General features: G+C 42.3%; 42 protein-coding genes and 2 pseudogenes. 26 read left to right on the plus strand and 18 right to left on the minus strand.

Annotated features, from left to right (window positions below):
- Positions 1-174 precede the first annotated feature (174 nt).
- Positions 175-394 (plus strand): annotated as a pseudogene (locus QME03_RS06860) (hypothetical protein).
- Between the two features lie 183 nt (positions 395-577).
- Here QME03_RS06860 and QME03_RS06865 read toward each other — a convergent pair.
- Both QME03_RS06865 and tsaA read right to left on the minus strand, forming a co-directional pair.
- Positions 578-1,621, minus strand: a pseudogene (locus QME03_RS06865) (IS5 family transposase); the annotation flags it as partial.
- Positions 1,622-1,816: 195 nt separating this feature from the next.
- Positions 1,817-2,500, minus strand: coding sequence for a tRNA (N6-threonylcarbamoyladenosine(37)-N6)-methyltransferase TrmO (gene tsaA / locus QME03_RS06870; protein ID WP_281723880.1), 684 nt, complete (start codon positions 2,498-2,500; stop codon positions 1,817-1,819).
- Between the two features lie 174 nt (positions 2,501-2,674).
- Here tsaA and QME03_RS06875 point away from each other — a divergent pair, with 174 nt between their 5' ends.
- The gene (locus QME03_RS06875) at positions 2,675-3,169 is read left to right on the plus strand and encodes a pyridoxamine 5'-phosphate oxidase family protein (RefSeq protein WP_025816049.1); all 495 of its coding nucleotides are present in this window, start codon (positions 2,675-2,677) and stop codon (positions 3,167-3,169) included.
- A 61-nt stretch (positions 3,170-3,230) separates the two neighbouring features.
- The gene (locus QME03_RS06880; RefSeq protein WP_025816050.1) at positions 3,231-3,758 is read left to right on the plus strand and encodes a hemerythrin domain-containing protein; all 528 of its coding nucleotides are present in this window, start codon (positions 3,231-3,233) and stop codon (positions 3,756-3,758) included.
- Positions 3,759-3,940: 182 nt separating this feature from the next.
- On the opposite strand, the gene QME03_RS06885 is transcribed toward QME03_RS06880, so the two are convergent.
- Positions 3,941-4,600 carry a hypothetical protein gene (locus tag QME03_RS06885; protein ID WP_025816051.1) on the minus strand — a complete coding sequence of 220 codons (660 nt, stop codon included), beginning with the start codon at positions 4,598-4,600 and terminating at the stop codon, positions 3,941-3,943.
- Between the two features lie 497 nt (positions 4,601-5,097).
- Here QME03_RS06885 and ftcD point away from each other — a divergent pair, with 497 nt between their 5' ends.
- The 5 genes from ftcD to QME03_RS06910 all read left to right on the plus strand — a co-directional run bounded on the left by ftcD (position 5,098) and on the right by QME03_RS06910 (position 12,164).
- Entirely contained in the window at positions 5,098-6,798 is a 1,701-nt protein-coding gene (gene ftcD / locus QME03_RS06890; protein WP_110370337.1) for a glutamate formimidoyltransferase, read from the plus strand.
- A 116-nt stretch (positions 6,799-6,914) separates the two neighbouring features.
- Positions 6,915-8,924, plus strand: coding sequence for a urocanate hydratase (locus QME03_RS06895; RefSeq protein WP_281723881.1), 2,010 nt, complete (start codon positions 6,915-6,917; stop codon positions 8,922-8,924).
- A gap of 22 nt (positions 8,925-8,946) precedes the next feature.
- Positions 8,947-10,422 carry a histidine ammonia-lyase gene (gene hutH, locus QME03_RS06900; protein WP_273148646.1) on the plus strand — a complete coding sequence of 492 codons (1,476 nt, stop codon included), beginning with the start codon at positions 8,947-8,949 and terminating at the stop codon, positions 10,420-10,422.
- A gap of 6 nt (positions 10,423-10,428) precedes the next feature.
- Positions 10,429-11,673 carry an imidazolonepropionase gene (gene hutI / locus QME03_RS06905; RefSeq protein ID WP_281723882.1) on the plus strand — a complete coding sequence of 415 codons (1,245 nt, stop codon included), beginning with the start codon at positions 10,429-10,431 and terminating at the stop codon, positions 11,671-11,673.
- A 170-nt stretch (positions 11,674-11,843) separates the two neighbouring features.
- Positions 11,844-12,164 carry a TfoX/Sxy family protein gene (locus QME03_RS06910; RefSeq protein WP_281723883.1) on the plus strand — a complete coding sequence of 107 codons (321 nt, stop codon included), beginning with the start codon at positions 11,844-11,846 and terminating at the stop codon, positions 12,162-12,164.
- 84 nt (positions 12,165-12,248) lie between these two features.
- On the opposite strand, the gene QME03_RS06915 is transcribed toward QME03_RS06910, so the two are convergent.
- From QME03_RS06915 to QME03_RS06935, 5 genes are all read right to left on the minus strand, one after another.
- Positions 12,249-12,857 carry a riboflavin synthase gene (locus QME03_RS06915; protein WP_281723884.1) on the minus strand — a complete coding sequence of 203 codons (609 nt, stop codon included), beginning with the start codon at positions 12,855-12,857 and terminating at the stop codon, positions 12,249-12,251.
- Positions 12,858-13,544: 687 nt separating this feature from the next.
- The gene (locus QME03_RS06920; RefSeq protein WP_025816055.1) at positions 13,545-14,180 is read right to left on the minus strand and encodes an HD domain-containing protein; all 636 of its coding nucleotides are present in this window, start codon (positions 14,178-14,180) and stop codon (positions 13,545-13,547) included.
- Between the two features lie 128 nt (positions 14,181-14,308).
- Entirely contained in the window at positions 14,309-14,425 is a 117-nt protein-coding gene (locus tag QME03_RS06925) for a dehydrogenase (RefSeq protein ID WP_273148648.1), read from the minus strand.
- 16 nt (positions 14,426-14,441) lie between these two features.
- Entirely contained in the window at positions 14,442-15,839 is a 1,398-nt protein-coding gene (locus QME03_RS06930) for a DUF4270 domain-containing protein (RefSeq protein WP_281723885.1), read from the minus strand.
- 35 nt (positions 15,840-15,874) lie between these two features.
- Positions 15,875-16,684 carry a glycogen/starch synthase gene (locus QME03_RS06935; protein ID WP_281723886.1) on the minus strand — a complete coding sequence of 270 codons (810 nt, stop codon included), beginning with the start codon at positions 16,682-16,684 and terminating at the stop codon, positions 15,875-15,877.
- 199 nt (positions 16,685-16,883) lie between these two features.
- Between QME03_RS06935 and panC the strand changes: the two genes are divergently transcribed.
- Entirely contained in the window at positions 16,884-17,735 is an 852-nt protein-coding gene (panC, locus tag QME03_RS06940; RefSeq protein WP_281723887.1) for a pantoate--beta-alanine ligase, read from the plus strand.
- Between the two features lie 6 nt (positions 17,736-17,741).
- Complete coding sequence (gene panD, locus QME03_RS06945) at positions 17,742-18,089, plus strand: aspartate 1-decarboxylase (protein ID WP_110370341.1); 348 nt, start codon at positions 17,742-17,744, stop codon at positions 18,087-18,089.
- A gap of 168 nt (positions 18,090-18,257) precedes the next feature.
- On the opposite strand, the gene QME03_RS06950 is transcribed toward panD, so the two are convergent.
- From QME03_RS06950 to QME03_RS06970, 5 genes are all read right to left on the minus strand, one after another.
- Positions 18,258-18,686 carry a biotin/lipoyl-containing protein gene (locus QME03_RS06950; RefSeq protein ID WP_273148654.1) on the minus strand — a complete coding sequence of 143 codons (429 nt, stop codon included), beginning with the start codon at positions 18,684-18,686 and terminating at the stop codon, positions 18,258-18,260.
- A gap of 7 nt (positions 18,687-18,693) precedes the next feature.
- Positions 18,694-18,852, minus strand: a complete 159-nt coding sequence (locus QME03_RS06955) for a hypothetical protein (protein ID WP_009229805.1) — start codon at positions 18,850-18,852, stop codon at positions 18,694-18,696.
- Between the two features lie 40 nt (positions 18,853-18,892).
- Complete coding sequence (locus tag QME03_RS06960; RefSeq protein WP_281723888.1) at positions 18,893-20,458, minus strand: acyl-CoA carboxylase subunit beta; 1,566 nt, start codon at positions 20,456-20,458, stop codon at positions 18,893-18,895.
- Positions 20,459-20,617: 159 nt separating this feature from the next.
- On the minus strand, positions 20,618-22,999 hold the full coding sequence (locus QME03_RS06965) for a TonB-dependent receptor (RefSeq protein WP_281723889.1): 2,382 nt from the start codon (positions 22,997-22,999) through the stop codon (positions 20,618-20,620).
- A 181-nt stretch (positions 23,000-23,180) separates the two neighbouring features.
- Positions 23,181-23,984 carry an MBL fold metallo-hydrolase gene (locus QME03_RS06970; protein WP_274947544.1) on the minus strand — a complete coding sequence of 268 codons (804 nt, stop codon included), beginning with the start codon at positions 23,982-23,984 and terminating at the stop codon, positions 23,181-23,183.
- 90 nt (positions 23,985-24,074) lie between these two features.
- Here QME03_RS06970 and QME03_RS06975 point away from each other — a divergent pair, with 90 nt between their 5' ends.
- From QME03_RS06975 to QME03_RS07000, 6 genes are all read left to right on the plus strand, one after another.
- On the plus strand, positions 24,075-24,557 hold the full coding sequence (locus QME03_RS06975; protein WP_273148955.1) for a hypothetical protein: 483 nt from the start codon (positions 24,075-24,077) through the stop codon (positions 24,555-24,557).
- A gap of 226 nt (positions 24,558-24,783) precedes the next feature.
- The gene (locus tag QME03_RS06980; protein WP_281723890.1) at positions 24,784-25,647 is read left to right on the plus strand and encodes a MotA/TolQ/ExbB proton channel family protein; all 864 of its coding nucleotides are present in this window, start codon (positions 24,784-24,786) and stop codon (positions 25,645-25,647) included.
- Complete coding sequence (locus QME03_RS06985) at positions 25,644-26,147, plus strand: hypothetical protein (protein ID WP_281723891.1); 504 nt, start codon at positions 25,644-25,646, stop codon at positions 26,145-26,147. Before QME03_RS06980 ends, QME03_RS06985 begins: the two co-directional genes overlap by 4 nt.
- Before the next feature lie 13 nt (positions 26,148-26,160).
- Positions 26,161-26,682: an ExbD/TolR family protein gene (locus QME03_RS06990; RefSeq protein ID WP_273116475.1), complete on the plus strand. Its 522-nt coding sequence runs from the start codon at positions 26,161-26,163 to the stop codon at positions 26,680-26,682.
- Positions 26,683-26,684: 2 nt separating this feature from the next.
- On the plus strand, positions 26,685-27,155 hold the full coding sequence (locus QME03_RS06995; protein ID WP_110370344.1) for an ExbD/TolR family protein: 471 nt from the start codon (positions 26,685-26,687) through the stop codon (positions 27,153-27,155).
- A 258-nt stretch (positions 27,156-27,413) separates the two neighbouring features.
- Positions 27,414-27,899, plus strand: a complete 486-nt coding sequence (locus tag QME03_RS07000; protein ID WP_025816064.1) for an Lrp/AsnC family transcriptional regulator — start codon at positions 27,414-27,416, stop codon at positions 27,897-27,899.
- A 787-nt stretch (positions 27,900-28,686) separates the two neighbouring features.
- On the opposite strand, the gene nspC is transcribed toward QME03_RS07000, so the two are convergent.
- The gene (gene nspC, locus QME03_RS07005) at positions 28,687-29,859 is read right to left on the minus strand and encodes a carboxynorspermidine decarboxylase (RefSeq protein ID WP_273148950.1); all 1,173 of its coding nucleotides are present in this window, start codon (positions 29,857-29,859) and stop codon (positions 28,687-28,689) included.
- Positions 29,860-29,957: 98 nt separating this feature from the next.
- Here nspC and QME03_RS07010 point away from each other — a divergent pair, with 98 nt between their 5' ends.
- Both QME03_RS07010 and QME03_RS07015 read left to right on the plus strand, forming a co-directional pair.
- Positions 29,958-30,566, plus strand: a complete 609-nt coding sequence (locus QME03_RS07010; RefSeq protein WP_273148762.1) for a thiamine phosphate synthase — start codon at positions 29,958-29,960, stop codon at positions 30,564-30,566.
- A gap of 62 nt (positions 30,567-30,628) precedes the next feature.
- Positions 30,629-31,567: a ribose-phosphate pyrophosphokinase gene (locus QME03_RS07015; protein WP_025816068.1), complete on the plus strand. Its 939-nt coding sequence runs from the start codon at positions 30,629-30,631 to the stop codon at positions 31,565-31,567.
- A 212-nt stretch (positions 31,568-31,779) separates the two neighbouring features.
- On the opposite strand, the gene QME03_RS07020 is transcribed toward QME03_RS07015, so the two are convergent.
- From QME03_RS07020 to QME03_RS07030, 3 genes are read right to left on the minus strand one after another with little or no spacing between them, the layout of a single operon-like run.
- The gene (locus QME03_RS07020) at positions 31,780-32,355 is read right to left on the minus strand and encodes a LutC/YkgG family protein (RefSeq protein ID WP_273148760.1); all 576 of its coding nucleotides are present in this window, start codon (positions 32,353-32,355) and stop codon (positions 31,780-31,782) included.
- Positions 32,352-33,722: a lactate utilization protein B gene (locus QME03_RS07025; RefSeq protein WP_273262195.1), complete on the minus strand. Its 1,371-nt coding sequence runs from the start codon at positions 33,720-33,722 to the stop codon at positions 32,352-32,354. Before QME03_RS07025 ends, QME03_RS07020 begins: the two co-directional genes overlap by 4 nt.
- Positions 33,719-34,459, minus strand: coding sequence for a (Fe-S)-binding protein (locus tag QME03_RS07030; protein ID WP_273148756.1), 741 nt, complete (start codon positions 34,457-34,459; stop codon positions 33,719-33,721). Before QME03_RS07030 ends, QME03_RS07025 begins: the two co-directional genes overlap by 4 nt.
- A 342-nt stretch (positions 34,460-34,801) precedes the next feature.
- Between QME03_RS07030 and QME03_RS07035 the strand changes: the two genes are divergently transcribed.
- Both QME03_RS07035 and groL read left to right on the plus strand, forming a co-directional pair.
- Entirely contained in the window at positions 34,802-35,071 is a 270-nt protein-coding gene (locus QME03_RS07035) for a co-chaperone GroES (RefSeq protein ID WP_025816071.1), read from the plus strand.
- 130 nt (positions 35,072-35,201) lie between these two features.
- Positions 35,202-36,830, plus strand: a complete 1,629-nt coding sequence (groL, locus tag QME03_RS07040) for a chaperonin GroEL (RefSeq protein WP_110370345.1) — start codon at positions 35,202-35,204, stop codon at positions 36,828-36,830.
- 128 nt (positions 36,831-36,958) lie between these two features.
- Here groL and QME03_RS07045 read toward each other — a convergent pair whose 3' ends face one another.
- Positions 36,959-37,168: a hypothetical protein gene (locus tag QME03_RS07045; RefSeq protein WP_281723892.1), complete on the minus strand. Its 210-nt coding sequence runs from the start codon at positions 37,166-37,168 to the stop codon at positions 36,959-36,961.
- Between QME03_RS07045 and QME03_RS07050 the strand changes: the two genes are divergently transcribed.
- From QME03_RS07050 to serB, 6 genes are all read left to right on the plus strand, one after another.
- Positions 37,167-37,361 carry a transporter gene (locus tag QME03_RS07050; protein ID WP_273115704.1) on the plus strand — a complete coding sequence of 65 codons (195 nt, stop codon included), beginning with the start codon at positions 37,167-37,169 and terminating at the stop codon, positions 37,359-37,361. The genes QME03_RS07045 and QME03_RS07050 overlap by 2 nt on opposite strands.
- Before the next feature lie 18 nt (positions 37,362-37,379).
- Complete coding sequence (locus QME03_RS07055) at positions 37,380-38,921, plus strand: RapZ C-terminal domain-containing protein (RefSeq protein ID WP_025816073.1); 1,542 nt, start codon at positions 37,380-37,382, stop codon at positions 38,919-38,921.
- 103 nt (positions 38,922-39,024) lie between these two features.
- Positions 39,025-39,801 (plus strand): sugar phosphate nucleotidyltransferase, encoded by a 777-nt coding sequence (locus QME03_RS07060; protein ID WP_025816074.1) that lies wholly within the window; start codon positions 39,025-39,027, stop codon positions 39,799-39,801.
- A gap of 74 nt (positions 39,802-39,875) precedes the next feature.
- The gene (gene guaA, locus QME03_RS07065; protein ID WP_025816075.1) at positions 39,876-41,420 is read left to right on the plus strand and encodes a glutamine-hydrolyzing GMP synthase; all 1,545 of its coding nucleotides are present in this window, start codon (positions 39,876-39,878) and stop codon (positions 41,418-41,420) included.
- A 164-nt stretch (positions 41,421-41,584) separates the two neighbouring features.
- Entirely contained in the window at positions 41,585-41,740 is a 156-nt protein-coding gene (locus QME03_RS07070; RefSeq protein WP_025816076.1) for a hypothetical protein, read from the plus strand.
- A 5-nt stretch (positions 41,741-41,745) separates the two neighbouring features.
- A complete protein-coding gene (gene serB / locus QME03_RS07075; protein ID WP_025816077.1) occupies positions 41,746-42,978 on the plus strand; it encodes a phosphoserine phosphatase SerB in 1,233 nt (410 codons plus the stop codon).
- Positions 42,979-43,598 lie beyond the last annotated feature (620 nt).

Consider the following 43,598-nt stretch of genomic DNA (forward strand, 5'->3'; position numbering starts at 1 on the left):
TATCCGACAACAAAGAGGAGTTAAGGTCGGCTATCAACAAAATAGCCAAAGAAACAGAACTTGACAAGTTCTTTGTCTATGGTTACAGAGCGCACCATTTTTGGCTCACTCACCGCAGATTGTCGAATGGAGAGCCAATGGAACACAGATTACTAATCGCTGAATTTTGAAGATATGGAAAGGAAAGTTTACAGAGTACGCACGCAATACATCTTTGAAGGTGTGTTTGAGGTAGTACCCACAGACCGAGAGGAAGCCGAGCGCAAAATCCTTGAAGATTGTGGAATGGTGATGGGCACAGAGGAGTACACAGCACCCTGCCGATGAACAAATCAATTGGGCTTTTAATACCCACCCCAAAGAGCGGATAATCGAAACAACCGAAAAACCCTAACACAATGAGCCACGCAACCTCAAAATTGCGTGGCTTCTTTTCTTTTTCTGAGACCTCTGCAAAACCTTCATTTATAGAGAAATTCCCATTTAGTTGTGTTTAGAAGCATATTCCAACGTGTTTATTGTTATAATTGATGCCGTAAAACGATTATTATCATCTATATTTGTGTCCAATTTTCTTTTATTTGAGAGCATTGGACACAATTATCCCTGGCGTTCGATATAAGTTGTAGGCAACAGCCTCCATAATATGCTGTGCATGTGTTTTGGCAAGTCCTACATATCTTGCCGTACCTCCCCTAAACCATCTGTGTATGGAACCAAAAGTGCGTTCCACCCTGTACCTAATTTTACTGATAGCCACATTGATGCGTTTCTCTCTTTCTGTAATCTTATGCGCCCTTGTTCCTTTGTGCATAATGCGACTTTTTAGTTTCATTCGAGCAAGTGTCTCCTTGTTTTCTGCCGAGTCATAACCCTTATCAGCATATACGAGAGTCTTTTTCGGAAGATTTGCTTTTTTCAGGGGCGTTTCCAAATGCTTGATGTCGCTCTCATTAGCTGCGGTAGTCTCCTCTGCAAGAACCAATCCATTTTCATCTGTAACTGAATGCCGTTTGTATCCAAAGTGGAGCCTTCCCATTTTCTTGACCCAGCGTGTCTCTCCGTCCACATTGGGCTTGAGTTTCTCCTTGAGCATAGCTTTCTCGGATTCTAACTTACCTGTTTCCTCATCCCTGTCCTCAACAATCTCATACTCCTTGCGACCACGTGGACGACGAGGACTGTCGGTAATGCTGGCATCGACGATAGCCCCACGTTTGACAATGACACCTTGTTGCTCTAACTGTCGGTTGATTTCATTCAGTACCATATCATAAAGGTCTGCCTCTACAAGAATGTTACGGAAACGATATACCGTCGTACTGTCAGGAGCAACATCTTCCAATCCCAGTCCTACAAAGCGGCTGAAAGACAAATGGTCGTTTACCTGTTCCTCAACCTCACCATCACTAAGGCTATACCATGTACGGAGAAGTTCGGTCTTGAACAGCACAAGACTATCATAGCTCGGACGACCAGTTGCCTTGTTACCTTTGGTGTAGGCGATTTCAATAATACCACGGATTGGATTCCAATCGATAATTTTGTCTATCTGAGAAAAGAAGGTCTGCTTGACCTTACGCTGACCGACTAATAGGTCGGCAAAGCTGAGAGAGGAGAGTTACTGTTTCATACTATAAAGATACGAAAAAATAATGATATAAGCAAATTCCTAAACTAAGAGTTTTGCAGAGGTCTCAGGTTAGTAAAAACTATGGATGTGATATAAGGTGAAAGAATGCTATACACAACTTTACAGATTGTGTAGACTGGGATGCGAAAAAGGGAGATAGGAGGTAATTGCAGCCACTAATCGCTATACTTGTACAACATCTACAACCGTTAATAGTCCTTCGGAAGACACCACGAAACGTACATCCTTGTCCATAAATGACATTCCATAAACTTTTAGAGGATTGTCTTGATAATGCGGACGGGGGTCGAGTGCAAGCACTTCGCAAAGCGTTTGCAGTTCGTTGGGTGAGAAACAGGCTTGAAAAGGTTGTGGGATACTTACTTCGAGGCGTGTAATAGCTGTGCGGTCAACAAAACCACTGCGGGCACCCTCATGACAATCGGCATAGGTTATATAGGGCTTAATGTCGAAAATGGGTGTTCCATCCATCAAGTCTGCCCCAAGAACGTGTATCACTGGACCATCATTTGTATCCCATTCAACATGTTCGAGTTGCACAGATGATAATCCTAAACCATTTGGACGGAAGGGAGAACGCGTAGCAAATACACCCATTTTGGCATTTCCACCAAGGAGGGGAGGACGAACAACAAGACTGTTGGGTGTATGTTTGTTGGCCGAAAAATGCCAAATAAGCCAGAGAAAGTCAAACTTGTCTATGCCTCGCAGCGCATCTTTAGAACGATATGCTGGTTCGAAAACAATGTGTCCAGGCACATTTTTTACAAGTCCACTTTGCTTGGGTATGCCGAATTTAGAGCCGAAAGGCGAACGGAAATGAGCTATAGGGTGAATTTCTGTCATTGACGAACGATTTTGGAGCGTTGTGAAGCGTGGTTGTATACCCCACCCTATCTGAAAAACGCATTTTAATTTACTGCAAAGTTAAGATATTTAACCCACTTTAACCACAGAAAGTAACAAATGTTACCAACAGAAGGACTAAATAATCTTAATTTTGCCTTAAAGTTAATGTGTATGAAATATAATAACGACCAAGTAAGAAGGCGTGACAGGCTACTTACTGAAGCGCGTGCCAGAGAAATCGTGTACGAGGCAGAATATGCCGTACTTTCAATGATCGACGAAGATGGAATGCCCTATGCCATCCCTGTAAACCATGTATGGGATTGTAGTTCGTGTATTTATGTGCATTGTGCACCCGAGGGAACGAAGTTAAAGGCTATTGCTAAGCATCCCAATGTGTGTCTTTGCATCGTGGGTGAGGTTAATTTGTTACCCTCAAAATTCACTACCGAATACGAAAGTGTTGTGATTCGTGGACTAGCTAAGGTGGGTTTAAACGAAGAAGAACGAATGCGGGCATTGCGCTTGCTCATCAATAAACTCTCGCCCGAATTTAAACAGTTAGGCGAAAAGTATGCTCAAGCATCATTTCACCGTACAGAAATTATTAAAATTGAGGTGTCAGAGTTTTCGGGAAAATGTAAAACGGTGCATAAGACTAACTGATTACTTGTTGCTCTGTACACAAAACTAGTAAAAAAGAAGTATATTAGAATAAGATATAAAAATGAAGACAAGATTAGAATTTGAGAAATGGCCAACAGACTTGTTGATTGACTATGCGTTGAAAATACATCATAGAGGCATACGCGAAGAAGGGCCAGAGACATTGGCTCGACTTAATGCTCTAGCAGCTAAGTATAATGAACTAATTGAGGTGGCACATCAGTTTGGCGAATCGTTAAACGACCTTGATGAGCACCTGATGAAAGAAGAAAATATCCTCTTCCCGTTTATCTATGAGATAATGGAAGCATCGCAAGAGCATAGAACACAACAGGGATTTCATTGCGGTTCGGTTCAAAATCCCATTGCAGTGATGATGTCCGACCATGAAGGAGAAACGGCAAGACACGAACATATTGCCTATCTTACACATCAATATACAGCACCCGAAGGGGTAGAAAGCGAATATCAAGCAGTATTAGATAGGTTGAAAGACTTTAAGGAGGCTTTAGAAGAACATATACTTATCGAAGACAAGATAATATTTCCCGCGGCAATTGCCACAGAAGAGAGAAATATACAAGGATAAGTTTTCGAGCCATGACTAGCTGAAGGCAAAAAACGAGCTGGCAAAGAACAAACGTGCTTGTGCTTTATCCACGTGGTAAAATTATTAGAGAGAGAACCACGTAATGAGATAATGGCTATGCTGTTCTTTGTCGGCTCGCCTTCGTTGTTGGGGTTGTCAGCTATTTGTTGTGTAGCTATCGCCTATTTTGTTTCCAATAATATCTTTTTCTTTCCCTGTCGTGCTTCAAAATAGGGATATTCGTCGCGCAAACTAATGTCGTCGTAAATAAAGTCAGCCACAATAGTGTCATGCCCATCGGGCAAAATCAGTCCCATTTTTCCATCTCTTTGCGCGATGATAGGCATTAGACACAGGTCGTCTACATAGGTGTAATATCTGCGTAAGAAATCATACTTAGCTGAAACAAGCACATTTCCGTCGCAATCGTTGATACCAAATTTTCCTTCTACTTCAACTACTTCGTGATAACGTAGGTATTTGTCCTTGATTCGGTTAAGGTAATACACCATTTTACGTCTATCGTTAACAAGCGTTAGCAAGTAGTCGAAGGTGTCACAATAGTTAGCCATTGCCCTTGTAAGTACAATTTTAAAGTCAAGCCCACTAGTAACCTTTCTATTTAAGTCGATATATCTGGCAATGGCCACTTCTTTTTCAGCAACCGACAAGGTAGAAAGTTGTGCTTCAAACCTGTTCATAATGTCTTTGCTACCCGACATACCTTTGATATATCGATGAATTTGGCGACTCATTTCATCGCATACAAATTTATCAATACGTTCTTCTTCTATAGGGTCTACATAGGTAGCATCAAAGTTCTCAAGTGTTATTCGTTCCATGATTATCTCCTTTTTCGCAAAGGTATTACATTTATTTAGGTTTTCCAACGGAATAAACATTTTTTAAGAGATTGGGCAGTGCTTGCATTAATAAGAACAATTGGACAGCAGAAGAGAATGTTTAGGATAATTAGTAGGATGTTGAGTAGAATTAAAAAGAGCCATTAAAAGTTTAGTGTGCAAGAAATAATCTTACAAATTTAGCTATTTGAATACGCGTTTTGTATGCAGTTAAAACTTTTTTACTAAGTAACCATTTGCTAATAATTGTGTGTGTTGTTAAGCAAAACGCCAAACTCGTTGTGTTATGCTGTTCAGAAAGATATTGACAACCTTAACATAACAACATTGAGCAATTGTTTTTAAGATAGGCTTACACTCACTTTAGGCAAATAAATGTCTGAAAAACGCGTGCGTTAGTAAATAAATTCATATATTTGCGCTAGTGTTTTATAATACCTTGTATTGAGACAAACGTTAAACAGATACATTCTAACATGAACAATGTAAACAAACTTGTGGAGTGTGTGCCTAATTTCAGCGAAGGCCGCAACATGGAAATCATTAACCAGATAACAAATGTTATCAAAGAGGTTAAAGGTGTTAAACTGCTTGATGTAGACCCTGGAGAAGCCACAAACAGAACTGTGGTTACCTTTGTGGGTACTCCTGATGTGGTGGTTGAAGCCGCATTTTTGGCCGTTAAGAAAGCGGGAGAATTGATTGATATGCGTCAACATCACGGTGCACACCCAAGAATGGGTGCAACTGATGTGCTACCGCTCATCCCCGTGGCTGGAATTACACTTGAAGAATGTGCCCAGTTGGCACGCAAATTGGCTGAACGCATTGCCAATGAATTAACAATTCCTTGCTATTGTTATGAGGCTGCTGCCTTTACGCCCGAAAGACAAAACCTTGCAGTTTGTCGACAAGGCGAATACGAAGCGCTTGCCGAAAAGCTTACTACAGAAGGAAAACAACCCGATTTTGGTGCACGCCCAGTTGACGAGCGTGTTCAACGTACTGGTATGACTGCTGTTGGTGCGCGCAATTTCCTTATTGCTACCAACTTTAACTTAAATACCACTTCTACACGTCGAGCAAATGCAATTGCATTTGATGTGCGTGAGAAAGGCAGACCCGTGCGCGAAGGAAATCCCATAACAGGAAAAATTAAGAAAGACGAAAATGGGAAAACCATTAATAAGCCTGGTACACTAAAGGCAACAAAGGCTATTGGTTGGTTTATCGATGAGTACGACATTGCACAGGTGTCGATGAACATCACCAATATCGATGTTACCCCACTCCACGTTGCTTTCGATGAAGTTTGCCGCTGTGCACAAAATCGCGGTGTAAGGGTTACTGGAACTGAGATTGTTGGACTTATTCCCAAGCGCACACTCATTGAAGCAGGTCGCTATTTCTTGGAAAAACAAAATCGCTCAACCGGCATTCCCGAAGAAGATGTTATCAAGATTGCCATTAAGTCTATGGGACTTGACGACTTGAAACCCTTCAACCCGCGTGAAAAAGTTATTGAATATCTTTGCGAAGAAGAAGGCGGAAAGAAATTGGTTGACCTCACTGTTGAAGGTTTTGCTAAAGAAACATCGCGCGAATCTCCCGCTCCTGGCGGTGGAACAATTGCAGCTTACATGGGCGCTTTGGGTGCTGCTTTGGGCGCAATGGTGGCCAACCTCTCTAGTCACAAGCCCGGTTGGGACGATCGTTGGCAAGAGTTTAGCCATTGGGCTGATAAAGGTCAAGAGATGATGCACAACTTGTTACATCTTGTAGACGAAGACACAGAGGCTTTCAACCGTATTATGGCGGCCTTTGGATTGCCCAAAAAGACCGATGCCGACAAACAAGCTCGCACTGATGCGATACAAGCTGCCACGCTTTATGCTGCACAAGTACCTTTGCAAACGATGAAAGAGTCGTTCCGTGTTTTCGAATTGTGCAAAGCAATGGCCGAGATTGGTAACCCCAATAGCGTGTCTGACGCTGGCGTTGGTGCTTTGGCTGCTCGTGCAGCTGTGCTTGGAGCTGGCATGAACGTGAAGATTAATGCTGGTTCGCTTATTGATAAGGAGGTGAGTGGCAAGCTTATCGCAGAAGCAAACGACCTGATTGCGAAAGCCAATGTGGCCGAAGCCGAGATTGTTGCTATTGTTGAAACGAAATTATAATACAGTTGCAGGTGGGCTTATATGCCTTCCTGCTTCTTAATTTTCGAACTAAACATCGTATCTGGTGTAGATGTACACCTTATATATAATAAGAAGAATATAACTAACCATCCACTATGACCCTTCAAGAATTTCAAGCAGACCTCCGTTGTGGTATTCCCCACGTGCTGCCCGAACCACAAGCTTACGACAACAGTGTAAGTCATGCACCAAAAAGAAAGGATATCCTTTCGGCTGAAGATAAGAAATTGGCCTTGCAAAACGCATTGCGTTATTTCCCCAAAGAACAACATGCACAGCTATTGCCCGAGTTTACGCAAGAGCTTAAAGATTATGGCCGCATTTACATGTATAGACTACGTCCGCGTTATGCTATGCATGCCCGCCATATCGACGAATATCCACATCGTAGCAAACAGGCTGCTGCTATCATGATGATGATACAAAATAACCTAGATCCTGCTGTTGCACAGCATCCACACGAACTTATTACTTATGGAGGCAATGGCGCTGTATTCCAAAATTGGGCGCAATACCGACTCGCTATGCAATATCTAAGTGAGATGACCGACGAACAAACGCTTGTTATGTATAGTGGTCATCCCTTTGGCTTGTTCCCCTCTCACCCCAATGCACCACGTGTTGTGGTTACAAATGGTATGGTTATCCCTAACTATTCTAAACCCGACGATTGGGAAAGGTTTAATGCATTGGGCGTAAGTCAATATGGACAAATGACTGCTGGTAGTTATATGTACATCGGCCCGCAAGGTATTGTTCATGGCACAACAATTACTGTGCTAAATGCTGCACGCAAAGTGTTTGGCAAAGACAAAGACCATAAAATACCTCTCTTTGTTTCTTCAGGCCTAGGTGGCATGTCGGGCGCTCAGCCAAAGGCAGGAAATATAGCTGGCGTTGTTAGTGTTGTGGCTGAGATTAATCCACTTGCGGCCGAAAAACGTCATGCACAAGGATGGGTAGACGAACTGCATTATAATCTTGACGAACTAATTTCGGCTGTTAATAAGGCGGTAGAAGATCGTCGCGTGGTGTCTATGGCATATGTAGGAAACGTGGTAGACCTATGGGAACGTCTTGCAAAAGATAATATCAAGGTTGATTTAGGTAGCGACCAAACCTCTTTGCATAATCCTTATGCTGGTGGTTACTATCCTGTTGGTATGACACTTGAAGAATCGAACAAGATGATGGCCGACGATCCAGATATGTTTAAAGAACGCGTTTTCGACTCACTTCGCCGACAAGTAACTGCCATTAACAAGCTAACAGCGCAAGGTATGTACTTCTTCGACTATGGTAATGCTTTCTTGCTTATGTCTAGTCGTGCCGGAGCAGACATCATGAAAGATGCTCAGCACTTCCGTTATCCCTCTTACGTTCAAGATATCATGGGCCCAATGTTCTTTGATTATGGCTTCGGACCATTTAGATGGGCTTGTACTTCGTGTTTACCCGCCGACTTGGAATTGACCGATCAGCTTGCTACAGATGTGCTTAAAGAGTTGATGGACAAAGCAACCGACGATATTCACGGACAATTGGCCGACAACCTTCATTGGATTCGAGAAGCGGGACGCAACAAATTAGTTGTAGGTTCGCAAGCGCGTATTCTCTATGCCGACTCCGAAGGGCGCATACGTATTGCCTTAGCTTTTAACAAAGCTATACGCGAAGGACGCATTACCGCACCCATTGTATTGGGACGAGACCATCATGACGTTTCGGGAACCGATTCGCCATTCCGCGAAACAAGTAATATCTACGATGGTTCACAATTCTGTGCCGACATGGCTGTGCAGAATGTAATCGGCGATTCGTTCCGAGGAGCTACCTGGGTGAGCATTCATAATGGTGGTGGAGTTGGCTGGGGCGAAGTGATTAACGGCGGTTTTGGTATGGTGCTTGATGGAAGTGAAGTTTGTGACGAACGCATCAAACAAATGCTTTTCTGGGATGTAAATAACGGAATTACCCGCCGTTCATGGGCTAGAAACAAGGGGTCGATGGATGCCATTAGTAGAGAAATGGAGCGTACACCCAACTTTAAGGTGACAATGCCAAACCTTGTTGACGAAGAATTGTTTAACAATATTCATTTTTAACCACAAATCATAGCATATAATTATGACACACCAAATATCAGCCGACCATCTTACGATTGAGAGAATAGGCGAAATAATTTATAATAACTATAAGATTGAATTGAGTGATGATGCTCGTAAGCGCATTATCAGAAGCCGTGAATACCTTGATGCACGTATAGCTAAGGAAGAAAATCCTATCTATGGCGTCACAACGGGATTCGGTTCGCTCTGTAGCGTATCTATTAGCAAAGACCAATTGTCGCAGTTGCAAGTAAATCTTATTAAGTCTCATGCTTGCGGTGTGGGTGAACGCTTGCCCAACGACATTATTAAAATGATGATCTTGCTTAAAGTGCAGTCGCTTAGCTATGGCTTCTCGGGTTGCAAACTTGATACTGTTGAACGTCTTATCGACATGTTTAACAACAATATCTTCCCTATTATCCTAGAGCAAGGTTCTCTTGGCGCATCGGGCGACCTCGTTCCACTTGCTCATATGAGTCTTCCTTTAGTGGGTCTTGGCGAAGTGGATATGAATGGCGAAGTTCTTTCTGGCGAAGAAATGAATCGCCGAATGAACTGGAAACCCATTGAACTGGCTAGCAAAGAGGGATTGGCTTTGCTCAACGGAACACAAAATATGAGTGCTCAAGCTGTTTGGGCAGTACTCAATGCACAACGTCTGAGCGAGTGGGCCGATGTTATTGCAGCTATGTCGCTCGACGCTTTCGATGGTCGTATCGAACCTTTCACTCATGCTGTACACGCAGTGCGTCCTCATCAGGGGCAAATTGAGACTGCAGCACGCTTCCGCCAATTGCTAGAGGGTAGTGAACTCATCGCCCGTCCTAAGAAACATGTGCAAGATCCCTACTCTTTTCGTTGTGTACCACAGGTTCATGGCACGGTGAAAGACACGCTTCGCTATGTTTATTCGGTGATAGATATCGAGATTAACTCTGCCACCGACAACCCCACTGTCTGTCCAGATGAAGATTTAATTATCTCGGCCGGAAACTTCCATGGCGAACCTATTGCTCTTCCAATGGATTATCTTGCTATTGCAATGAGCGAATTGGCCAATATCAGCGAACGACGTATCTATCGTTTGGTGTCTGGCTTGCGCGAACTTCCTAGTTTCTTGGTGGCCAAACCTGGTCTTAACAGTGGCTTCATGATAGCTCAATACACAGCAGCCTCTGTGGTTAGCTTAAACAAATCGTATGCTGTGCCTTCGTCTATCGACAGTATTCCGTCGTGTCAAGACCAAGAAGACCTTGTCAGTATGGGTGCCAATGCGGCAATAAAGCTGCGTAAGGTGGTTGAAAACACCGAACGTGTGCTGGCTATCGAATTATTTAATGCTGCTCAAGCACTTGATTTTCGTCGCCCCCTTGTTTCTTCTCCCGAATTAATGAAGGTGTATGAGGCTTATCGCAAGGTGGTACCTTTTATTGATACAGACGTGATTATGTATCCCCATATTGAGGATTCTGTCAAGTTCTTACGCAAATAATTATTGATGGCAACTACTTTATTCTTTAACATAGCGACCCTTGGCGGTGTAGATCGCAAGGGTCGCTTGCGCCTACAAGGCAGTGAAATGGCTCAGTTTGAGACTCTTGATAATGCTTATCTTCTTGTAAAAGATGGAAGAATAGCCGATTTTGGTCCAATGGAGCAAATGCCTAAGTTTGATGATAATGTGACAAAGGTTGATGCAGATGGGGGAACGGTGATGCCATCGTTTTGCGATTCGCACACGCACATTGTCAATGCAGGTAGTCGTGAGGGCGAGTTTGTTGATAAAATCAATGGCTTGTCGTATGCCGAAATTGCCAAACGTGGTGGTGGTATTCTCAATAGTGCTGACAAACTGCACGAAATGAGCGAAGACGATTTGTACGAACAGTCGATGAAACGCGTTCGCGAGGTGATGTTTAAAGGCACTGGTTGTGTGGAAATTAAAAGCGGATACGGGCTTAATACCGAAGATGAACTGAAAATGCTTCGCGTTATCAAACGTATTAAAGAAACTTCACCACTCAAAGTGGTTGCCAATTTCCTCGGTGCCCATGCTGTTGGTAGGGCTTATGCTGGAAGACAAGCCGAATATGTTGATCTTGTCATAAACGAAATGATACCCGCTGTGGCTGCAGAAGGGCTTGCCGACTTTGTGGATGTGTTCTGTGACGAGGGCTTTTTTACACCTGAAGAGACGGGACGCATACTGCAAGCTGGTGCAAAACATGGTATGCGTGGCAAAATTCATGGTCAGGAACTGGCTCCAAGTGGCGGTGTTGAGGTGGCGCTAAAACACAATGCACTCTCCGTTGACCATTTGGAGAGTATGACCGACGAAGACATTGCCATGATGATTGGCACAGAAACGTCACCAACGGCGTTGCCTGGCACTTCATTCTTTCTTAACATTCCCTTTGCACCCGTGCGCAAAATGCTTAGTGCTGGACTTGGTCCTGCCATCGCAAGCGACTATAATCCAGGGTCAACACCGTCGGGCGATATGAAATTTGTGGTGTCGTTGGCTTGTATCAAAATGCGACTTCTACCCGAAGAGGCACTTAATGCGGCAACGATCAACGGTGCATACGCTATGGGGCTAAGTGCTGATTATGGCTCGATAGCTATTGGCAAGGTCGCAAACTTCTACATCACCCACCCCATTCCTTCTATTGCCTTCATTCCCTACGCCTATACCACGCCCGTTATTCGCGAGGTATATCTCAACGGCGAACGACAAAATTGACGAGCAATACAGCGGAGAAAACGTTCAGATTGACGTGTTGACAAGTGTCTATGATATAAAAGAGGAGTATTCTAAATCCTTGATAAAGGGCATCCCTCTCTTCAACTTGTCAACACGTCAGTTGGTAAATGAGGCATCATCACCCACAATAATTAAAAATTAAATCACACATGGCTTGTACCACAGACTTTGTTCAGTACGTTTTAGACCAATGTATTACGGCAGGAGAAATCACGGTTAAGAAGATGTTTGGAGAGTATGGTATCTATTGCAACGGCAAAATCTTCGGTCTATTGTGCGATGATTGCCTTTACATCAAGCCCACCGAAGCTGGCAAAAAGGAACTTAAATCCATTGATTTACGCCCTCCCTATCCAGGAGCAAAAGACTACTTTTACATTGCTGACCTTGAAGACCACGAGGTTTTAGCCAAAATTGTGAAGGAAACCTGCAAAGAATTGCCCGAACCCAAGCCCCGAAACAAAAAATAATAACAGCTGCTTCAGGGCTTGAACACGGGCATAAATCGTGAAGTTATGCACGATAACGGCTCAAAACGAATCGGAAATGCAAGCTTATTTGCTGGAAAGGCTTTGCATGCGGGCGATGTATTTGCCCAAGATATCAAACTCTAAATTCACTACCGAACCAACTTTGATGTCGCAAAAGTTGGTGTTTTCTCGCGTGTAGGGTATGATAGCCACCTTAAAGGTACACTCAGTAGGACTAATCACTGTAAGCGACACGCCATTTACAGTAACCGAACCTTTGTCTACTGTGAAATATCCGCGTCCCACTTGTTCAGGATTAAAAGTGTATTCAAACGTAAAATAGGTTGAGCCTTCCGCGTCTTCCATCGCTACACATGTGGCAGTGGTGTCAACATGTCCCTGTACGATGTGGCCGTCTAGTCGGCCGTTCATTTTCATTGATCGTTCAATGTTAACCTTGTCGCCCACCTGCAATAGTCCAAGGTTCGACTTAATCAAAGTTTCCTTCATGGCTGTAACCGTGTAGTTGTCGTCATCAAGTTCAACAACCGTTAGGCAAACACCATTATGTGCAACGCTCTGGTCTATCTTCAAATCGTTGGTAAAGGTAGACTTAAACGTAAAGTCGATATTCTCTTCATATCGTTTCATGGCCACAAGTGTAGCCATTTCTTCTACTATGCCTGAAAACATATAGCTTTATCTTTAATTGTTTGTTGTTTTTGTTAATTGTTAGCTCAAAAAAATAGGCAGGAAGAAACTCCTGCCTAATATAAAAAAGGGTCGTACCGATGATGTGATGAAAACTCTGAGCTATACATGATTTGAGAGTTCCCCGCCTTTGTAATCCACCGGCTTTACAGCTAACCATGATGGTCGTGGCCCGCCATTAGCAAAAGAATTCTTCTCGGTTTTCGATTTTATTTTGAAGAGTACCCCAATCAAATCGATACAACCCCTATATTTGTCTCTTTTTGCTGTGCAAAGGTAAGCGTTTTCAGCGATATTACCAAATAATCGCTGGTCAAATTACTACCAATAACAGTGCGAAAGTATGCCCTAACGTTAACTACAAACACGTTTGTAGGGTTGCTACAACTTGCTTGTAGGGTCAGTACAATTTGCTTGTAGCGATAGTACAACTTGTCTGTAGCTTGAGTACACGCCCTTTTGTAGCGAACCGGGCGGTTCGTTTTTACTCAAACAAAGAATGAAAATGAACATAGAAAATGTATAGAGCCTATGTGTTAGACAAATGAATAGCCTAAGCTCGTTATTTTTTTGTGTATAATTTGAACATAGCACAATCACATTACACTGACATATAAGCACAAGAAATGATATATTAATCAGCATATAAAGTTAGCAAAACAACAACTATTAAGGAGTCTCTTCCGCAAAAAGTCTTTCAAACCATTGTCGAAGCAAAGTTTTATTGGGCAGAATATTTCGAATTTCATTCAGATACTGCTCATTTATTGACCCAGGAATCCATAGTTTGATATAGCCTGCAGTAGAATATTTCTCGTTCAAATGTCTTTCGAAACGTTCCCACTGTGCCTCTTTTCCCAATTCTGGATAATTCGTTATCCCATATTGAATGGTTCTTCTGAACACCACTTCAGGTTCTAGGTCTCTGTCTGCTTCAGCTGTGATGCGCCCATAAATACTTCTGGGTGTTCGCGAACTAGATGCGCGGTGGTCTTCTACAGCCTCTTTCATGGTGACAAGCTGTTCCTTCGAGAACCATTTTCGCAGCCGTTGGTCGGCCATTAGAATTTTTCCGCTTGTGATATGGTGAATTGCACGAGGTCCTTCAAGACCTAAGTCGTGATATGCAGCAGCTACATAGGCCATGTTAACATCGGCTCCAATTTTCTCGGCCAATGTTAGTGCACGTTTAATAACTCTCAATATGTGCGCCATATTGTGTGCACGGTCAAATTGATTGTATCTTGGAAGGATGTTTTGTTCTACAAACTCCATCAGGTCTAGTTGTACTGTAGGTGCTGGCATCGTGTTTGTTCCTTTCTAATAGATAAACGTAAAAAGGAGGAAACACGCTATTGGTCCTCCTTTTTACGTTGGCAAGCCTTTTCAAAGTAGCTTTGTTTGCAGTTTAAGCTTTGTAAAAGCAGCCACAGTTATGATTTTTTCCTGTCGGCAGGCAAGTTTACGGGATAACGTTTTTGGCTTTTTAGCCATTTCTTTTTCCGCTCCTCGTACTCTTGATTTTTGTTTTCAATATAGTTATCTGCCATTAGCTCAAGCCGTTTGTTATTGCACCTTGGTGTAAATTACATTAAGCTTAATAGCGCTACCCGGTGCGCCAGTTCCTTTAAGTAGCTTAGTGCTTGTTAGCGACATATTGTGAGTAATCTTTGTGATAACAGTTTCGTTACTTCCCGATTGCGTCTGACGCGTAGTGGTGGTAAGAGTAACGGGCACAATCACCAATTTGTTCCAATTAGGATTGGTTTTATCGGCCTTTCTCATCACGTTAATCACATTGGCAATGTTATCAAATGTGTAAGTGTTTGCCACCAGCGAACCCAAGAATGACACTTTGTTGTCCATCAAAACATTTTGTTTGAAAAAGCTGTTAAGACTATCAACAGGCAGCAGAAGCACGCTTGACGAAGGGCTTAATGCGTTGTCGCTAGTAGTAGAGTTATTAACGCGAGGCACAGAAAGCTTCACTTGATTGATGTCTTGCCCGTTGTGGCCATTTTCAAGTTGTTCAACAGGGATGGTCAGTTGTGTGAAAAAGCCCGCTGGAGTTTTGAGGTAAGTGTATCTAGTGTCGTTAAGCAGTGTGGCTGTGGCAGTCGTATTGGTAACCTTTGTGTGTTGCAGAACCTCTTCAGTGCCAACGAGCGAAATCCATTGTGCAGAGTCTTTGCCATTAACTTTCGAGCGATAGAAGATGTTAAGCAAACAGCTTTCCACATGTGCCATGGCTCCTAGACCGCTTTTATGTTTAAAGTAGAATCCTGGGAACACATTGGTGAGGAAACTATAAGTATTTTTGAAATACTCGGGATGCGCATAATAGGTTTGCAACAAGTAGGTACCTAGGTTGTTATACTCTTTGCCATTCTTGTCCCAATATTTATCGTTCATGCGGATGAGGATGCCACTAGACGTTCCTGCTTTAGATGCAAGTGTGTAGCTAGCATCTTTATTGATACCATTTGTTGTGCGCAGATAGCCATTAGCTTCGGGGTCGAAGTTGGTATAATACGTTCTTGTTTCAAGCATAGGTTTCTGCATCTCGCGCAAGTTGAGTGTCATCACCACCGTAGAGTCGCCATACGATTTAGCTAATGGTAAGAATAATTCGCACGAATCGGCTATAACCTCATTGCCCAATTTGCTAACAATACTATCTTTTGCAGGCAAGCCAATGTCTGCCAAACTATGAAGCTGTATCATCGCATCGCCTGTTATGTACGAACCTGTTTCAGGATCGCGCACATATCCTAAGTAAGCAACGGTGTTTTTAGAAAGCACCGAGTCTACAAGTACAGTGTTACTGGCCACAAGGAACGAGTCGGTTGTGGCCACAAAGCTATTGTTTTTATTGAGCGAGTTGCCCACTGTCTCGGTAGTATCATCGCAGCCAACGAAGGCAAGCGCCATGAAGGCTATTGGAAAAATTGCTTTTAAGTTCATGTTCGTTCAGTGTATAGAATGGGAAGAGGCATATATCACTTTTCTGGATATATCACCTCGTAAAACTTTTTATAAGGTTCGGTGAAATCTTGACCAGGATATTTCAGCATTGGAACGGCTTTTTGTTCTGCGTATTCGGTGAGAACCGACTTAATACCTTCGCTTCCTTCAATTACGCCGTCGCTATAAGCAATAGCTAGTTTTTCAAGTTCAGTATAGTCGAACTCATTGTTAAATTCAGAAAGCGCAGTACCTTTAATCGACTTATATTCCAAAGTCTTTTTGAAGTTTTGACCTAGTTGCCCTTCCAAGCCGTGGTTAAAAAGAGTTGTCACCACTTTTGTGTTGGCAAAAGCAGGCTCGTCTTTAAAGGCTTTCTTAATAAGCACAGGAATATATGCAGCCATCCAACCTTGGCAGTGAATGATATCGGGATTCCAACGCAGTTTTTTTACCGTTTCCAATACGCCACGTGCGAAAAAAATGGCACGTTGTCCGTTGTCTGAATAAGGCATACCATTTTCGTCGAGAGCCATTTGACGCTTCATAAAATAGTCGTCGTTGTCAATGAAATACACCTGAATTCTCGTCGAAGGAATTGAAGCCACCTTGATAATTAGTGGGTGGTCGGTTTCGTCGATAATGAGATTGACACCCGAAAGGCGAATAACCTCGTGGAGTTGACCGCGTCGTTCGTTGATGTTTCCCCACTTAGGCATGAACGTACGTATCTCGTACCCAGCTTCTTGGATGTTAAGCGGCACATTATAGCCCATTAGAGACATTTCCGTTTCGGGAACATACGGGGTTATCTCCTGATTGATGAATAAGATTTTTTTTGACATACTTGACTTTGTTCTACTGGGATGGCATGCATCCCATTTCTTAAAACCGACTACAAAGGTACAAAAAAACATTGAGAAACAGGTTGCAAGTCAAGGTATTTGAAGTTCACGGTGTTGCTTTTTGTTATATTTTTAATGATATTCTTTCTTATTTAAGAAAAAAGCAGTTATTTTGCAGGCGCTTATAAGATACATTGCAATGAAAGTTTTTACAAAGATTGTAGACCTGCAAGCTGCCTTGTCTTGCGATAGAAAACAAGAAGCAAAGATTGGTTTTGTGCCCACGATGGGCGCTTTACATGCTGGACACGCCTCGTTGGTGGAACGGTCGGTGAAAGATAACGACGTTACGGTTGTTAGCATATTTCTAAATCCCACCCAGTTTAATGATAAGAGCGACCTGGAACATTATCCCCAGACTTTTGAAGCCGATTGTGAAATGCTCGAAAATGTAGGTGCCGATTACGTATTTGCCCCTTCGGTAAGAGAAATTTACCCTACTCCTGATACGCGAGTGTTTGATTTCCCACCTGTAACTACGGTTATGGAAGGTGCAAAACGCCCTGGTCACTTCAATGGCGTGTGCCAAGTTGTTAGCCGACTCTTTGATATCGTTCAACCTGATTATGCTTATTTTGGTGAAAAAGATTGGCAACAAATTGCGGTTGTGAAGCGTTTGGTGCAATTTATGAATAGTAATATTGAAATCGTAGAATGCCCTATCGTAAGAGAAGAAAGCGGATTGGCTATGAGCTCGCGTAACGAACGTCTTTCGGCCGACGAAAGAATGCTGGCTGCCAACATCTATAAGGCGTTGAAAGCGAGTGTTGAAAAGGCTAAAACCCTTACTCTCGGAGAGACGAGAAACTGGGTTGTTGCCGAGATTAATGCGCATGAAGGGTTGGAAGTGGAATACTTCTCTATCGTAGATGGTTTAACATTGGTCGACCTAGATAGCTGGAACGATAGCGAATATGTGGTTGGGTGCATTACTGTTTATTGTGGATCTACACCCATCCGATTGATAGACCATATTAAATATAAAGGATAATAGATTATGCTTATTGAAGTATTGAAATCTAAACTGCACTGCGTGACAGTTACAGAAGCTAATCTCAACTATATGGGTAGTATCACCATAGACGAAGATTTGATGGATGCTGCCAACATGATTGCCGGAGAAAAGGTGCAGATTGTGGATAATAACAATGGTGAAAGGTTTGAAACTTACATTATAAAAGGTCAGCGAGGCAGTGGAGAAATCTGTCTAAACGGTGCTGCTGCGCGTAAAGTACAGGTTGGCGATACAGTTATCATTATGTCGTATGCCTTGATGGATTTTGAAGAAGCCAAGACTTTTCAACCTGTTGTGGTGTTTCCTGAGAATAATAAATTGACGAAATAGCAATTAATAACTACGCGCAACATTTTGTCTAAGTGTAGACAGATGTGCGCTGTGTTTTGTTAATACCCCAAAAAAATGAGCTTGCAAATAAGGTAATGTTTAACCTCTTGCAAGCTCATTTTTTATATTAAACCTTTGCGTTTGGGGCGTGAAGCAAGTCTAATCAACTTATTCAACCACCACGAGAGGTGTGTCTTCAAGCACACTCTCACCTTGCTTAACGCAAACAGCAGTAACTTTACCAGCCTTTTCAGCTTCGATGTTGTTGGCCATCTTCATAGCCTCGAGCACAACGAGCGTGTCACCAGCAGCAACAGTATCGCCAACGGCTACCTTAATTTCGGTGATTACGCCAGGCAGTGGAGCCTTTACGGCATTGGCTGTGTTAACATTGGCAGCAGGAGCAGCATTTTCTTCGCTAGCTGCAGAAGCAGCAGAAGCACCCAAAACCACCTTTTTCTTTTCGGGTTCTGCTTCAGGCTCCATCTCAACCTTGAAACATTCGCCGTTAACAGTTACCTTAGCAACGTTCTCTTCGATGTCACCGATGGCCACTTTATATTCTTTACCATCGATGGTATATTTGTATTCTTTCATACTTTCTTTATGGTTTTTGTGTCATTGAAAGGAATTTGGCATTCCAAAGAGTATCACGCTTCTTGATAGTGATGAAGCCTGGTTCTTTATCGTGCACGTTATTGCCCTTGAACTCGTGAAGTGCCAATGCGATGGCAGCATAGATGTTCTTGTCTTTCGTAGCCATAACTTAATGTAGTAATTAATTATTGCAACTTGTCCTACCCTTACATGGGCATGCATCCGTGCTTCTTTGCTGGTAGGCTCTGACGTTTGTTTGCAAGTTGTGCCAAGCCACGGCAAATGCGGAAGCGTGTGTTGCGGGGTTCGATAACGTCGTCTATGTAGCCATATTGTGCGGCTTGATAAGGATTGGCAAACATCTCGGTGTATTCTTCTTCCTTTTCTGCCAAGAAAGCTTTAACATCTTCGCCAGCATCCTTTTTGTCTTTTGCTTCTTTTGCACAAAGAACGGCAACGGCACCCGATGCACCCATAACAGCAATCTCGGCTGTTGGCCATGCAAAATTAAGGTCGGCACGAAGTTGCTTACAACCCATAACGATGTGGCTTCCACCATAGCTCTTACGCAAGTTGATGGTAATTTTTGGCACAGTTGCTTCTCCGTATGCGTAAAGTAGCTGTGCTCCGTGCAAGATAACTGCGTTATACTCCTGCCCTGTACCGGGAAGGAAGCCTGGAACGTCTACCAAACTAACGATTGGAATATTGAAAGCGTCGCAATATCTCACGAAGCGCGCACCCTTTCTAGATGCGTTCACGTCTAGCACACCAGCATAAGCAGATGGCTGGTTGGCCACGATACCAACACTTTGACCATTGAAGCGAGCGAAACCAGTGATAATATTTTTGGCAAACTTAGGCTGAACCTCGAAAAATTCGCCATTATCGGTGATAGCAGAAATCACCTTGTACATATCGTATGCCTTGTTGGGGTCGTCGGGAAGAATATCGTTTAGACTGTCGTCCATACGATTGATTGGGTCGTCGCAGGCCACACGTGGAGCCTCTTCGGTGTTGTTCGAGGGAATATAACTAAGCAATTTCTTAATCATATCCATAGCTTCTTCTTCTGTTTTAGCTGTAAAGTGGGTTACACCACTCTTTGTTGCATGTACCGAAGCACCTCCAAGGTTCTCTGAGTCTACATCTTCACCAGTTACCGACTTAACAACTTTGGGGCCAGTGAGGAACATATACGATGTGTTTTCCATCATCAGGGTGAAGTCTGTTAGTGCTGGCGAGTAAACTGCACCACCTGCACAAGGGCCAAATATACCTGAAATCTGAGGAATAACACCGCTAGCGAGAATGTTGCGTTCAAAGATTTCGCCATAACCAGCAAGTGCGTTGATGCCTTCTTGTATACGTGCGCCTCCTGAGTCGTTCATACAGATAACGGGTGCACCCATCGTCATGGCCATATCCATAATCTTACAGATTTTCTGCGACATCGTTTCAGAGAGCGAACCACCATTAACGGTGAAGTCTTGTGCATATACATACACCAGTCGTCCATCAATAGTTGCCGAGCCAGCAACCACGCCGTCGCCAAGGTATTGTTTCTTTTCCATGCCGAAGTTGTGGCAGCGGTGCAGCTTAAACATGTCGTATTCTTCGAAGCTTCCTTCGTCAACAAGCATGTCTATACGCTCACGAGCGGTGTATTTGCCACGTGCGTGTTGCTTTTCGATAGCTTTTTCGCCACCACCAAGACGGGCTTGTTCGCGCTTAGCGATAAGCTCCTTGATTTTTTCTATTTGTTTGCTCATAAGTTATTTAATTGTTTCCTTATTCTCAAAAATATCTGCAAAGTTAGACAAAAGGAACGTAATAATCTAATTTTATATTCCTTTTATTGCCTTTTTTATGTCTTTATGACTATATTTTTCTGCTTGTCAGACATGCGTTTGGCTCTTGTGTACACCTTCTTAGAATTCAAATAGTGCACGTACATTAATCAATCTGCCTGTTAAGTAGTTGGGTACTGCGTATTGTTGACTGGTTACATCGGTTATCCAAAAATAACTATTCACATTGTTTATTCCGAAGAGGTTAAGGCAATCTACACCCAACCATATATTCTTAAATGGCGATTTCGTTCCTCTTTGTTCGTTATCTAGTAGTCTATAGCTCATGCCTATGTCGGCTCTTTTATATGCCGGTGCTCTGAAGGAGTGGTCTTCTAGTTGTCTATGTGGTGCTGAGAATGGCAACCCATCGGCAAAAGCTAGCTTCAACGACATTTTCCAACGCTCGGTTCCTGGGAAGTAGTCGGTGAAAAACATGTTTAATGAATAGCGTTGGTCGGTGGGAAGTGGTAATGATTTGCCGTTAAGCTTCATGCGCGTATTCATTAGCGAGAGACTAATCCACGAGTCAGTACCAGGAACAAACTCACCATAGAGTTTTAAGTCGATGCCTGCAGCATGCCCATTGCTTAGGTTTTCTCCATAGTACACCGCCTTTACGTTGTTTATGCTGTACGGAACAAGGTTGCTTAGAGCTTTATAATACACCTCGCCTGTGAATTTGAAGGGGCGTCCAGAGATATTAAACCGATAGTCCATTCCAGCTATGAGGTGCAACGAGCGCTGGCTTTTTATCTTCTTATTCAGCGTTGCGCGTGTCTCATTGTTGCTTGTTGTGGTGTCACGCAGTTCTTTGAAGAAGGGGGCTTGATAATAAAGTCCTGCAGCAAAACGCACGGTGAGATTGGTGTTGAATGCAGGAATAATACCTAATGATACGCGTGGACTTACAATTGTTTCTTTATTAAAACCCCAGTGGCTCAATCTGATACCATAGTTAAGAGTAAAACGCGTGTTTTCGTTCTTTCCTCCAAAACGATAAGTATCTTGAGCATAGGCCTCTATGCGGCTTGCGTCAAGCTTGTTGTTGGCTTTTAACGAATAAATAAGATGTAAATCGGTGCCTGTATGCGGGATGCTGTATCCGCTAGAGTCGCGCATTTCGTATTCACGACTGTGTTCCTCGATGTGTTCGCGCTTCAATGTTATACCACTCTCTATATCGTGTTGCTTAGATTTATGAGCAAACACTAATTTTAGGCTTGTTACTCGTGCTTGCAAGAAGTTTCGGGCGTGTTGAAAATACGTGCCAACGCCTAGGTTCTCACTTGTCTCGGTTTGCGTTAGCCAGTATTGCCCTTGTAAATCGTAGGTTTCTTTCTCTTTTGTTTGGAAGGCCGAAGTCACTAAAGCAAGGGATGTAGCTTCGCCAAAATTTCGTTTCACGTTGAGCGAGCCAAAGAAAGTGCGAAACAAATCTTTTTCTTGTCCATCAAAATAAACTTTAAACGAACGCACATTTTGCATTGTACCAAATTTTGTTTCGCGGTCGGCTGGTACAAAGTTGAATTGGTTGTTCGAGATGTTTCCTACAAAGTCTATTTGCCAACGCTTGTTGGGGATGTAGCTAAGATAGGTTTGATAATCTAAAAAACTAGGACTGTACTCACCTTTGGTTTCAAGCGAGCCAAGTAGATATTTGGTAGTTTTATATCTCACGGCGTTGCTCCACGAAAAAGTTTTGTTGCCTATAGCCACGTAGGCCGATCCTCCCAGCAAACTAAACGCCAACGAACCTTCGAATTTTGTGGGGCGTTTGTAAGTGATATCAAGTGCCGACGCCATTTTGTCGCCATACTTAGCAGCGTATCCTCCGGTAGAAAAACCAATTTTTTCTACCAAATCGGGGTTGATAACCGACAAGCCTTCTTGTTGTCCGCTGCGCACTAAGAAGGGGCGATATACCTCTACATTATTTATATATACGCTATTTTCGTCGAATGCTCCACCGCGAACATTATATTGAGAAGACATCTCGTTGTGAGTTGATACACCCGCTTGCGTCTGTATTAGTTCTTCAACGGCATTGCCACTAGCTGTTGGCGTCAGTTTGTTTGCATCTTTTTTCAGTTCTTGTGTCTGTCCTGTTTGTCTTCGCATCTCGCTAACACTAACCTCTCCCAGTGTGTTATCACTTTCGTGAAGCACCACTTGCAAGGTTTGTTTGCCTCTAGGATTTCTTAAAATGCGAGTTTTGGTTTTATAGCCAATCATGGAGAATTTCACCACAACCGAGTCGGCTGTGTGTAAAGTTAGTTCGAATTCGCCCTTTAAAGAGGTAAAGGTCACTTTACCTTGGCTCAACACCGAGACTGTAGCCAATTCAATGGGCGACAGTTTCTCGTCGGTAACGCGTCCTTTTAGCGTAAACGTCTGTGCGTTTAAGCCTAAACACAACAGCGACAACAAGGTCGCGTAAATCAATTTAACGTAACTGCTCATCCTTGATATAACGTTTCAGCTTTAAATAAATTGTATTTCAAGGGAAGAATTGTTGTAGGCGATAGTAAAAACCCAGTTAGATAAAGTTGTTCGTTTTGCTACTCCTTATTTAATATGCGCACGTTGACATGTTACATCCTTGCGTAGGGTAATAAAATAATAAGTTCAACGTTTCTTTCAATTATTTTAGCTCGTAAACGCCAGTAGGACTTTTGCGTTTAAGTACTTCCAATTGAAAGTCTTTACCGGGTACAATACCGTAGCTACGCAAGGTTTGTTCTACGGTTTTCTTAGCCAATTCAGGGTGATTGTTTTCTTCACTTAAGTGGCAAAGCCAAACATGCTGCAGCTTTGCTGTGGCATTTTGTGCGAGCGCTTCGGCGCATTCCAAGTTGCTGAGGTGGCCTGTTTTACCTAAAATTCTATCTTTAAGATAGCGAGGGTAAGAACCGCCTGAGAGCATTTCTATATCGTGGTTGGCTTCTATCACTAGATAGTTGGCTTCGCGAATAAAGGGTTTAATCTCTTCGGTTACTTCTCCTACATCGGTAAGTAAGCAAAATGTAATGTCACCGCACTTCACTTCGTAACCCACATTGTCTAAACTGTCATGAGGAACATTAAATGGAGTAATGGTAAAGCTGCCCAAATGGAAGGTTACATCTTTCTCAACCAGCTTTAATCGATCGGGACTAACTTTGCATCGCACGCAATAATTCTTTTCAATGCCCACGTGTACACGATGGGTGGCATATATAGGCAACCCATAGTCACGACTAAGACTGCCAACAGACTTTACGTGGTCGGCATGGTCGTGTGTGATAAGAACATTTTGTATGCGAGCAAGCGAAAGGCCGTATTCACGAAAATGCTTCTTTAGGGTGCGAATACCCACGCCTGCATCTATAAGAAGTCCCTCGGTTTCAGTGTATAAGTAATAGCAATTACCGCTGCTACCGCTGCCCAGCGAAATGAAGTTCAACATCCTGCGTTTAAAGTTTTCCACAAAATTATAGAAAAAGTGCGATATAACCAAAGTTTTTTCTACCTTTGTCTATACAAAAAAGACTGAGACATGAAAAAGTTACTCGCACTCTGTGCATTGCTCCTCCCTACTCTACTCGTTGGTTGCGATGTGCGCAAGGTTGCCTTTTCACCCGAATTTGATGGCTGTGTAGATTCGTTTGCAGTTAACTTCTTTAACTGGCGACTAGATCATGCGGTCAAATTTTGCACACCCGAATCTGAAAAGTGGCTTAAATTTGCTGCCAGTCAGGTGCAACGCAATGATATTGAACAGATGAAAAATCTGCCCGATAATTTTGCTTATACCTATACAATAAGACAAGGAGACCCCAAAGGTTCAGCTGCAGAAGTAGCTCTGAACGTAGAAAACTTCTTCGTTCTCGACTCTATTGGTAAGCCTGGCCGAGTGAAGAATAATGCAACCTATATTTTGCAGCTGGTAAAACAGGGTAAAACCTGGAAAGTAAAGCTCAACGGATTACCAAGGATGGATAAAAATCAGCATCCAGAGTCTCATAAAGCAGAACAGTAATCTTGTTTTTTGCCTCTTCATCACTCATGGTTTTTAACGTTTATAGTTTGTTACCGCACACTAAATTGTACTCGACGAAAGATTAATACTTGCTAAAAACATGAGGTACAGAGGCAAAAACAAGCGTTAATTGCTTATAAATCGCTACTTTTGCAAACAAATTTAAAACAAAATTTATAGAATAAATGTGGCGTGTATATCATTCATGCCGATAATACTTACATCAATGAAGCACAAGTTAAGTTTTATATTACTCGTGGGTTTCTTGCTCTTTGCTGCATCAAGTGTGCTCATGGCGCAGGCTAATGGCAAAAACAGTGCCGTGAATTTGGTCAATACCAACGATTCTATGAATGCGCGAAAGCAAATCGTTGATACGGCGAAAAATATGCCCGACACGATTTCAGCGCCCCAAACAGAACCCTTACAAGAACTTAGTGATACCGAAGAAGAACAAGGGATACATCAGTCGCTCAAAGTGAAATTCATTGAAGGCAACGCTGGGTTTATGTCGCTTGTGGCCTTAGCCTTGGTGTTGGGATTGGCATTTTGTATCGAACGCATCATTTATCTCAGTCTGTCAGAGATTAATGCTAAACGTTTTATGGTTGATCTCGACGCAAAGATAAATGCAGGAGATATTGAAGGGGCTAAACAACAATGTCGAAACACGCGCGGGCCTGTAGCTTCTATCTGTTATCAAGGCTTGGCTCGTATCAACGAAAGCATCGATAACATCGAACGCTCCATTGTTTCTTATGGCACGGTGCAGTCGGCTAATCTCGAAAAAGGTTGCTCGTGGATTACGCTTTTTATTGTAATGGCTCCCTCGTTGGGCTTCTTGGGTACTGTTATCGGTATGGTCATGGCTTTCGACCAGATTGAACAGGCTGGTGATATTAGTGCTCCCGTTGTGGCTTCGGGTATGAAAGTGGCCCTTATTACCACTATATTTGGTATCATTGTAGCATTGGTTTTACAAGTATTCTACAATTATATTCTCTCTAAAATAGAACATCTTGTAGCACAAATGGAAGAGTCGTCAATAACACTACTCGACTCGATTATGAAACATAAGCTGTCGAAATGAAAAAAATAAACCTTCGTAGCATGCATGCCGAAAAGCTTTCACAACGCGTATTCTATGTGTTGGTGGGTTTGTGCGTGGTTGTTTTCGGGTTATTCTATGTTGTTGGTTACGACATGCCTTACGTTTTCAACCCCGAACTTAATGCACCTATATTTACAGGCGTGGTAATAGGCACGATGTATCTATTGTTTTTTCTAGCTCTAGCATGTGCTCTTTGGAGCACTTATAGAGGCTTTAAAGCGTCAGGGAAAACTGATGGAATGGTTAACAACGTTCCTGGACGTACCATTTCGTATGTTGTTTTTGTAGGGACAGCCGTTGTGCTTTTGCTTAGTCTGCTTTTTGGCTCGTCTGCCGAACTGATTGTTAATGGCACCTTGTTTTCAAATGCACTGTTGCTTAAACTGTCAGACATGTTTATCTACACCATTAGCATTTTGCTTTTCGTAGCCTTAGGTGCCGTGGTGTTTGGTCTAACGCGTTATTACCGCAGAAGATAAAGGAGAAGAAGTTATGTTTGCCCGACGAAAGAGAACTGTTCCGCAGCTTAATGCAACATCTACTGCTGATATTTCGTTTATGTTGCTCATCTTTTTCTTAGTTACCACGTCGATGGATTTAGACAAGGGACTAGGAAAAAAGTTGCCACCGGTGGAAAAAAGCAAGCAAGAAGAGAGTCTTGTTCACAAAGACAATATTATTAAGGTGTTTATCACAGCCGACAATAAAATTGTAGTTGACGATGTACCTAGTTCGCTCGACGACCTGAAGACGAAGCTAAAAAGCCTAGTCGCTCGTAGAGGAAAGAACCACCTCATACAATTACAAGTTAGTGAAAATGCCAATTACGACACCTATTTCCATGTGCAAAATGCCATTACTTCTACATTTAACCAACTTAAAAACCAACTGGCTGTAAAAATGTTCCACCATTCTTATGCCCTATGTTCGGTTGAAGAAAAAGATGAAGTAAACCGATTGATGCCACAACGCATGGTGGAAACAGTGGATAATAATCAAATCAACAATCCGTAATCATGATACGTCGAAGCAGAAAGAGCCGTGAAATTCCCGCACTCAACACCTCGTCGTTGCCCGACTTGATTTTTACGGTGTTGTTTTTCTTTATGATTGTTACCCACATGCGTAGCGTAGCAGTGAAGGTACGCTATCAGGTCCCCCAAGGAAAGGAGTTAAGTAGACAAGCCAAAAAATCGTCTACTATTCATATTTATATAGGCAAGCCCCTTGATAAGCAACGTTCCGAAAATGCACAAACCACTATTGTGCAGGTAAACGATAGAATTGTGGCTATTGACGAGCTAAGCAAATACATAGCTAATGCACGCGCAAGTTTTTCTCCTGAAGAAGCAAAAGAACTAACAGCGTCTATAAAGGCAGACAAAGACACAAAGATGAAAACTATCGGTGAGGTGAAACAAGCCTTACGTGAAGCCAAAGTGTATAACGTAACTTTTACCGCCACCCAGAGCAAAGATAAACGCTAATTGAGTAAACAATGAGTTGGGCCTTTTGTTGAGACTAAGGATATACCAAATATGACTAAGAATTTGAATTTCTATCTAAGTTAAATTTTAGCTATTATATGCACGGAAAGTAACGATTACGAATACAAGTTGCGCTATTTTTGATAGTAACGAAAAAAATGAATAGACGTAAATAAAAAGTAAAATTATGTCAATCGTTTACACTTTATTTGCCAAATTCACTTTTATATATTACCTTTGCAAATAAATTGAATAAATATGTCACATCATAGTTTAGATCTTTTAGATAAGAAAATACTTCAACTTATCTCTGCTGATGCGCGCATTCCATTTCTTGAAGTGGCACGTATATGCAAAGTAAGTAGCGCAGCCATACATCAGCGCATTCAAAAACTGTTTAATCAAGGGGTACTTAAAGGCTCACGCTTTATCTTAGACCCTGAGAAAGTGGGTTATGAAACCTGTGCATATGTAGGATTACACCTTAAAGATCCTAGCACTTCTGATAAAGTGGCCGAGGCTTTAGAGAAAATCCCCGAAGTTGTTGAATGCCATGTTCCCACGGGTAATTACGATTTGTTCATTAAGTTGTATGCAACCAATAACCGTCATTTGATGGATATCATCCACGATAAGTTGCAGCCGCTTGGTCTTTCGGGTAGTGAAACCATTATTTCTTTCAACGCACTCTTCGACAGACAATTGTCTGTAGAAAAAGTTATCGCGAAAGAAGATGTAGAATAAATATTGATCTTATAGTTTTATGATGCTCTTGCATCGAGTGAACTATTCTTGATATTTAATAACGCCCCACATTTATCTGGTTTAAGATAGATGTGGGGTGAATTGTTTGGATATTATTTTTTGTGATTTATCTGTACTAAAATGTTAAATAGGTAATTATATTTTACAAAACTTGATTTTTTCAGCATCAATTCTAGAGAATATAATTTGCTATTTATATATGTTTTACCTATTGAAGCTGGGACGTTTGAGGCATTTTTGTTTCATGTTTTCTGCTATTTTGTGCATTTAATAGGGTTTTTATCGTTCTAGAATTGTTTTTTACGCATTATTTTTGCGAACAGAAAGCATGTATTTTTCTATACTTATGGTTATAATTCGTGTGTAATATCCGCGAAAAGTACTAAATCATAGCGCTTTTACAGGCTGAATTTTGCTAAATGCAGCAAAAAGTTTTGCTAAATGCAGCAAAACGCAGTGCTAAGTGGTGCTAAAAGCAAGGTGAAATGCAGCAAAACGCAGGGTTATATGCAGCAAAATACAGTAAAATTGATAAATTTGGGTCTTACAACTCACACAAATACTGCAGAATTTGGACCCGATGGTGAGTTGAAGAGCAAAGAAAGCACTCATAATGTTAAAATTATGGCGTAATATTTTACATAAGTGCAAACAAAAAACACAACGCAAGTAAGTTTATCGTTACCCGCGTTGTGGTTAATATGCAATTATATTTCCGCTAATTAAAGATAAAAGCTAAATGCTTTAAGGGAGTTATGAAACCAACTTAGTCCATTCGGTTTTTATAATCTTCGTAGCCGAAAGTGCGGAGTATTTGTAGTTCGCCCAATGGGCTTGCAATAGCCAACGAAGGGTGAGAAATACCATTAAACATGTTGGTTTTCACCGTAGTGTAGTGTATCATATCTTCGAATATTACGTTTTCACCAACGTTAAGAGCATGATCGAACTGCCACGAACCCATAAAGTCGCCCGAAAGACAACTGTTACCACCTAAACGATAAATGTTGTTCTCCCCACCATTGATGGCAGCTTCCAACGCTAACGATTGGGCATTTCGCACCGTGGGTTGGTAAGGCATCTCCAAACAATCGGGCATGTGGCACGTAAAGCTTACGTTTAAAATGGCCGTTTTAATACCCTTATCTTCAACAATATCGACCACCTGAGCCACAAGCGGTCCTGTTTGCCATGCAAAGGCGCTTCCTGGTTCTAGAATGATTTGCAAATGCGGATGACGCTGCTTAAACGAACGCAGCGTGTTGATGAGCAATTCCACATCGTAATCATTGCGAGTCATTAGGTGTCCGCCGCCAAAATTAATCCATTTCAAGGCGGGAAACCATTTTGCGAACTTGCTCTCGATATGTTGTAGTGTTCTTGCGAACACATCAGAACCGCTTTCGCAATGACAATGGCAATGAAACCCCTCGATGCCAGCTGGTAAAATTGCTGGCAAACGTTCTGCTGATAATCCGAAACGTGTGCCTGGTGCACATGGGTTATACAAATCTGTTTCAACTTCAGAATATTCAGGATTGACGCGTAAACCGAAAGATAGCTGCTCGTTGTGATGTTTAGCCACAGCTGCAAAGCGCACATATTGGGTCAATGAATTGAATGTGAGGTGACTAGAGCAAAGCGCAATCTCCCCTATCTCATCGTCTGTGTAAGCTGGAGAATAGGTGTGCGCCCTCGAACCAAACTCTTCGAAGGCCAATTTGGCTTCAGAGAGCGAGCTAGCAGTTGTAGAACGAATGTACTCTTTAAAGATGGGAAAAGTTTTCCATAAGGCGAAAGCTTTAAAAGCAAGAATAATTTCCACATCAGCCCTTGTAGCCACCGAAACAATAAGCTCCAGATTGCGGCGCAATTTGGCTTCTTCCACAACATACATGGGGCTGTGCACCTCTTCGAAAGTATCTAAGTTTATTCTCATATCTCAATGATTTGTGAATGCAAAGTTAACTTTTATATTGTTTAAATTGCAGGTTTGCCATAAAATTCATACATTTGCATGTGAAATAAATGGCTGCAATGAAGCTCGTAATAATGACAAAATCTACATTCTTTGTAGAGGAAGACAAGATTCTTACTACCCTTTTCGATGAGGGGATGGATAAGTTGCACCTGTATAAACCTGGTTCACAGCTTGTTTTCTCAGAAAGGTTGCTGTCGTTAATACCCGAAGGATACCATGATAAAATTGTGGTGCACGAACATTATAGACTTAAAAACGAATACGACTTGGCTGGGATACATCTAAATAAACTATCGGAAATGGTGCCTAACGGCATTCGGGGAAAGATAAGTAGAACGTGTGAAGACTTGCATTTGCTAAAAGAAATGAAGAAAAATAGCAATTACGTCTTCTTGCGTCGCATTTTCGGTTGTATGGGAAATGCCGATAAACAATCGAGTTTCTCAGTAAAAGAACTGGAAGATGCCGCTTATAAAGGACTTATAGACAAGAGAGTTTATGCTTTGGGTGGAATAACCCTTGACAATGTGCGAATGGCTAAGGAGTTGGGATTTGGCGGTGTGGTGGTATGTAGCGACCTTTGGAATCGTTTTGACATACATCATGGAGCCGACTTTCGCGACTTGCTGGCTTTGTTCCGCAATTATCAGAAACTTGTTGGATAATAAAGAAAACAGTCTATAAAGGCAAAGAGATAACAAACAATTACATAAAAATCATTATCGAAATGAGTGAAGAAAACTCTTTTTTAATTTTCTCAGGCACGAAAAGCAGGTATCTAGCTGAAAAGATTTGTGCTAGTCTGGGTTGTCCTTTGGGCAAATTGGTGGTGACACAGTTCTCGGATGGCGAGTTCTCTGTGTCGTACGAAGAAACTGTACGTGGAAGAGACGTGTTCTTGGTGCAGAGCACTTTCCCCAATTCAGACAATCTGATGGAGCTGCTTCTCATGATCGACGCCGCCAAGAGAGCATCAGCAAGAACCATCAATGCTGTTATTCCCTACTTTGGCTGGGCTAGACAAGACCGTAAAGACAAGCCGCGTGTTAGCATTGGTGCTAAGCTTATCGCCGACTTGCTGCGTGTTGCTGGTATCAATCGTTTGATAACGATGGACTTGCATGCTGATCAGATTCAGGGTTTTTTCGACATTCCTGTCGACCACCTTTATGCTTCGGCAGTTATTCTGCCTTATTTGGAGAGTTTGAAGCTTGATAATTTGGTTATTGCTTCGCCCGATGTGGGTGGTAGTAAGCGTGCTAATACTTATGCCAAGTATCTTGGTTGTCCGCTAGTACTCTGTAATAAAACGCGTGCTCGTGCCAACGAAGTGGAGAGTATGCAAATCATTGGTGAGGTTGAAGGCAAAAACGTGGTGCTGGTAGACGATATGGTAGATACAGCCGGAACGATTGCCAAGGCTGCAGACGTGATGATTGCAGCGGGCGCTAAGAGTGTTAGGGCTTGTGCTTCGCACTGCGTGATGAGTGGACCGGCTTCGGAGAGGGTTGATAACTCGTCGCTCGAAGAAATTGTTTTCACCGATTCTATTCCTTATAACAACAATTGTCCTAAGGTGAAACAGCTGTCTGTGGCTGAGATGTTTGCTGAAACTATCCGAAGGGTTGAGTCTAACCAAAGTATTTCTTCACAATATCTAGTATAAACAGAGGTAGGAAACTTTGTATAACACAGCAAAATAAAATCTGGCAGTGCATTTGTTTATACCAAATCGCTGCCAGATTTATTTGTTTTTAGTCTATTGCTGTGATTAATAAGCGTGCTGCACAAGTTGACTGCTGATGCATTGAGTGTACTGTCATAGTCCAAAGGGGGCTTACACCTTAGATAGATGTATAGCAAAAGCCTAAGCACGCTTTATACAATCAATACCGTGACACCGCGCGCAGCCTGTGCACCCATAACCAACGCTTGCTCAATGTCGGCCGTTTTAGATGGGCCACTGATAAAACATCCATATCCGTAATTGTTAAAGGCAATCTGTGCATAGGCCTCGTGCATATTGTTCACTAGCTTATTGCGATTGAGTATCAGCACCAACTCTTCGCTAATAAACATCACAGCCTTTTCTTTCATCGTTTGTGGAACCCATATACAGGCGTTTTCAGCTACGCCCAATTCACCTCGAAGAATACCAACATCAGTGCCATTAAGCAGTTGAGCCTCGGCAATAGTGTCTGGGTTGAGTGTGGCAATCGTTATTTCGGGTAAGTTAGACGCAAACACTTTCGCTTCAGGATAAAGTCTTTTGATGGCCTGGTTAACATCTTCGCCTTCGGCTAATGTGGCCACCTTGCCGCCAACAGTCACTACCATCTCGCAAAATTGCGCTAAGGGGTCTGCGTAAGTAATGCCGGTGAGGTTCATGTTGGGCATGTCGCAATGTACATGCGTATTGCGTTTCAACTTCTCAAACAAGTCTTCTTTTTTCATTTCAACTTTCCTTTCTTCCACATTTGTTCAAACGATTCGCTAGCAAACACGGGCATCTCCCTACCCTTTCCCCACGCATTAAGTCCATTGTAAAGCAGAAAACGTGGTAAGTGGTTAACAATAGGAGCAAACTTAAGTGATGTTCTGAACAGCGAAGGGTTGTAATACACTAGGCACATGCCATTAGATATAAGCTTCTTGGCAGGGTTGGCAAGATGTAATTGGCTTAACGATTGACGCCAAGCGTAGACTTGCGAGCCAGGAGCTACCTTTGTGGGACAAACATTGTCGCACGACAGGCATAGCGAGCAGGCAGATAAGTTGCCACTATGCTGCTGCGGGCTTTTAAACATTCCCAGATTAATGCCAATAGGACCAGGGATGAAATAGGAATAAGAATAACCTGTGGAGCGTCGATATACCGGACAAGTATTCATACAAGCACCACATCTAATGCATTTAAGCGTTTGCCAATGTTCATCGTTGGCAATCATGTCACTTCTGCCATTGTCAACAATAATCACATGCATCTCTCCTCCGGGTCTTGCTTTCCTAAAATGTGAGGTGTAAGTGGTGGAAGGTTGTCCTGTAGCGTTGCGGCATAGCAGCCGTTGGAACACAGCAAGCGAATGATAATCGGGTACAACCTTTTCTAATCCCATAACAGCAATATGCAATTTGGGCATAGAAGTACTCATGTCGGCATTGCCTTCGTTAGTGCAAACCACCACATCTCCTGTCTCAGCAACACCAAAATTACAGCCAGTCATTCCTGCATCAGCATCCAAGAAATCGTTTCGCAAACTGTATCGAGCGCACTGTGTAAGGTAGGTAGGGTCGTAATTGCCAGTCTCTTTGCTTATCCCTTTGCGTTCGAACAATTCTCCCACCTCTTCTCTTGTAACGTGAATGGCAGGCACAACGATGTGACTAGGCTTCTCGTTGAGTAATTGTAAGATACGTTCACCCAAGTCGGTTTCCACCACATTGATACCATTAGCTTCTAAGAATGGGTTAAGTTCGCATTCTTCGGTAAGCATCGACTTACTTTTAACAAGCTTTTTTACCTCGTGTTTATGCAAGATGTCGAGCACCGTCTCATTAAACTCTTTAGCATCTTCGGCCCAATGCACAATCACACCATTAGCTTCAAGTCTCTTAGAAAACTTCTCAAGGTATTGAGCTAAGTGTGTGACGGTATGTTTTTTTATTTCACTGGCATGCTCGCGAAGGCTTTCCCACTCGGGCAACTTGTGTTCCATGAGGTCGCGTTTGCAACGCATTAGCCAAAAAGTTTGGTCGTGTCGCGTAATTTTTTCCACATTTTTCAATGCAGAAGCAGCTTTTCTAGAATGGAGTGTACTCATAATCCTGCGGCTAAAATTTGTGCAATGTGAATAAACTCAATAGGGCTTTTCTCTCTCTTGGCCACCCCTTGCATGTGCATTAGGCACGAACTGTCTGGGCCTGTGACAAACTGTGCGCCTGTCTCAATGTGTCGCTGTATCTTGTCGTGTGCCATTTTTACTGATACTTCAGGTTCTTCAATGGCAAACATTCCTCCAAAACCGCAACATTCGTCCTTTCGTTCGGGTTCTTTAATGGTGATTCCTTCTACCAATTTTAGTAAATCAACTATTTTGTTGTAGGTAGGGATATTCATCTCTGTTGGCGAAGAAAGCCCCAATTCTCTAACGCCATGGCAGCTATTGTGAACACTCACCACGTAAGGGAAATGCCCAGGAAGGGCTGTAACCTTAAGAATGTCGTGCAGAAATTCGACAATATCCATTGTTTTGGCAGATGTTTCACAGGCGTGTTTCTCGCCGTTAAGCAAACGAGGATAATGTGTTCTCACGAAAGCTGCGCACGAAGCAGATGGTGCAACAACGTAATCAAATTGCTTAAACATGTTTTCGTACTTCTTGGCCAATGGTAATGCTTTTTTCTCGAAACCCGCATTGGCCATCGGCTGACCACAACATGTCTGATTTAGGGGGTAAGCTACATCTACCCCTAGGTGTTTTAAAAGCTTGTATGTGGCCACCCCAACCTCGGGGTATAAGGCATCTACATAGCAAGGAACAAACAAACCAATTTTCATTTTCTTATTCGCTAAATTAGTATTGCAAATGTAGCAAAAAAATATCAACATGTAATAGGCAGTGGTTAAAAAATCTGTCATTTGAGGATATTTAACGGAGATAACTCTAATCATTGGATATGAAGTGGTGAATTAAGTATAGAAATGTGTTAAATGTAAGCAAATTGGCTGCTATCTTAGAGATTTTACTGCCATAAAAATAAGTGGTAAGTGAAAAGTTGTCAGTAAATCATGCCAAGATGTCAAACAAAGCTTTTGGCACGCTTTTCGTATAGTAAAAGTCAAACAGCCTTTTAGGCGCAGTGTTTTCAACAATGATTTAATTTTAAAAAATACAATACAATGAACATTCAACCATTAGCAGACAGAGTGCTAGTATTACCTGCTCCAGCCGAAGAGAAGGTTGGCGGCATAATCATCCCCGACACAGCTAAAGAAAAGCCACTTAACGGAACTATCGTTGCAGTGGGCGAAGGTACAAAAGACGAGAAAATGATTTTGAAAGAAGGCGACAACGTACTGTATGGCAAGTATGCTGGTACTGAACTGGAATACGAAAACAAAAAGTATTTGATGATGCGCCAAAGCGATGTGTTGGCCATTGTGAAGTAAAATAGCTTGTGGTTAGCCCTAGTATAGTTACAGTTGAGGGTTGATAGATTTCTAGTTATCAATAAAAGACTGAAGATGTAGGGCTACTACACCTTATAAATATATAGAACAACTTATCAATATAGACAAAATGGCAAAAGAAATTAGATTCGATATAGAAGCTCGCGACTTACTTAAAAATGGTGTTGACAAACTGGCAAATGCAGTTAAGGTTACGCTTGGTCCTAAAGGACGTAACGTTGTGATTGAAAAGAAATTCGGTGCACCCCAGATTACTAAAGACGGAGTTACTGTTGCAAAGGAAGTTGAGCTGGAAGACCACTTCGAAAATACAGGCGCACAACTTGTTAAGAGTGTTGCTTCAAAAACCGGTGACGATGCTGGCGACGGCACAACTACTGCTACTATTCTTACACAAGCCATTGTTAACGAAGGTTTGAAGAATGTTACTGCAGGAGCAAACCCAATGGATTTGAAGCGCGGCATCGATAAAGCTGTAAACGTTGTTGTTGACTATATTCGCGAATCGGCCGAACAAGTAGACGATAACTACGACAAAATCGAACAAGTGGCTACGGTTAGTGCTAACAATGATGCTGAAATTGGTAAGCTCCTAGCAGATGCTATGCGTAAAGTAAGCAAAGATGGTGTTATCACTATCGAAGAAAGCAAGAGCCGCGAAACAAGCATTGGCATCGTAGAGGGTATGCAATTCGATAGAGGTTATCTCTCGGGATACTTCGTTACCGATACTGATAAGATGGAAGCTGTAATGGAAAATCCTTACATTCTTATCTATGACAAGAAGATTAGCAACCTCAAAGACTTCCTCCCTATTTTGCAACCTGCTGCAGAAAGTGGTCGCCCATTGCTCGTTATTGCAGAAGATGTAGACTCTGAAGCACTTACTACGCTTGTGGTTAACCGTTTGCGTGGTGGATTAAAGATTTGTGCAGTTAAAGCACCAGGCTTCGGCGACCGTCGTAAGGCTATGCTGGAAGACATCGCTATACTGACAGGTGGTTTGGTTATTAGCGAAGAAAAGGGTCTGAAGTTAGAACAAGCCACCCTTGAAATGATGGGTACTTGTGACAAAGTGGTTGTTTCTAAAGATAATACCACTATTGTAAACGGTGCTGGTGAAAAGCAAAACATTGCCGACCGCGTAGCTCAGATTAAGAACGAAATAGCAAATACCACCAGTTCTTATGATAAAGAGAAATTGCAAGAGCGTTTGGCTAAACTTTCAGGTGGTGTTGCTGTTCTCTATGTAGGCGCTAACAGCGAAGTAGAGATGAAAGAAAAGAAAGACCGCGTTGATGATGCATTGTGTGCAACACGCGCTGCGCTCGAAGAAGGAGTGGTTGCTGGTGGTAGTACTACTTACATTCGTGCTCTTGACAAACTGAAAGGTTTGAAGGGAGATAATGCAGACGAGCAGACAGGAATTAACATTGTTGAACGTGCCATAGAAGAACCACTTCGCCAAATTGTTATAAATGCTGGCGGAGAGGGTGCAGTTGTAGTGCAAAAGGTTCGCGAAGGCAAGGGAGATTATGGTTATAACGCTCGCACCGACGCTTATGAAGATATGCGTAAGGCAGGGATTATCGATCCCGCAAAGGTGGCTCGCGTGGCATTAGAGAACGCAGCCTCAATCGCAGGCATGTTCCTCACCACCGAATGTCTCATTGTTGACAAACCTTCAGAAACACCTGCCATGCCAATGGGTAATCCAGGAATGGGTGGCATGATGTAAGAAAGTAACAAAAAAGCATGAAATAGTGCCGAAAAAGTTTAAAATTAAGGCGTTTATCTCCGGATAAACGCCTTTTAGCTTTTCTTTGCACTGCTGTTTTGCTTTTTTAAATAAAAATCTTTTGTCGTTTATCCTTTCTTGTCTAATTTTGCACTTGAAATAAAGAAGATATAATGGAGTAATCCATCTAAAGATATTTTTTTGATTTGTTTTAGTAGATTAGTTTTTAAGTAGTTTGTTTTGGAAATCGGTTGTCGAGAGACATCCGATTTTTTTTGTTGAATATTTTTTCCGCTTTTGGTCTTTACACCACAACTTTTTGTTACCTTTGTGTTCATGAAAATAAGAATTAATTGGAAACGCATCCTTGTGTTCCTCTTTGTATCTATAGGCTTGATCTACATTACCAGGTCGTTCCTTATGTCTGCGGGCATATTTCTGCTGCTCTTTGTGGCCGATAGTGTGCTGGCTAGATATGATGAAGACAGGAGAAGACGCAAGCAAAGAGAAGAGCACGAACAACAAGATTAGCAAACGAAGACGCACGACATGGAAAAATTAGCTGAACTATACAAACGCTGGAAGGGTGAAGCACCTGTCTCGATGACGATTCTTCCCGAAGCGGGAAGCAAACGAAAATACTATCGAATTACCGGTAACGATGGCGAAAGCGTTATTGGAGTGGTGGGAAATAGTAGGGACGAAAACCACACCTTTATATATCTAACCAAACATTTCACGGACAGAAAACTGCCCGTGCCACACATCTTGGCTGTAGACGATGACGAATTGAGATACTTGCAAACCGACTTGGGGAGTACGTCGCTTTTTGATGTGTTGCGCGGTGGTCGCGAATCGGGAGGTAGATACAATATGCGCGAAAAGCAATTACTAACTGCCGTGATTCGTGAGTTGCCTAATATTCAGATTAGAGGTGCTCGAGGACTGGATTGGGATGTGTGTTATCCGCAACCAGAATTTGATGTAGACAGCGTACTCTTCGACCTAAACTATTTTAAATACTGCTTTCTCAAGGCCACGGAGCTGGAGTTTCATGAACTAAAACTTGAAGCCAACTTCCGACTATTTGCGAAAGACCTCACCTCGGAAAAGAGCGAAAGCTTCCTTTATCGTGACTTCCAAGCAAGAAATGTTATGCTTGACCATGCTGGTAAACCCTATTTCATCGACTATCAAGGAGGACGAAAAGGGCCATATTATTACGATGTGGCTTCGTTTCTTTGGCAGGCTGCTGCGAAATATCCGTTTAAGTTGCGCCGCGAACTGGTTTACGAATACTATAATTCACTGAAAAACTATACCGAAGTGCCATCTGTTAGGCACTTTGTGGAACGTTTGAGCCTCTTTGTTTTATTCCGTACGCTCCAAGTATTAGGCGCATACGGCTTTAGAGGATACTTCGAACACAAAAAACATTTCATAGACAGCATTCCACCGGCTATCGATAACCTGCGCGAACTACTTAAGTTAAAGAAGTTCTTCCCCTACCCTTACATGATGGACATGTTGAGACGACTCACCGAATTGCCCCAGTTTGCACACATAGAAGAGCCCGCATTAAGTAGAGCCGATGGTTTCAAAACCACCCAACACACCGTGTATAAGGCGCACCCTCAAGATGGTCCGGCAACGTTTTCTAAGTACGACGGCAAAGGTCCTCTTGTTGTTCATGTCTATAGTTTCTCTTATCGTAAGGGAATACCCGAAGATGTGTCGGGCAATGGTGGCGGATACGTATTTGATTGTAGAGCCACTCACAACCCAGGTCGCTACGAACCTTATAAACAACTCACAGGATTGGACGAGCCTGTTATTCGATTCTTGGAAGATGATGGCGAAATAATAAGCTTCCTTGATTGCGTATATGCCATGGCCGATCACCATGTGCGTCGTTACATTCAGCGTGGTTTCACCAATCTTATGTTCTGTTTTGGATGCACTGGAGGTCAACACAGAAGCGTTTACTCGGCACAACATCTAGCCGAACATCTGCATAATAAGTTTGGTATTGAGGTGCATGTCACACACAGAGAGCAAAATATTAGTAAGGTTTTTCATGCTAAAAAGTAACTTTTGGCTTAGACCAAACCATCTTAAAAGGCGCTATAAAACCTTTGATAAGTGAAAAATTATCGCTAAATTTGCAAAACAATAATATACAAAGAGCACAAGAATGATGCAGGCAATGATTTTTGCAGCAGGTTTGGGAACAAGACTTAAACCACTTACCGACAGCATACCCAAGGCATTAGTTGAGGTTGGCGGGCAAACTTTGCTGCAACGAACCATCGAAAGGTTGAAAGCATGCGGTGTAAATAGTATGGTTATCAACGTTCATCACTTCGCTCCTGCTATCGTTGAATATCTTCGGGATAACAATAATTTTGGTGTTGAAATTGAAGTTAGCGACGAAACATGTTATCTACTCGATACTGGCGGTGGACTGAAAAAGGCTGCCAACTTGTTTAAGACCAGTGCTAATGTGCTAATTCATAATGTAGACATTATTAGTAATGTTGACCTAAAGACGTTTTACAACCATCAGGGACAATGCGATGCGTTGCTCCTGGTTAGTCAACGACAAACAAAACGTTATTTGTTATTCAACGATGACATGCGACTAGTTGGCTGGACGAATGTTGAAACAGGCGAAGTGCGCTCACCCTACCCCAATCTTAATCCACAAAATTGCAAGAAACTGGCTTTTGCTGGCATACATTCATTTTCGCCAAAGCTCTTTGCACGTATGGATAACTATCCCGATAAGTTTGGCATTATTGATTTTTATCTCGACCAATGTGCACAACACGACATTCGTGGATACGAACAACATAACCTACAACTGCTTGATGTAGGTAAACTTAATACACTAGAACGTTTGCCAAAGCCCAAAGATGGCGAGACGTCCATCAGCGACACAGGCATTCTGCAACACTTAAATACGCTTTAAACAACAGAAGTAATAGTCGCACCTTCAGTGATTTATGAAGTGTGCAACAAACTCATTTCATTCTTAACGATAACATGCAACAAAAGATTATCATCTTGGATTTCGGGTCGCAGACCACACAACTCATTGGTCGACGTGTGCGCGAGCTCGACACTTTTTGTGAAATTCTGCCTTATAACAAGTTTCCAAAGAACGACCCTTCTGTAATTGGCGTCATTCTTAGTGGCTCACCTTACTCTGTTCACGATAAGGAAGCCTTCAAAGTAGACCTCAACGACTTTATTGGCAAGTATCCTGTGCTCGGTATTTGCTATGGTGCGCAGTTTATTTCTTATGCATATGGCGGTAAGGTTGAACAAACTGGTACACGCGAATACGGACGTGCTCACCTGCAAGAAATATCTCTCGACAACCCTTTATTTGCTGGTTTCGAACCTAATTCGCAAGTATGGATGAGCCATGGCGATACTATTACGGCCATTCCTGAAGGTTATCGCGTTATTGCTTCAACCAACGATGTTAAGTTTGCAGCATATGCGAGCGAGCAAAACCCTGTTTGGGCAGTACAGTTCCACCCTGAAGTGTTCCACTCCACTCAAGGTACTACGCTTCTAAAGAACTTTGTTGTTGACATCTGCGGTAGCAAACAGCAATGGAGTGCAGCCTCGTTTGTAGAGAGCACTGTGAAAGAACTGAAAGAACAATTGGGTAACGACCGTGTTATCCTGGGTCTTAGTGGTGGTGTCGACTCTAGCGTTTGTGCAGCTTTGCTCAATCGTGCCATTGGCGATAAGCTCACATGTATCTTTGTTGATCATGGTATGCTGCGCAAAAACGAGTTTGAAAAGGTGATGGAAGCATACCAAGGAATAGGCCTGAACGTTGTTGGTATTGACGCAAGCGATAAGTTCTTTTCCGACTTGGCTGGTGTTACCGACCCCGAAGAGAAGAGAAAAATTATTGGCCGCGACTTCGTTGAAGTGTTTAACGAAGAGGCTAAGAAGATAACGGATGCAAAATGGTTGGCTCAAGGCACCATTTATCCCGACCGCATCGAAAGTCTTAGCATCACTGGTATGGTTATAAAGAGCCACCACAATGTTGGTGGATTGCCTAAAGAGATGCATCTTCAATTGTGCGAACCTCTACAATGGCTCTTTAAAGACGAGGTTAGACGCGTTGGATTGGAAATGGGAATGCCCGAAAGACTTATTAAGCGTCACCCTTTCCCTGGTCCTGGACTGGCTGTACGCATTCTTGGCGACATCACTCGCGAAAAAGTGCGCATACTACAAGAAGCCGATGATATCTATATTGAGAACATGCACAACTACATTTGCGAAGATGGCAAAGAACTTTATGATAAGATTTGGCAGGCTGGAACAGTACTGATGTCGTCGGTTCGCAGTGTTGGCGTGATGGGAGACGAACGTACTTACGAACATCCTGTGGCTTTACGTGCCGTAACAAGCACGGATGCGATGACGGCCGATTGGGCACACCTACCCTACGACTTTATGGCGAAGGTGTCTAACGAGATTATTAATAAGGTGAAAGGCGTAAACCGTGTGTGCTACGACATCTCGTCTAAACCACCTTCGACCATTGAATGGGAATAATTTTAATTGCCATTGAACCATAATTTTGATGCATTCAATACTAAAGAAGCAGGTTCTGTAATGATAAGAACCTGCTTCTTTGTTTTTTCTTATATGTAAAACATGTAATGCAATGTTTGCATATCGGTATTTATGCGTAACTTTGCCTACGTAAATTGTTGAACATGGCAAAGACATTCACCACATTCGGCAATTCGAACGACGATTTTCGTCGCGACGAATTAGTGCGCAAAATAGAACATGCATTACAAGAGCTCACCCTTGGCGAACTCGAAGCGCTGTATTATGACATGATATCCAAAGACTATCTAAGAGACTAAAGCTTATGGTTAGGAAAAAGAATAAGGAGGAACAAATACTCATCCGTATAACAGGACAAGACAGACCCGGACTTACTGCCTCGGTAATGAAGATTTTGGCTCGCTACGATGCGCAGATATTAGACATCGGACAAGCAGACATTCACAGCTCTTTATCGTTGGGCGTTCTCATTCGTATAGACGATAAACATTCTGGACAGGTTATGAAAGAGTTGCTCTTTAAGGCCACCGAACTAAATGTAAACATCGGTTTTGAACCAATTGGTGATGAGCAATACGAAGAGTGGGTGCACGGACAGGGTAAAAATCGCTACATTCTTACACTCATTGGGCGTAGTCTTTCGGCCAAACAGATTGAGGCCGCCACAAAAGTTATCTCTTCACAAGGCCTTAATATCGACTCTATTCTTAGGCTAACAGGGCGCATTAGTATTATGCACCCTGATAGAAACGTGCGAGCTTGCATCGAATTTTCTTTGCGTGGAACACCTGAAGACAGATCGGCTATGCAGAAACAATTGATGAATTTGTCGGCAGAAATGGGTATCGACTTCTCATTACAGAAGGATGACATGTACCGACGCATGCGTCGTTTAATATGCTTCGATATGGATTCAACGCTCATTCAAACCGAATGTATTGACGAATTGGCCATGTGCGCTGGTGTTGGAGATAAGGTTAAAGCCATAACCGAAAGCGCTATGCGTGGCGAAATTGACTTTCGAGAGAGTTTCAAACAACGAGTTGCCCTTCTTAAAGGTCTAGATGTGACTGTGATGAAAGATATTGCAGAGAATATGCCTATTACTGAAGGTGTTGATCGATTGATGTCGGTGCTGAAACGATGTGGATACAAGATTGCGATATTAAGTGGTGGATTTACCTATTTTGGCGAGTTCCTACAACGTAAATATGGCATTGATTATGTTTATGCCAATGAACTGGAAGTGGATGATAACGGCAAATTAACTGGTAACTATGTGGGTGAGATTGTTGATGGGCATCGTAAGGCCGAATTGCTTAAGTTGATTGCACAAGTAGAAAAGGTTAATTTAGCGCAGACTATTGCTGTAGGTGATGGGGCCAACGATTTGCCTATGATTTCTGAAGCCGGACTAGGAATTGCTTTTCATGCTAAACCGCGCGTGGTGGCCAATGCGCAACAGTCTATCAATACTATCGGCCTTGATGGTGTCCTTTACTTTCTTGGCTTTAAAGATAGTTATATCAATGCTTAACACCCTGCATTTGGCCTTTAGTTTTTACCAGTTGGGTATGTGCGCAAGCCTAAGAACAAGTATTACAAAAGCCAAGCATGCTATAATGTGCAGTGTGTGTTTACTTGCCGTTTTGGTATAAAGGCTTGGTTTTTGCTTGAACTTATCATTCCTTATAGCTTGCTAATTTGGCATTAACTATACTGTTGCTAAATTGATGATATGCCTTTATGTAAAGAATAAAACATATAACCCTGTTGCTTCTGTTTGTTCTGAGTGAATAAGCAAAGTGTAACAGGGTTATATCATACATTTAAATTGGGAGTAAATGCTTTATTCTCTTTTTTCGTAGAAATTGAAGAAGTTCTTATTTGTGTAATTGTAAAATATTCTGTTAGAAATTTAACACTGTGAGGACTTTATTTGTGAGTAATTGTTTGCTCGGCTGCAAATATTCAATTCTCGCGAAGGTTTTGTCTTATTAAAATGGACTAGTAAATGTTTCTTGACAAAACGTGTTTTCGATGAAATAAACCGACGTTTATATCGAATTTGGTGCTTTTTATAGCTTAAATTAACGTAAAAAGCAGCAAAACGCAGTGCTATCTCCTACAAAACGCAGTGCTATCTCCTACAAAACG

It is taken from the genome of Hoylesella shahii (genome assembly GCF_937990675.1).
GTDB lineage: Bacteria > Bacteroidota > Bacteroidia > Bacteroidales > Bacteroidaceae > Prevotella > Prevotella shahii.

Coding starts and splice junctions, on each gene's coding strand:
- tsaA (WP_281723880.1), bottom strand. CDS start 2,500: ATGACAGAAATTCACCCTATAGCTCATTTCCGTTCGCCTTTCGGCTCT.
- QME03_RS06875 (WP_025816049.1), top strand. CDS start 2,675: ATGAAATATAATAACGACCAAGTAAGAAGGCGTGACAGGCTACTTACT.
- QME03_RS06880 (WP_025816050.1), top strand. CDS start 3,231: ATGAAGACAAGATTAGAATTTGAGAAATGGCCAACAGACTTGTTGATT.
- QME03_RS06885 (WP_025816051.1), bottom strand. CDS start 4,600: ATGGAACGAATAACACTTGAGAACTTTGATGCTACCTATGTAGACCCT.
- ftcD (WP_110370337.1), top strand. CDS start 5,098: ATGAACAATGTAAACAAACTTGTGGAGTGTGTGCCTAATTTCAGCGAA.
- QME03_RS06895 (WP_281723881.1), top strand. CDS start 6,915: ATGACCCTTCAAGAATTTCAAGCAGACCTCCGTTGTGGTATTCCCCAC.
- hutH (WP_273148646.1), top strand. CDS start 8,947: ATGACACACCAAATATCAGCCGACCATCTTACGATTGAGAGAATAGGC.
- hutI (WP_281723882.1), top strand. CDS start 10,429: ATGGCAACTACTTTATTCTTTAACATAGCGACCCTTGGCGGTGTAGAT.
- QME03_RS06910 (WP_281723883.1), top strand. CDS start 11,844: ATGGCTTGTACCACAGACTTTGTTCAGTACGTTTTAGACCAATGTATT.
- QME03_RS06915 (WP_281723884.1), bottom strand. CDS start 12,857: ATGTTTTCAGGCATAGTAGAAGAAATGGCTACACTTGTGGCCATGAAA.
- QME03_RS06920 (WP_025816055.1), bottom strand. CDS start 14,180: ATGCCAGCACCTACAGTACAACTAGACCTGATGGAGTTTGTAGAACAA.
- QME03_RS06925 (WP_273148648.1), bottom strand. CDS start 14,425: ATGGCAGATAACTATATTGAAAACAAAAATCAAGAGTACGAGGAGCGG.
- QME03_RS06930 (WP_281723885.1), bottom strand. CDS start 15,839: ATGAACTTAAAAGCAATTTTTCCAATAGCCTTCATGGCGCTTGCCTTC.
- QME03_RS06935 (WP_281723886.1), bottom strand. CDS start 16,684: ATGTCAAAAAAAATCTTATTCATCAATCAGGAGATAACCCCGTATGTT.
- panC (WP_281723887.1), top strand. CDS start 16,884: ATGAAAGTTTTTACAAAGATTGTAGACCTGCAAGCTGCCTTGTCTTGC.
- panD (WP_110370341.1), top strand. CDS start 17,742: ATGCTTATTGAAGTATTGAAATCTAAACTGCACTGCGTGACAGTTACA.
- QME03_RS06950 (WP_273148654.1), bottom strand. CDS start 18,686: ATGAAAGAATACAAATATACCATCGATGGTAAAGAATATAAAGTGGCC.
- QME03_RS06955 (WP_009229805.1), bottom strand. CDS start 18,852: ATGGCTACGAAAGACAAGAACATCTATGCTGCCATCGCATTGGCACTT.
- QME03_RS06960 (WP_281723888.1), bottom strand. CDS start 20,458: ATGAGCAAACAAATAGAAAAAATCAAGGAGCTTATCGCTAAGCGCGAA.
- QME03_RS06965 (WP_281723889.1), bottom strand. CDS start 22,999: ATGAGCAGTTACGTTAAATTGATTTACGCGACCTTGTTGTCGCTGTTG.
- QME03_RS06970 (WP_274947544.1), bottom strand. CDS start 23,984: ATGTTGAACTTCATTTCGCTGGGCAGCGGTAGCAGCGGTAATTGCTAT.
- QME03_RS06975 (WP_273148955.1), top strand. CDS start 24,075: ATGAAAAAGTTACTCGCACTCTGTGCATTGCTCCTCCCTACTCTACTC.
- QME03_RS06980 (WP_281723890.1), top strand. CDS start 24,784: ATGAAGCACAAGTTAAGTTTTATATTACTCGTGGGTTTCTTGCTCTTT.
- QME03_RS06985 (WP_281723891.1), top strand. CDS start 25,644: ATGAAAAAAATAAACCTTCGTAGCATGCATGCCGAAAAGCTTTCACAA.
- QME03_RS06990 (WP_273116475.1), top strand. CDS start 26,161: ATGTTTGCCCGACGAAAGAGAACTGTTCCGCAGCTTAATGCAACATCT.
- QME03_RS06995 (WP_110370344.1), top strand. CDS start 26,685: ATGATACGTCGAAGCAGAAAGAGCCGTGAAATTCCCGCACTCAACACC.
- QME03_RS07000 (WP_025816064.1), top strand. CDS start 27,414: ATGTCACATCATAGTTTAGATCTTTTAGATAAGAAAATACTTCAACTT.
- nspC (WP_273148950.1), bottom strand. CDS start 29,859: ATGAGAATAAACTTAGATACTTTCGAAGAGGTGCACAGCCCCATGTAT.
- QME03_RS07010 (WP_273148762.1), top strand. CDS start 29,958: ATGAAGCTCGTAATAATGACAAAATCTACATTCTTTGTAGAGGAAGAC.
- QME03_RS07015 (WP_025816068.1), top strand. CDS start 30,629: ATGAGTGAAGAAAACTCTTTTTTAATTTTCTCAGGCACGAAAAGCAGG.
- QME03_RS07020 (WP_273148760.1), bottom strand. CDS start 32,355: ATGAAAAAAGAAGACTTGTTTGAGAAGTTGAAACGCAATACGCATGTA.
- QME03_RS07025 (WP_273262195.1), bottom strand. CDS start 33,722: ATGAGTACACTCCATTCTAGAAAAGCTGCTTCTGCATTGAAAAATGTG.
- QME03_RS07030 (WP_273148756.1), bottom strand. CDS start 34,459: ATGAAAATTGGTTTGTTTGTTCCTTGCTATGTAGATGCCTTATACCCC.
- QME03_RS07035 (WP_025816071.1), top strand. CDS start 34,802: ATGAACATTCAACCATTAGCAGACAGAGTGCTAGTATTACCTGCTCCA.
- groL (WP_110370345.1), top strand. CDS start 35,202: ATGGCAAAAGAAATTAGATTCGATATAGAAGCTCGCGACTTACTTAAA.
- QME03_RS07050 (WP_273115704.1), top strand. CDS start 37,167: ATGAAAATAAGAATTAATTGGAAACGCATCCTTGTGTTCCTCTTTGTA.
- QME03_RS07045 (WP_281723892.1), bottom strand. CDS start 37,168: ATGAACACAAAGGTAACAAAAAGTTGTGGTGTAAAGACCAAAAGCGGA.
- QME03_RS07055 (WP_025816073.1), top strand. CDS start 37,380: ATGGAAAAATTAGCTGAACTATACAAACGCTGGAAGGGTGAAGCACCT.
- QME03_RS07060 (WP_025816074.1), top strand. CDS start 39,025: ATGATGCAGGCAATGATTTTTGCAGCAGGTTTGGGAACAAGACTTAAA.
- guaA (WP_025816075.1), top strand. CDS start 39,876: ATGCAACAAAAGATTATCATCTTGGATTTCGGGTCGCAGACCACACAA.
- QME03_RS07070 (WP_025816076.1), top strand. CDS start 41,585: ATGGCAAAGACATTCACCACATTCGGCAATTCGAACGACGATTTTCGT.
- serB (WP_025816077.1), top strand. CDS start 41,746: ATGGTTAGGAAAAAGAATAAGGAGGAACAAATACTCATCCGTATAACA.